The following is a 52,370-nucleotide window of genomic DNA, read 5'->3' on the forward strand; positions in this document are numbered from 1 at the left end:
ATCGAAAAGCGCCTCAAGGACTTTGGTGTCGATGTGCATGTGGTCGCCGCCATGCCCGGCCCCGTGATCACGCGCTACGAAATCGAGCCGGCCACGGGCGTCAAGGGCTCGCAGATCGTGAACCTGGCCAAGGATCTGGCGCGCTCGCTGTCCCTGGTGTCCATCCGCGTGATCGAGACGATTCCCGGCAAGAATTTCATGGCGCTGGAGCTGCCCAATGCCAAGCGCCAGTCCATCCGCCTGTCCGAGGTGCTGGGCTCGCAGGTCTACCACGACGCCAAGAGCATGCTGACCATGGGCCTGGGCAAGGACATCGTGGGCAATCCGGTCGTGGCCGATCTGGCCAAGATGCCGCACGTGCTGGTTGCCGGCACCACGGGTTCAGGCAAGTCGGTGGGGATCAACGCCATGATCCTGTCGCTGCTGTACAAGGCCGAGGCCCGCGATGTGCGCCTGCTGATGATCGACCCCAAGATGCTGGAAATGTCGGTCTACGAAGGCATTCCTCACCTGCTGTGCCCCGTGGTCACCGACATGAAGCAGGCCGCCAATGGCCTGAACTGGTGCGTGGCCGAGATGGAGCGCCGCTACAAGCTCATGAGCAAGCTGGGCGTGCGCAATCTGGCGGGCTACAACACCAAGATCGACGAGGCCAAGGCGCGCGAGGAGTCCATTCCCAACCCCTTCAGCCTCACGCCCGAGGAGCCTGAGCCGCTGCAGCGCCTGCCGCACATCGTCATCGTCATCGACGAGCTGGCCGACCTGATGATGGTGGTCGGCAAGAAGATCGAGGAGCTGATCGCGCGCCTGGCCCAGAAGGCCCGCGCGGCCGGCATCCACCTGATCCTGGCCACCCAGCGCCCCAGCGTGGACGTGATCACCGGCCTGATCAAGGCCAACATCCCCACACGCATCGCCTTCCAGGTCAGCAGCAAGATCGACAGCCGCACCGTGCTTGACCAGATGGGCGCCGAATCCCTGCTGGGCATGGGCGACATGCTCTACATGGCCAGCGGCACGGGCCTGCCCGTGCGCGTGCACGGCGCCTTCGTGTCGGACGAGGAAGTGCACCGCGTGGTGGGCTACCTCAAGGAGCAGGGCGAGGCCGACTACATCGAAGGCGTGCTCGAAGGCGGCACGGCCGAGGGCGACAGCGAGTTCGGCTCGGAGTCCGGCGACGGCGGCAACGGCGAGAAGGACCCCATGTACGACCAGGCCGTGGAAGTGGTCCTCAAGGACCGCAAGGCCAGCATCTCGTATGTGCAGCGCAAGCTCAGGATTGGTTACAACCGCTCGGCGCGCCTGCTGGAAGATATGGAAAAGGCGGGCCTGGTCAGCGGTCTCACGGCCAGCGGGCAGCGCGAAGTGCTGGTACCCGCGCGCGCCGGGGAATGAGCCCGCTTCCCCCGCAATCATGGAGAAAGAATGAAACGTCTGTTGACTGCAGTTGTGATCGCGGCAAGCGCGACGGCATCGTGGGCCGATGGCCTCAAGAGCCTGGAAGCCTTCATGAAGAATTCCCAGGCCGGCCGCGCCGAATTCACCCAGGCCGTCACGGCCCCATCCAAGGATGGCCAGCCGCCGCGCACCAAGAACTCCAGCGGCCAATTCGAGTTCCAGCGTCCCGGCAAGTTCAGGTTCGTCTACACCAAGCCGTTCGAGCAGACCATCGTCGCCGACGGCAAGACGCTGTGGCTCTATGACGCCGACCTCAACCAGGTCACGCAGCGCCCCCAGGCCCAGGCCCTGGGCAGCACGCCGGCCGCCATCCTGGCGTCGGCCAACGATCTCAAGGCGTTGAGTGCCGACTTCGATCTGCAATCCGCGCCCGAGCAGGATGGCCTGCAATGGGTCCAGGCCAGTCCCAAGGACAAGAACGGCCAGCTCAAGAGCGTGCGCGTGGGCTTTGCGGCCGATGGCCAGCTTTCGGCGCTGGACATCCTGGACAGCTTTGGCCAACGTTCGCTGATCCGCTTCAGCCAGCTGCAGACCCAGGCGTCCTTGCCAGCCTCCACTTTCGAGTTCAAGGTGCCAGCGGGCGCCGACGTGCTCAAGCAGTAAGCCGCGTTGCCGCGCGGGGCAACCTTTCAGGCCGGTCACAGCTGCAGTGCGCAGTTTGTGAGGTTTTGTAATGGTTTTGCCTAATATCGTCGAGACAATGGCGGCCTGCGGCCAGCGATTGTTTCGACGTCCCTTCGAGGACATGCTGGCCGGCTCTCGCATGCCTTTATGAACCTCAGTCGCAAGTTGCCGCTCGCCATTGCCATGGCGCTGCTATTCACCCTCGCTGCCGGATTCTTCGGACTCTGGTCGGCCCATCGATCCCTAGGCGTCTTTCACGGCGATGTCCAGCGCCACATGGCGGCGGAACGCCTTGCCGCCGAGGTGGAAGGCCACTTCAAAACCCAGGTCCAGGAATGGAAGAACGTGCTGCTGCGCGGCTCGGACAACGCGCTGCGCGAGCAGCACTGGAAGGGCTTTCTGGCCGGTGAGCGCGCCGTGCAGGACAAGACTGCGGCCTTGCTGGCCCTGGTGGACGATGCCTCCCTGCGCGAGATCGCCCAGGGCTTTGTGGCGCAGCACCGCAAGATGGCCGAAGGCTACCGCGTGGGGCTGGACAAATTCGAGGCCACGGGCTTCGACCCCTCAGTAGGCGACATGGCCGTGCGCGGCGTGGACCGCGAGCCGGCCGAGCTGCTTTCCCAGCTCAAGGCCGGCATAGCGGCGCAGAGCAAGGCGGTGGCCGACGATGCCTACAGCAGCGGCAAGCACGCCACGGAGCTGAGCCTGGTGCTGATGCTGGTGGCGGCCGTGGCCGGCGTGGCCATTGGCTGGCTCATTACCCGTGCCGTGGTGGCACCGCTGCGCAGCGCGGTCCAGCTGGCTGAGAAGGTGGCCCAGGGCCATCTGACCAATGCTATAGCGAGTGGTGGGCCAGACGAACTGGGTCAGCTGCTGCGGGCGCTGGGCGCCATGCAGGAGCAACTGCGCAGCATCGTCGTGGAAGTGCGCGGCAATGCGGAGCAGGTGGCATCCGCCAGCTCGCAGATCGCGGCCGGCAACAGCGACCTGGCCCAGCGCACCGAGCAGCAGGCATCGGCCCTGCAGATGACGGCTTCGTCCATGGACCAGCTCGACTCCACCGTGCGCGGCAATGCCGATCACGCAGAAAAGGCCAACCTGCTGGCTTCGTCCGCCAGCGACATCGCCACGCGCGGTGGCGATGCCATCTCGGCCGTCGTGGGCACCATGCGCAGCATCCAGGATGCGTCCGAGCGCGTGGTCAGCATCATCGAGGTGATCGACGGCATTGCGTTCCAGACCAATATTCTTGCGCTCAATGCGGCCGTGGAGGCCGCACGGGCCGGCGAACAGGGCCGGGGCTTTGCCGTGGTCGCCGCCGAGGTCCGCACGCTGGCCCAGCGCAGCTCGGGCGCGGCGCGGGAAATCCGTGACCTGATCCAGGCCAACGCCCAGCGCGTGGCCCTGGGGGCCGAGGAGGTGGACAGCGCGGGTGCGACCATGGCCTCGGTGCAGGAGGTGATTGCCAAGGTCTCGCGCATGATCGGCGCCATCAGCCACTCCAGCGGCGAACAGAGCGCTGGCGTGAGCCACGTCAACAGCGCCATCGTCCGCATCGAGGAGGGGACCCAGCAGAACGCCGCGCTGGTGGAGCAGACCAGTTCGGCCGCCGAGAGCCTGCGCAAGCAGGCCCATCAGCTGGTGGAACTCATGGCGCGTTTCAGGACGGCCTGAACGCGGCGGCCGGAGCCGGGCGCAGCCGGTCGTGGAGCGCTGCCAGCACCAGGGTGGCTGCCACGGGCAGGGCCCAGCCCATGCCATTGCCCGGCAGGCTGTTCAGGAAGGCCGGCAGCCAGTCCTGCCAGCCGGCCGCCTTGGCGGCATCGACAAGACCGAACACCAGCGCCACGGCCAGCACCGGCGCGAACACGCGCTGCGCATTGCGCCACAGGCCTGACAGCAGGCTCAACACCACCAGGGCGATGGCCAGCGGATAAATGCCCACCAGCACGGGGCCGGACAGGGCGATCAGCTGGGCCAGACCCTGGTTGGACACCAGGATGCACGCCAGGCCAATGGCCACCACCACCGCGCGGTAGGGCAGGCGCAGCATCTCGCTGAAGTAGGCGCCACAGGCGCTGACCAGGCCCACGGCCGTGGTCAGGCAGGCCAGGGAAATCACCACGGCCAGCAGCAGGCTGCCGATGGGGCCGAAGGTGTGATTCACGTAGCGCGTGAGGATGAGCACGCCGGTCTGCGCCTGCGGGGCGATGGACTGGCTGGTGGCGCCCAGATGGATCAGCGACAGATACACCAGGCCCAGGCCCACGGCCGCTATCACGCCCGCGATGATGGCGTAGCGCGTCTGCAGCCCGGTGTGGGAGATGCCCCGGTCCCGGATGGCGTTGACGATGACGATGCCGAAGGCCAGGGCGCCCAGCGCGTCCATGGTCTGGTAGCCCTCCAGAAATCCTTCGGTCAGGGGCGCGACCAGGTAGTCGCCGCTGGCGCTGGTGGCGGCACCGGCCGGCAGCAGCACGGCGGCGGCACCCAGCACCACCAGGGCCAGGATCAGCACGGGCGTGATCAGCTTGCCGATGGTGTCGATCAGCTTGCCGGGGAACAGGGACAGGCCCATGACCAGCACAAAGTACACCGCCGAGTAGATGAACAGCGCAGTGCTGCTGTGGCCCACGAAGGGCGCAAAGCCCATCTCGAACGACACGGTGGCCGTGCGCGGCGTGGCAAACAGCGGGCCGAGGATGAGATAGATCAGCAGGCCCAGCACCATGCCGGCCTTGCGGCCCACGGGCGAGGTCAGCGCATCGAGCCCGCCGCCCACGCGCGCCAGCGCCACCACGGTGAGCAACGGCAGGCCCACGCCCGTGAGCAGAAAGCCCGTGGCCGCAGCGGCCGCGTGCTCGCCGGCGCCCTGGCCGACCATGGGCGGAAAGATGATGTTGCCCGCGCCGAGGAACAGCGCAAAGGTCATGAAGCCTAGGGCGATAAGGTCCCGGGTCTTGAGTGTTTGCATGGATGCAGAAATGAAAAGGTCCCGCCTTGCCGCATGGCAGGCAGTTCCGGAAACGGTGGGAGGCGCGGAGCGATGGGGCAGCAATGGCGCAGGCCCGATGGCCGCGCATGCCGCGCGGCCGGCTCCGCAAAGGGCAGCATTTTAGGGCGGTGGCCCGAAGCGGGTGAAAAATGTCAGTGATTGCTCTTGATGAGATGCATGCAAACCATTCATGTCATGTGAGTGACATGCCTGCAGGCGATGGCCAGGATCCCAGCTGGCGATCCATGGCTTCATCCCCCGCGGCCAGGTACAGGCATCAGGGGCTGGCGCACCCGCTGCCGCTATGGCGTGGACAATGGCGTCATGGTTTTGCAACTGCATCTGTTCCCCTCGGCAGCGAATCCGGCACATGGGCTGCCGAACGCCTTCTGCGCGGCGCTGCCTGCGACGGAGCTGGCCCATGGCTGATCTGTTCACCCAGGAGCCCTCCGCACCACTGGCCGAAGCCCTGCGGCCCAAGACCCTGGACGAGGTCGTGGGCCAGTCCCATCTGCTGGGCGAGGGCAAGCCGCTGCGCCTGGCCTTCCAGTCAGGCAAGCCGCATTCCATGATCTTCTGGGGGCCGCCCGGCGTGGGCAAGACCACGCTGGCCCGGCTCACGGCCACGGCCTTCAAGTGCGAGTTCATTGCGCTGTCTGCGGTGTTCTCCGGGGTCAAGGACATCCGCGCGGCCATGGAGCAGGCGCAGCAGAACCTGGCCATGGGCCGGCACACCATCCTCTTCGTGGACGAGATCCACCGCTTCAACAAGTCCCAGCAGGATGCGCTGCTGCCCTATGCGGAAAGCGGCCTGGTCACCTTCATCGGCGCCACCACGGAGAACCCTTCCTTCGAGGTGAACTCGGCCCTGCTGTCGCGCGCGCAGGTCTATGTGCTGCAGTCCCTGACCGACGATGAACTCCGGCAACTGCTGCTGCGGGCGCAGGAAAAGGCCCTGGGCGGCCTGGAGTTCGACGACCTGGCGCGGGACACCATCGTCGGCTATGCCGATGGCGATGCCCGGCGGTTCCTGAACCTGCTGGAGCAATGCCAGACGGCGGCCGGCGCTGCGGGCGTCACGCGGATCGATGCCGAGTTCGTGCAGAACGCGCTGACCTTGAATGCCAGGCGCTTCGACAAGGGCGGCGACAACTTCTACGACCAGATCTCGGCCCTGCACAAGTCCGTGCGCGGCTCCCATCCCGATGCGGCGCTGTACTGGCTCACGCGCATGCTCGATGGCGGCGCCGATGCGCGCTACCTGTCGCGGCGCATCGTGCGCATGGCCTGGGAGGATATCGGCTTGGCCGATCCGCGCGCCATGCAGATCGCCAACGACGCGGCCCTGACCTATGAGCGCCTGGGCAGCCCCGAGGGCGAGCTGGCGCTGGGCCAGGCCGTCATCTACCTGGCCATGGCCGCCAAGAGCAACGCCGGCTACAACGCCTACAACAAGGCCCGGGCCTTCGTGAAGCAGGACAGGAGCCGCGAGGTGCCCGCGCACCTGCGCAACGCGCCCACCAAGCTCATGAAGGAGCTGGGCTACGGCCATGAATACCGGTACGCGCACGATGAGCCCAACGCCTACGCGGCCGGCGAGACCTATCTGCCCGAAGGCATTGCGGAGCCGGGCTGGTACCAGCCCGTGCCCCGGGGCCTGGAGATCAAGATCGGCGAGAAGCTGGCCGTGCTGCGCAAGTGGGACGAAGAGGCTGGCGGCGCATAGCCGAAGCCGGTGAGAGCAGGCCGGTACCGGGGCTAGGCGCCCGGGCCGGGCTCCACCGCCACGTCGCGCGCGTGCAGGGGGGCGTGGCACTCCGAGCAGACGACCAGGGGGTCGAACGTGTGGCCGCACACCGTATGCCGGTGCAGCAAGGGCCGGCCTTCCTCGCCGGACATGTGTACATCACCCCAGTGCACGATGGCCATGACCACAGGATGCAGGTCCAGCCCCTTGGGCGTGAGGCGGTACTCGTGCCGTACCGGCGCCTCCTGGTAGGCCACTTTCTTGAGCACGCCTGCCTCGACCAGCCTGGCCAGCCTGTCCGACAGCATGGGGCGTGAAATGCCCAGGCGCCCCAGGAATTCATCAAAACGGCGTACGCCCAGAAAGCAGTCGCGCAGCACCAGCAGTGTCCAGCGGTCGCCGATGACCGAGACCGTGCGTGCGATGGAGCAGCGCTCCTCTTCCAGTTCGTTCCATTTCATTGGGCAGTTCCCCGCTTGACGGGTTCTGATTTTAAACCTACCGTGCATTGGGTTCAAAAAATGAACTGACCAATCATCCACGGAGATCCCATGACCGACAAGAAAGCCATTCTCGTGATCGGCGCTGGCGACGCCACGGGCGGTGCCATCGCCCGGCGTTTTGCGCGCGAAGGCTATATCGCCTGCGTCACGCGCCGCGACGCGGACAAGCTCCAGCCCCTGGTCGAACAGATCCGCGCCGCCGGCGGGCAGGCACATGGTTTTGGCAGCGACGCGCGCAAGGAAGAGGAAATGGTGGCCCTGGTGCAGAAGATCGAGGCCGAGATCGCACCCATCGAGGTCGCCATCTTCAACATCGGCGCCAACGTGCGCTTTGGCATCACCGAAACCACGGCGCGCGTCTACTTCAAGGTCTGGGAGATGGCGTGCTTCGCCGGCTTCCTGATGGGGCGGGAGGCGGCCAGGGTGATGCTGCCGCGCGGCCGGGGCACCATCATCTTCACGGGCGCCACCGCCAGCCTGCGCGGGCGCGAGGGCTTTGCTGCGTTTGCCGGCGCCAAGCACGGCCTGCGTGCGCTGGCCCAGAGCATGGCGCGCGAGCTCTGGCCCAAGGGCATCCATGTGGCCCACCCCGTGATCGACGGCGCCATCGACACGGAGTTCATCCGGACCAACTTTCCCGAGCGCTATGCCCTCAAGCAGCAGGACGGCATCCTCAATCCCGACCACATCGCCGACCTCTACTGGCAACTGCACCAGCAGCCGCGCGATGCCTGGACGCATGAAACCGAAATCCGCCCCTGGATGGAGTCCTGGTAGGCCCTTCAGCCATTTGCGTCCCTTCAGCCGCTTCAGCCCCTTCGCTTCGATGTTCCATCCCATTTGATGCAGGCCGTGCCAGGAAACCCAACGTGCAATTCCTCTTCGACTTCGGCAGCCCCAACGCCTATCTCTGCCACCAGGTCATCCCCCAGATCGAGGCGCGCAGCGGCATCCGCTTCGACTATGTGCCGGTTCTGCTGGGCGGCCTGTTCAAGCTGGCCAACAACCGCTCACCGGCCGAGGCGAATGCCGACATTCCCAACAAGCGCGCCTATGAGGCGCTGGAACTGCAGCGTTTCGTGCAAAGGCATGGGCTCACGCGCTTCCGGATGAATCCGCACTTTCCCGTCAACACCCTGCAAATCATGCGCGGGGCCGTGGCGGCGCAGGGCCTGGGCTGCTTCGAGCGTTATGTGGATGCGGTGTTCTCCAGCATGTGGGAGAAGGGCTGCAAGATGGACGATGCCCAGGTGATCGGCACCGAGCTGTCCGGGGCGGGCCTGGACGCCCCAGCCCTGATCGCCGCAAGCCAGACGCCCGAAGTCAAGGCCCGGCTGCTGGCAAATACCGAGCAAGCCTTCCACCGTGGCGCTTTCGGATCGCCCACCTTTTTTGTTGGCGACGAGATCTACTTCGGCAAGGACCGCCTGCGCGATGTGGAGGAAGAAGCGCTGCGGGCCTGAAGCCAGCCTCAGGCCGATCGCCCGTCGTAGCGCGTGATGCGCAGCGCCTCGGGGTCCACGCCTTCCAGGCAGCGCACGTTGACGGCCGCCATGTGCCGGCCCTGGGGATCGATGGCCTCGCCGAACGGATGGATGCCGCAGGTCGGGCAGAAGCGGTGCTGGATCAGGTGCCGGTGGAAGGTGTAGGTCCGCATCTGTTCATCGGGCGTCTGCAGCTGCAGCTGTTCCCTGGGAACGAGCCACATGAGGGCGCCCTTGCGCGCGCAGATGGAGCAGTTGCAGGCCATGGCCTGGGTGAGTTCGCCTTCCACATCGAAAGCGATGCCGCCGCAGTGGCAGCTGCCGTGGTATTTCATCGGGGTTCTCCGTGGCCACCGCGAGCTGGCGGCACTGCCGTTGATGGTAGGAGTTCGTGCTGGCTACGGCAAATTGCTGCAGTGCTACATAAGAGCACGTGGCTTGTAAAGCCTCGGGAAACCCCCCTGCAACAAGGCGTTGCAGGCCACCGGGGGGTGCCTAGAATCGCCAATCCCCTGCGGTTTCCGGGCCACAAGCCAGGATGCGGCGGGAGAGCTTCCACCACCATGGCATTGCTGGCTCCGTTCGTTTGGATGCGAGGCACGCTGAATGTCTCCATCCTGGACTAAAGGGGAGAGCGCATATGGACATACTGCTTCAGCAGGTCATCAACGGATTGGTCCTGGGCAGCATGTATGCCCTGATCGCCCTGGGCTACACCATGGTGTACGGCATCATCCAGCTCATCAACTTCGCCCATGGCGAGGTGCTCATGGTCGGCGCGCTGACCAGCTGGAGCTGCATAGGCCTGATGCAGGAGGCCATGCCCGGTGCGCCGGGCTGGCTGATCCTGCTGCTGGCGACCGTGATCGCCTGCGTGGTGGCCGCGGCACTGAATTTCGTGATCGAGAAAGTGGCCTACCGCCGCCTGCGCAGCAGCCCGCGCCTGGCGCCGCTGATCACGGCCATCGGCGTCTCGCTGCTGCTGCAGACGCTGGCCATGATCATCTGGAAGCCCAACTACAAGGCCTATCCCACGCTGCTGCCGAGCACGCCCTTCGAGATCGGCACGGCGGTGATCACGCCCACCCAGATCCTGGTGCTGGTGGTCACGGCGATCGCGCTGGCATCGCTGACCTATCTGGTCAACTACACCAAGCTCGGGCGCGCCATGCGGGCCACGGCCGAGAATCCGCGCGTGGCGGCCTTGATGGGCGTCAAGCCCGACGTGGTGATCTCGGCCACCTTCATCATCGGCGCCGTGCTGGCGGCCATCGCGGGCATCATGTACGCCTCCAACTACGGCACGGCCCACCACACCATGGGCTTTCTGCCGGGGCTCAAGGCCTTCACGGCGGCCGTGTTCGGCGGCATCGGCAACCTGGCCGGCGCCGTGGTCGGCGCCATGCTGCTGGGGCTGATCGAGTCCATAGGATCGGGCTACATCGGCGACCTCACGGGCGGCGTATTGGGCAGCCACTACACCGACATCTTCGCCTTCATCGTGCTCATCATCATCCTGACGCTGCGCCCCTCGGGCCTGCTGGGTGAGCGTGTGGCCGACCGCGCCTGAGGAGACCCGCATGAACAGCAAGAAGACCGTGCAATGGATTCTGGGCGGCCTGGCGCTGATGGTGCTGCCGCTGGTGCTGCAGTACTTCGGCAATGCCTGGGTGCGCATCGCCGACCTGGCCCTGCTCTATGTGCTGCTGGCACTGGGCCTGAACGTGGTGGTGGGCTATGCAGGCCTGCTGGACCTGGGCTACGTGGCCTTCTACGCCGTGGGCGCCTACATGTTCGCGCTGATGGCCTCGCCGCATCTGGCGGAGACCTTCGAGGGCTTTGCCGCCATGTTCCCTGACGGGCTGCATACCTCCATCTGGCTGGTGATACCGCTGGCGGCGCTGCTGGCGGGCATCACGGGAATACTGCTGGGCATCCCGGTGCTCAAGCTGCGCGGGGACTACCTGGCCATCGTCACGCTGGGCTTCGGCGAGATCATCCGCATCTTCATGAACAACCTGGACCAGCCGGTCAACATCACCAACGGCCCCAAGGGCATAGGCCAGATCGACTCGGTGAAGATTCTGGGCCTGGACCTGGCCAAGCGCCAGGAGATCTTCGGCTACGACATCAGCTCGGTCACGCTGTACTACTACCTGTTCCTCTTCCTGGTGCTCGTCAGCATCGTGATCTGCTGGCGCCTGCAGGACTCGCGCATTGGCCGCGCCTGGATGGCCATCCGCGAGGACGAGATCGCCGCCAAGGCCATGGGCATCAACACGCGCAACATGAAGCTGCTGGCCTTCGGCATGGGCGCTTCCTTCGGTGGTGTCTCGGGCGCCATGTTCGCTGCCTTCCAGGGCTTCGTCTCGCCCGAGTCGTTCAGCCTCATGGAGTCCATCATGATCGTGGCCATGGTGGTGCTCGGCGGCCTGGGCCATTTGCCGGGCGTGATCCTGGGGGCGGTGCTGCTGTCGGCCCTGCCCGAGGTGCTGCGCTATGTGGCCGGTCCCTTGCAGCAGATGACCGACGGGCGGCTTGACGCCTCCATCCTGCGCCAGTTGCTGATCGCGCTGGCCATGATCGTCATCATGCTGATGCGTCCGCGGGGCCTGTGGCCGTCGCCCGAGCATGGCAAGAACCTGCCGCACCAGTCCTGAGCATGGAGACAACGCAGATGGCGAACACGGCAGACAACGGCTCCACCTCCCCGGTGCTCAGGGTTTCGGGCATTTCCAAGCGCTTTGGCGGACTGCAGGCCCTGTGCGATGTGGGCATGACCATTGGCCGTGGCCAGGTCTACGGCCTGATCGGTCCCAACGGCGCGGGCAAGACCACTTTCTTCAACGTGATCACGGGCCTGTACACGCCCGACAGCGGCAGCTTCGAGCTGGCCGGCAAGACCTACGAGCCCTCGGCCGTGCACAAGGTGGCCAAGGCCGGCATTGCGCGCACCTTCCAGAACATCCGGCTGTTTGCCGAGATGACGGCGCTGGAGAACGTGATGGTCGGGCGCCATGTGCGCACGCATTCGGGCCTGATCGGCGCGGTGTTCCGCACGCCAGGCTTCAAGGCCGAGGAAGCCGCGATCCGCGCGCGGGCCCGCGAACTGCTGGACTACGTGGGGATTTCCAAATACGCCGACTTCAAGGCCCGCACGCTGAGCTACGGCGACCAGCGCCGCCTGGAGATCGCGCGGGCGCTGGCCACCGACCCGCAACTGATCGCGCTGGACGAGCCTGCCGCCGGCATGAACGCCACCGAGAAAGTGCAGCTGCGCGAGCTGATCGACCGCATCCGCCGGGACCAGCGCACCATCTTGCTGATCGAGCACGACGTGAAGCTGGTCATGGGCCTGTGCGATCGCGTCACCGTGCTGGACTATGGCAAGCCCATCGCCGAAGGCACGCCGGCCGAGGTGCAGAAGAACGACAAGGTGATCGAAGCCTATCTGGGCACCGGAGGACACTGAACCATGGGTGAGCAAGTGCAAGACAAGGGCGTGTCCGCGCCGGTGCTGTTGAAGGTCCAGGGACTGAAGGTGGCCTATGGCGGCATTCAGGCCGTCAAGGGCGTGGACTTCGAGGTCCGCCAGGGCGAGCTGGTCTCGCTGATCGGCTCCAACGGTGCGGGCAAGACCACGACCATGAAGGCCGTCACGCGCAGCCTGCAGATGGCGGATGGCGACGTGCACTACCTGGGTCGCAGCATCCGCAGCGTGGGCGCCTGGGATCTGGTGGCCCAGGGCCTGGTCATGGTGCCGGAGGGGCGCGGCGTGTTCGCGCGCATGACCATCACCGAGAACCTGCTCATGGGCGCCTACACGCGCAACGACAAGGCCGGCATTGCCGCCGACATCGAGCGCATGTTCGGCATCTTCCCGCGCCTGAAGGAGCGCCGCGACCAGCTGGCCGGCACCATGTCGGGTGGCGAGCAGCAGATGCTGGCCATGGCGCGCGCGCTGATGAGCCAGCCCAAGGTGCTGCTGCTGGACGAGCCCTCCATGGGCCTGTCGCCCATCATGGTGGACAAGATCTTCGAGGTGGTGCGCGATGTGCATGCGCTGGGCGTGACGCTGGTGCTGGTCGAGCAGAACGCCAGCCGTGCACTGGCGCTGGCCGATCGCGGTTATGTGATGGAGTCCGGCCTGATCACCATGACCGGGCCCGGCCAGACCCTGCTCAGCGATCCGCGCGTGCGGGCCGCCTACCTGGGCGAGTGATCACCGGAGTCGCCGCCTGCGCACAGGTTGCTGGAATGTCCCGTGCCATCGACGGGATATGGCAAAAATATGACGATTTGATGAAGATTCATCGAATGCCTATTGATGCGGGATGTTGCGTATCTGTGCGATGAAGCAGGTTTTTCAAGAAAATTCGCGCAAAAAAGCAATTTTTGGAAAGCAATCGAAAACCCGGCTTCTGGCACTGCGGGCGCGATAATTCAGGCCTTCCAGCACCCGGGCGCACCTCAGATGAACTGGCTCCAACACATCCCCGTCGGGCTGCAGACCGTGGTCCTGCTGGCCATGAGCAATGTCTTCATGACGTTTGCCTGGTATGGGCACCTGAAGAACCACGCCTCGTCGCCCTGGTACGTGGCAGCCCTTGTCAGCTGGGGCATTGCGCTTTTCGAGTACCTGCTGCAGGTGCCCGCCAACCGCATAGGCCACACGCAGTTCAGCGTGGCGCAGCTCAAGATCATCCAGGAGGTGATCACGCTGTCGGTGTTCGCGCCTTTTGCCGTGCTCTACCTGAACCAGCCCCTCAAATGGGACTTCCTCTGGGCCGGCCTGTGCATGGTGGGCGCGGTGTATTTTATTTTTCGCAGCGGCTGACAAGGCGGCGCGCCGGCGCGCAAAAACGCGCTTGGGACTCAAGAGTACACTTCGCCCCGTTCAAGCCGGGAAGCCATGCCAAGCATCCGCAATGTGACGCAGTGAGTCGCCTGGTTCCCACTTTTCCCGGTAAGGAGCATTCATGCTTTTTGGCAAACTATTGCCACGCGAAGGCAATTTCTTCGAGATGTTCAACCAGCATGCCGACCGCATCGTCGATGCCGCGCATGCCTTCTCGCAGCTTGTCGCCAACTACAACGATCCTCATCTTCGCGAGAAGTACAACGAGGACGTGAACAACGCCGAGCGTGCCGCCGACCGCGTGACGCATGACGTCACCAAGGCGCTGCACAAGACCTTCATCACGCCGCTGGACCGCGAGCAGATCCACTCGCTGATCAACACCATGGACGACGTGGCCGACCTGATCCAGGACTCGGCCGAGACCATGGCGCTGTACGACGTGCGCCACATGACGGATGAGATCACGCGCCTGACCGACCTGTGCGTACGCTGCTGCGAGCGGCTGCGCGACGCGGTCAAGCTGCTGTCGCGCATCTCCGATCCATCGGTGGTGGACGCGGCGATGAAGACCTGCGAGGAAATCGACCGCCTCGAATCGGACGCCGACCGCGTGATGCGCTCGGCCATGAGCAAGCTGTTCCGCGAAGAGCCCGATGTGCGCGAAGTCATCAAGCTCAAGGCCATCTACGAGCTGCTGGAGACGGTGACCGACCGCTGCGAGGACGTGGCCAACCTGATCGAGGGCATCGTCCTCGAGAATTCCTGAGCCCTCGCGGAGTCGTTTCGTTATGGAATCCGTACAAGCGGCCCTGTGGGTCGTGATCCTGCTGGTGGTGCTGGCCTTGCTGTTCGACTTCATGAACGGCTTCCACGATGCTGCCAACTCGATCGCCACCGTGGTCTCCACGGGCGTGCTCAAGCCCACGCAGGCCGTGGCCTTCGCGGCCTTCTTCAACGTGGTGGCGGTCTTTGTCTTCCACCTCAGCGTGGCGGCCACCGTGGGCAAGGGGATCGTCCAGCCCGGCATCGTGGACACGCACGTGGTCTTCGGCGCCCTGGTCGGTGCCATTGCCTGGAACGTGATCACCTGGCACTACGGCATCCCCAGCAGCTCCTCGCATGCGCTGATCGGCGGCATCGTGGGCGCCGTGATCGCCAAGGCCGGCGCGGGCGCACTGATCGCCAGCGGCATCTGGAAGACCGTGGCCTTCATCTTCGTCTCGCCGCTGCTGGGCTACCTGCTGGGCTCGCTGATGATGGTGCTGGTGGCCTGGATCTGCCGCCGCGCCGCTCCCAACCGGGTGGACCGCTGGTTCCGCCGACTGCAGCTGGTCTCCGCCGGCGCCTACAGCCTGGGCCACGGCGGCAATGATGCGCAAAAGACCATCGGCATCATCTGGCTGCTGCTGATTGCCACCGGCTATGCCAATGCCGGCGACGCGGAGCCGCCGCTGTGGACCATCGTCAGCTGCTACCTGGCCATCGGCCTGGGCACCATGTTCGGCGGATGGCGCATCGTCAAGACCATGGGCCAGAAGATCACCAAGCTCAAGCCTGTGGGCGGCTTCTGCGCAGAAAGCGGCGGCGCGCTGACGCTGTTCTTCGCGACCTTCCTGGGCGTGCCGGTCTCGACCACGCACACCATCACGGGCGCCATCGTCGGCGTGGGCTCCACCCAGCGTGCCAGCGCCGTGCGCTGGGGCGTTGCAGGCAACATCGTCTGGGCCTGGGTGCTGACGATTCCTGCCAGCGCCTTCGTGGCCTCCATTGCCTACTGGATCAGTCTCCAGCTGTACTGAGCCAAGGCAAGTGCCTCCAAAAAGAAAGACCGCCATTGGCGGTCTTTCTTTTTGGGTGGAGGCACGCGCTGGCGCACCACAGCGAAAACTTCACTGCGAAATCTTGCGCGCTTCCTCCACCTGGTGCTCGAAGTAGTGCTGGAAGCTGTAGGCAATGCTGGCCATGAGCACGGCGGCACCCAGCATCAGGGACAGCGCAATGGCAAAGATGGTTGACCAGCCCGTGCGCCCGGCCTGCGCCTGCACGTCAATGCCGGGGTTGTGGCGCCGGTTCCAGGCTTCGGTGTCGGTCAGCCCGTAGAGGATGGCGCGCAGCGCGCAGCCGGCGATGGTGAAGCCCAGCAGCGGAATCAGCAGCCAGCTGAGCTGGTCGTCCTGCCCCAGTTGCTGGACGCGCTCGATGCCGTACACGCCCAGCGCCGTGGGCACGGGCAGCAGCCAGCCCAGCCAGTCGCCGAAGCCATGCAGATAGAAGCGGTGCAGCCCCAGCGGCCCGCCGACAAAGGCCAGCCAGGTCGTCAGGGTCTTGCTTTTGGAGCGCGCAGCCCCCTGCTGTGCTTGAGCGGGCTGAGGCAAAGGCGTGCTGGGTCGGTTCATGCGCCCATTATTCGGGCGAACTGCGGTTGCCGTCTCCCAGGGTCTTCTCCATGAGAACGATGTCCAGCCAGCGGCCGAACTTCCATCCCATGGAGCTCAGCGTGCCCGCCGGGGTGAAGCCCGCGGCGCGATGCACGCCGATGGAGCCGGCATTGGCCGAGTCGCCGATCACCGCCAGCAGCTTGCGCACGCCGGCCGCCTCGCATTCGCGCGATAGCGCATCGAGCAGCAGTCGGCCCACGCCCTGGCCGCGCGCCGCGTCATGCACGTAGATGGAATCCTCGGCGGAGAAGCGATAGGCCGGGCGCGGCTTGAACCAGTTGGCATAGGCAAAGCCCAGCACCTGGCCCTGTTCGTCCACGGCGACCAGATAGGGCAGGCCCTTGGCCAGCACGTCCGCGCGGCGCGTGGCCATGTCCGATTCGGCAGGGGGATCGGTCTCGAACGTGCCCGTGCCGTGCAGCACGTGGTGGCGGTAAATGGAGGTGATGGCGGCGAGATCGCCGTCCAGGCTTGAGCGAATGGTAGGCATGGAAAGGGAAGTTGGATATAATCGCTGGTTTTACGGCGTGTCGCTGGCCGGGTGGCCATGTCGCGTGTCTCAAACGCCGCAAAACATGTGCAGCCATTCATTGTCTAGTTAATTGTGTGGTGGCTGCGCCCACCCGAAGGAAAATCATGGTCGTCATTCGACTCTCTCGCGGCGGTTCCAAGGCCCGTCCGTTCTACAACATCGTTGCCGCCGACAAGCGCGTGCGTCGCGATGGTTCGTTCATCGAACGCCTGGGCTTCTACAACCCCAACGCCCGTGGCGGCGAAGAGGGTCTGCGCGTTGCTCTGGACCGCGTGAACTACTGGAAGGGCGTTGGCGCGCAGGCTTCCGAGACCGCAGAGCGCCTGATCAAGCAGGCCACCCAGAAGACTGCTGCCTAATTCAGCATCCCTTCTGAAATCGGGTTCCGTTGGCTTGTCTGACGGAGCCCGTTTTTGTTTTCCCCTCTGTATCGCCTTGCACGGATCTGCAACGATCTGCATTGACTGTCCATCTACTGCCTACCGACTGCCATGAGCCACATGCCTGAACTCGAAGCCAGCGTCCTGCCCGCCGATGCCGTGGAGGTCGGGCGCATCGCCGATGCCTGGGGCATCAAGGGCTGGTTCAAGGTGGCCGCCTTCAGTGCCGACCCCGAGGCCCTGTTCACCGCAAAGCAGTGGTATCTGCAGCCCCCCGAGAAGGGTGCGCGGCAGTTCACCGGTACGGTGCTGCTGCCGGTCAAGCAGGCGCGCGTCCACTCCGATTCCGTCGTCGCCACATCGCCTGTCGTGAACGACCGCAATACCGCCGAGGCCCTGCGTGGCGCGCGCATCTTCGTGGCGCGCAGCGATTTCCCGCAGCCCGAAGATGGCGAGTATTACTGGGTCGATCTGCTGGGCCTGTCCGTGGTCAACCGCGAGGGCGTGGCCCTGGGCATCGTCCGCGACCTGCTGTCCACCGGCCCGCAGACCGTGCTGGTGCTGGCCTATGAAGAGGATGGCAAGGAGCGCGAGCGCATGATTCCCTTTGTCGATGCCTATGTGGACAAGGTGGATCTGCCGGGCAAGACCATCGTTGCCGACTGGCAGCCCGACTATTGATCGCCGACCTCCATGCGCTTCGACATCATCACGCTGTTCCCTGAGCTGTTCACGCCGTTTCTTGAAAGCGGCGTTACGCGCCGTGCCTATGCCTCGGGCCAGGTCGGCGTGCACCTGTGGAATCCGCGCGACCATGCCCAGGGCAACTACCGGCGCGTGGACGATCGCCCCTTTGGCGGCGGTCCGGGCATGGTGATGATGGCCGAGCCGCTGCAGCGCTGCCTGGAGGCGGCCCGGCAGGCACGCCGTGATGCAGGCGAGCCCGAGCCGGCTCCCGTGGTGCTGTTCTCGCCGATCGGCACCACGCTGCGCCATGCCGTGGTGGCCGACTGGGCGCAGGGACAGGGCGCAATCTTGCTGTGCGGCCGTTACGAGGGCCTGGACCAGCGCTTCATCGATACCCATGTCACGCACCAGTTGAGCCTGGGCGACTTCGTGCTTTCTGGCGGCGAGATCGCTGCCATGGCCCTGCTGGATGCCGTCGCGCGGCTGCAGCCCGGCGTGCTCAATGACGAAGGCAGTTTCCAGCAGGACAGCTTCAATCCGGCGCTCGACGGCCTGCTCGATTGCCCGCACTACACCCGCCCCGAAGTCTGGGAAGGGCGGGAAGTGCCGGCGCCACTGTTGTCCGGCCACCACGCGCAGATCGAGCGCTGGCGCCGCGACCAGCGCCTGTCCATCACGGCCAGGCACCGGCCCGAGCTGATAGAGCAGGCGCGCGCCCAGGGTCTGCTCAACGCCAAGGACGAGGGGTTTTTGGCAAAAAACGTCTCCGGGCTATAATCCGCGATTCTTCGATCCTCTATCCGGCCGCTGCTACGAACAAAGCAGCCATGGCGCCAATCCCGGCGCTTGCCAATCCTGGCGCGGACAAGATCGATTGGATGTTGACCATGAATCTGATCCAGATCCTCGAGCAAGAGGAAATCGCCCGTCTGAACAAGACCATCCCCCAGTTCGCCCCCGGTGACACCGTCATCGTGAGCGTGAACGTGGTCGAAGGCAGCCGCAAGCGCGTGCAGGCTTACGAAGGCGTGGTGATCGCCAAGCGCAACCGTGGCCTGAACAGCGGCTTCACCGTGCGCAAGATCTCCAGCGGTGAAGGCGTGGAGCGTACGTTCCAGACCTACTCGCCCTTGATCGCCGGCATCGAAGTCAAGCGTCGCGGTGATGTGCGTCGTGCCAAGCTGTACTACCTGCGTGAGCGCAGCGGCAAGTCGGCCCGCATCAAGGAAAAGCTGCCGTCGCGTGTCAAGGTTTCTGCCGAAGCCTAAGCACCTGCGTCACAGCTGGAAAGCCGCTACAGTCGCCTGTAGCGGCTTTTTTGTTGTCCGGCCGTTGCCCATCACAAGCCTTCATTCGTGTCCTCTCTGCCCGATACCGCCATTCCCGTGCCGACCGGCGGGCCAGTGCCCGCAGCCGTGCCGTCGATCGCCGACCCGCGCATGGCGCAACTGATTGGCAAGGACAGCCACCTGCCTGCTGTGCCCCCCGAGGCCCGCACGCCCGAGGCCCTGCGCCAGCGCTTTGCGCTGCCGCCCCAGTGGGCTCCCGAGGTGGTGCGCGAGAAGCGCTTCAGCGATCGCCAGCCCACCGATGCCGCCGTGCTCGTGCCCATCGTGCTTCGCCCCGAGCCCACGGTGCTGCTGACCGAGCGCACGGCCCACCTGTCCACGCATTCGGGGCAGGTGGCATTTCCGGGCGGCAAGCGCGATCCGGAGGATGCTTCTGCCCAGGCCACGGCCCTGCGCGAGGCGCATGAGGAAGTCGGACTGGCCGCCAGCGATGTGCAGGTGCTGGGCACGCTGCCCATCTACATCACGGGCACGGCCTTCCTGATCACGCCGGTGGTGGCCTTGGTCGATCCCCGGGCGCACCTCAATCCCAATCCCTACGAAGTGGCGGATGTGTTCGAGGTGCCGCTGGCCTTCCTGCTCGATCCTGCCAACCATGAGCGCCACTCCATGGTCTGGAACGGCGTGCCGCGTGAATGGTTTGCAATGCCCTACCAGGATGGTGATCGCCAGCGCTACATCTGGGGCGCCACGGCCGGCATGCTGCGAAATCTTTACCGATTCCTGTCGGCCTGATGCCCGGATCGCGGGCCGTGCCACCCCGGGGTCACTGACCTGTCTGCATGCGCCAGTATGATGGCCGGATGAGTTTCTTTGCCATTCTGATCGCCTTGCTGATCGAGCAGGCGCGCCCGTTGACGCCGGCCAATCTCGTGCACACAGGCTACAGAGCCTGGACGGTTTCGGTGCGCCGCAACTTCGATGCCGGCCAGGCGCACCATGGCTGGCTGGCCTGGACCGTGGCGGTGGCATTGCCCTGCGTGCTGGTGACTGGCATCTACCTGCTGCTGCTGTGGGGCGTGGGCTGGCCGCTGGCCATGGTCTGGAATGTGGCCGTGCTCTATGTGACGCTGGGCTTTCGCCAGTTCAGCCACCACTTCACACGCATTCGCGATGCGCTGGATGCAGGCGATGAGTATGCCGCGCGCGAGGCGCTGGCTCACTGGCAGCAGGTCGATGCCAGCGAGGTGCCGCGCAGCGAGGTTGTGCGCCATGTGATCGAGTACTCGGTGCTGGCCGCGCATCGCCATGTGTTTGGCGTTCTGTTCTGGTTCTCTGCGCTGGCAGCGCTGGGGCTGGGCCCGCTCGGCGCCGTGTTCTACCGCATGACCGAGCACTTGTCGCGCTCCTGGTCGCGCAAGGGCCTGGTGGGCGGCACCCAGGTCAGCCCCCAGTTGCAGCACACCTCCCGGCTGGCCTGGACCGTGATCGACTGGTTGCCTGCACGGTTGACGGCGCTGTCCTTTGCCGTGGTCGGCAGCTTCGAGGAAGCCATCGAAGGCTGGCGCTTCCATGCCCAGCGCTTTCCCAACGACAACGATGGCGTGATCCTGGCCGCCACCTCGGGTGCCATCAACGTGCGCCTGGGCGGCGAGGCACTCAAGCGCCGCGAAGGCATCTCGGTGACCCGCGACGACGGCGAGGAGATCGATCTCGATGTGGACAGCGAAGCCACGCCGGGCCGCGAGCCCGAGATCGGCCATCTGCGCAGCGTGGTCGGCCTGGTCTGGCGTTCGGTCGTGGTCTGGCTGCTGCTGCTGGCCCTGCTGTCGCTGGCGCGTTTGCTGGGCTGATCGCTGCGCCGCAGAAGGCGAGCCCTGCCTGTCTTGCCAGGCAGCAGCCCGCCCTTCCTGATGCAGCCAGGTCGTTGTTTTGAGGAGGTCAGTACTTCTGCGCCTGGCTCAATTCATCGAACAGCTCGGCGTAGATGTAGTAGCGGTTGGCGCTGATGTCGTGGTCGGCATCCATTCCGGTTTCCTCGTCTTCCACGCGCGGCATGACGGCGCATCCCGGCTCGTGCAGGTGGGTGCAGTTGTAGAACTTGCATTCCTGCGCATGGGCGCCGATGTCGGGCATGCAGCGGGGCAGGTCCGTGGGCTCTATGTGGCGCAGGCCGAATTCCTGGAAGCCCGGTGAGTCGATCAGCGCCGTGGTGCGCTCTTCGTCCATCCAGTACCAGCTGGTCGTGGTGGTCGTGTGCTTGCCGGAGTTCAGCGCCTGCGAGATCTCGTTGGTGGCCGCGCGTGCGCCGGGCACCAGCAGGTTGATCAAGGTGCTTTTGCCCGAGCCGGAGGGGCCCAGGACCAAGGTGGCCTTGCCCTTGAGGTGTTGCATCAGCAACTGCCGGTCGGCCTCGCCTTCGTTGGCCAGCGACAGCGACAGCACCTCGTAGTGCGGCGTTTCCTGGCCCAGGTACATCTCGCGATAGGGCTTCAGGCGCTCCCAGGCATCGGCGAAGGGCTCGGCCAGGTCACGCTTGTTCAGGGCGATCAGGGGCTTGATGTGGGTGGCTTCGGCGGTGATGAGGGCACGGGCCAGCTGGCTTTCGGAGAACACCGGCTCGGCCGCGATCAGGATCAGCACCTGGTCGATGTTGGCCGCAAAGGACTTGGTGCGTATCTCGTCCTGGCGGTAGAACAGGTTGCGCCGTTCCAGCACCTTCTCTATGGTGCCTTCCTCGCCCTGGCCGGCGGGTGGCAATTGCCAGCGCACGCGGTCGCCGACCACGGTCTGGCTCTTCTTGCCGCGCGGATGGCAGATGTGGCGTGCGCCTTCTTCGGTCTCGACCACGCAGTGGCGGCCATGGCTGGAGACGACCAGACCTTCTCGCAATGCGGAGCGCTCAGCCATGGGATGCCGGGGTGGGATTCATGGACGCTCCAGCAGCGCATCGATGCGGCGGGCGCACTCGATGTCGGTGGACGAGATGCCGTTCACGTCATGCGTGTTCAGGCGCACACCGCAACGGCCGTAGCTCACGGTCAGGTCGGGGTGGTGGTCCTGCTGGTGGGCGATCAGGGCCAGCGCGTTCACGAAGGCCATGGTCTCGTAGTAATTGGCAAAGGCGTAGCTCTTGGCGATGGCATCGCCATCGAGCTGCCAGCCCGGCAGGTCCGCCAGTGCGGTGCGCAATTCGTCCGGCGTCAGCGCGCGGCGCTGCTGGGTGGACCAGTCCTGTTGTTGCAAGCGTTGTGTGCTCATGGTGGATGTGAAAGGGTCAGGTCGGAGAAGGCATGCGCGCCAGCCGGGCGAGGGCGGGCGGATGCGAGTAGTAAAAGCCCACGTACCAGGGATCGGGCGTGAGCGTTGAAGCATTGTCCTCGTACAGCTTGAGCAGTGCCGAGGCCAGATGGGCGCCGCTGGCCTGTTGCATGGCATAGGCATCGGCTTCAAACTCGTCGCGGCGCGACAGGGCCGAGAACAGCGGGGTGACAAAGAAGCTGAATACCGGCACGGCCAGCAGGAACAGTAGCAGTGCCACGGCCTCGTTGCCGGCGCCTATCCCGCCATGGCCCAGCGCAAGGTCAAGACCGGGGCGAACGCCCAGGCCCAGGTAGAACCACAGCTGCTGCGACAGCCAGCCCAGCAGTGCGAAGCCGGCCAGGCTGGCGGCGAACATCAGCAGCATGCGCTTGAGGATGTGGCGGTGCTTGAAGTGGCCCAGCTCGTGCGCGAGCACGGCCTCCACCTCGTCGGCGTCGAGCTGCTTGAGCAAGGTGTCGAAGAACACCACGCGCTTGGAATGGCCGAAGCCCGTGAAATAGGCATTGGCATGGGCCGAGCGGCGGCTGCCATCCATCACGAACAGGCCTTTGGCCGTGAAGCCGCAGCGCTGCATCAGCGCGCTCACGCGCTCCTTGAGCGTGCCTTCGGCCAGCGGTTCGAACTTGTTGAACAGCGGTGCGATGAAGGTCGGAAAGATCCACATCAGCAGCAGGTTGAACGCCGTCCACACGGCCCAGGCCCACAGCCACCACAGGTCGCCGGCCGAGCCCATGAGCCACAGGATCAGGGCCGCCAGGGGAAGGCCGATGGCCGCGCCCATGGCGGTGGACTTGATGGCATCGGTCAGCCACAGCCGCAGCGTCATCTGGTTGAATCCAAAGCGCTGCTCCAGCACAAAGGTCTGGTAGAGCGACAGCGGCAGCTCCACCAGCCCGGAGATCAGGGCAAAGCCGGCCAGCAGTGCCAGTTGCTGCCACAGGCCGGTGCCCATCAGTTCCAGCAGCCACTGGTTGAGCGCGTCGAGCCCGCCCAGCAGCGTCCATGCGAGCAGCACCACGGCGCCCAGCGTCATCTCGATCAGTGCGATGCGGGCCTTGGCCAGCGTGTAGTCGGCGGCCTTTTGATGGGCCGCGAGGCTGATGCGTTGCGCAAAGGCCTCAGGCACCTCGGCCCGATGGCGGGCCACATGGCGTACCTGGCGCGAGGCCAGCCAGGCGCGCAGCAGCCACTGGGCCAGCACGGCTGCGGCAAACAGCAGGGACAGCGTCGAGGAAAAATCGGGGTTGAAGGCCATGTGGCCGCAGTGTAGGCGACAATTTGGGCCATGTCCGAAGCCTCCGAAGCCGCCAGCGCTTGCATTCCCGTCCCCGCCGAACCCGGCATGTCCATCACCCTGGCCAAATCCGATCTCAACCTCGTCTGGCTCGACTGCGAGATGACCGGGCTGCAGCCCGATACCGATCGCATCATCGAGATCGCCGTGGTCGTCACCAGTCCGGACCTGGCCATTCGCATCGAAGGGCCGGTATTTGCCATCCATCAGGCAGATGCGCTGCTCGATGGCATGGATGCCTGGAACAAGGGCACGCATGGCAGGAGCGGCCTGATCGATCGGGTCAAGGCATCGACCATCAGCGAGGCCGATGCGGAGGCTGCGCTGATCAAGTTCCTCTCGCAGTACGTTCCCAAGGCCAAGGCCCCGCTGTGCGGCAACAGCATCGGGCAGGACAGGCGCTTCATGGAGCGCTACATGCCCAAGCTCAACAACTTCTTCCACTACCGCAATGTCGATGTCAGCACCCTCAAGGAACTGGCCAGGCGCTGGAAGCCCGACGCCTATGCCTCCTTCAAGAAGGCCCAGCGCCACACGGCACTGGCCGATGTGCACGAGTCCATCGATGAGCTGGCGCACTATCGCTCGCGCCTGCTGAACGTCTGAATCTGGCGGCCCCGGCCATTTTTTGTGCCAGGGGCTTGCGGGAAAACCCGGGGAGTGCGACAATCTCCAGCTTGCCCCCATCAACAAGGGGCAATTTGCACATCTCCATCACACAAGGGCCCCTGCGCTGTGTGTCTGTGGTCGGTGTCCATAGACCACCATGAAGACTTTCATGGATGGCGGGACCACCGGTTTCGGACCAGCCGAAAATGCCCATCCGCCCTTTTGCGAAGGGCCGGTTAAGTCTGACGGTGGATGTTGACCCAACCGTCGAGAAAAGCGTGCCAGATCGCTGACTGCGCGTGCTTTTCGTTAGAGCCATTCATGAACGATATCTCTCAAGAGCAGGGCATCATTGCCGCTGCCGATTCCTCTTTTGCTTCCGCCGCTGAAGCATCTTCCGTGCTGAACGCCGCCGTTGCCAGCGCCGAGCAGGCCGCCGAATCCCTGGCCGCCGCCGAAGTCGTGGAAATCGCCGAAGGCGCCGAGGCTGTTGAAGCAGCCCCCGAATTGCCCAATGCCTTCATCGAGCTGGGCCTGGCTGAAGAACTGGTCCGTGCCGTTGCCGATCTGGGCTACACCCAGCCCACGGCCGTGCAGGCGCAAGCCATTCCCCTGGCCATGGGCAGTGATGACCAGGCCTTCATCGACCTGATGGTGTCCAGCCAGACCGGCTCGGGCAAGACCGCTGCTTTCCTGCTGCCCGTGCTGCACACGCTGATCCAGCAAAAGGCTGACGAAGAAGCCGCCATCCGCGCCGAATATGACCGCCAGTGCGCCGAAGCAACGGCCAGCGGCCAGCCCACGCCCAAGCGCAACAAGCGCAAGGACCCCACGAATCCCCGCAACTTCAAGGCAGCCGTTCCCGGCGCCCTGATCCTGTGCCCCACGCGCGAGCTGGCACAGCAGGTGGCGCATGACGCCATCGAGCTGGTCAAGCACTGCCGCGGCATCCGCATCGCCAACGTGGTGGGCGGCATGCCCTACCAGCTGCAGATCGCCAAGCTGCAGAACGCCAATCTCGTGGTGGCCACTCCCGGCCGTCTGCTGGACCTGCAGCGCTCGATGCAGATCAAGCTCGACCAGGTGCAGTTCCTGGTGGTGGACGAAGCCGACCGCATGCTGGACCTGGGCTTCTCGGATGACCTGGCCGAAGTCAACGACCTGACGGCACAGCGCAAGCAGACCATGATGTTCAGCGCCACCTTCGCGCCCCGCATCCAGCAACTGGCCATGCGCGTGATGCATGACGGCGGCTCCGGCGTGAAGAAGGTCACCATCGACACGCCTCAGGAAAAGCACGCCAGCATCAAGCAAGTGCTGTTCTGGGCCGACAACTCCCAGCACAAGCGCAAGCTGCTGGACCACTGGCTGCGCGACACTACGATCAACCAGGCCATCGTTTTCGCATCGACCCAGGTCGAGTGCGACGGTCTGGCCAATGACCTGCAGCAAGACGGCTTCTCCGCCGTGGCACTGCACGGCGCCCTGAGCCAGGGCCTGCGCAACCGCCGCCTGATGGCGCTGCGCAGCGGTCAGGTGCAGGTGCTGGTGGCTACCGATGTGGCCGCACGCGGCATCGACGTGCCCACCATCACCCACGTCTTCAACTACGGCCTGCCCATGAAGGCAGAGGACTACACCCACCGTATCGGCCGCACGGGCCGTGCCGGTCGCGAAGGTGTGGCCGTCACGTTCGCAGAATTCCGTGACCGTCGTCGCATTTTCGATATCGAGGCCTACAGCCGCCAGCAATTCAAGGCCGAAGTGATTCCTGGCCTGGAGCCTGCACAGCGCGCACCCAGCAGCAACGAAGGCCGTGGCGGCCGTCGTGGCGGCGGTGGTTTTGAAAGCCGTGGCGGCGATCGCCGCGGTGCCGGCGGCGGTGGCCGTGGCGGTTTCGGTGGTGATCGTGGCTTTGGCGGCGATCGCGAGCGCAGCTTCGGTGATCGCGGTGGCGATCGTGGCTTCGGCGCACGCCGTGATTCCGAAGGCTATGGCCGCAAGGCTGGCTTCGGTGGCTTCGGCGGTGGCCAGCGCGAAGGCGGCTTCGGCCAGGGCCAAGGTCAGCGCGAAGGCGGCTACAGCCAGGCTCCGCGTGAAGGCGGCTACAGCCAGGCCCCGCGCGAAGGCGGCTTTGGCCGTGGCGGTGAAGGCCGTGGCTTCAGCGGCGACCGCGGTGCTCCGCGTGGCGGCGATCGCCGTGACGGCGCTCCCCGCGAAGGCGGCTTCCGTGGTGCATCCGGCGAGTCGCGCGGATTTGGCGGTGGCGAATCCCGTGGCGGCTTCGGCGGCGGCGAGCGCCGTCCTGCCTTCGGCAAGAGCGCTCCCAAGCCTTACTCGCCCCAGGGCGGTGATCGCAAGCGCGTCGTGCGCTGATCGATCTCGGCATTGCATGCAGACCGGCCCTTCGGGGCCGGTTTTTTTTCGGCCATCTGCGTCCTCGCGTGGTGCGGCCTGTCCTTGATGGTGCAGAACCTGCTGTCTGGCGGGCTCTGTGACTGCCATAATCGCGGCGCGGAGGTGCCCTGTGGAGTCTTTGATCGCGTCCAGTGTGGATTTTGAACACATGTTCGAACTGGCCCCCGTCTCGCTATGGCTGGAGGACTACAGCGCGCTCAAGCGGTTGCTCGACCAGTGGCGTGCACAGGGCGTGACCGATCTGCAGGCGCATTTCCTGGCCTACCCCCAGGCGCTGCAGCAGTGCAGCGCGGCGCTCAAGGTGGTGCGCGTCAACCAGCGCACGCTGGACCTGTTCGGCGCCAGTGATCAGCAGACCTTTCTTGCCAGCCTGGGCCAGGTGTTCCGCGATGACATGCACGCGGGCCTGGCCTGCGAGCTGGAGGATCTGTGGCAGGGCTCTCTGAGCTTTGCCAACCGCACCGCCAACTACACGCTGGACGGGCGGCGGCTCGATGTGCAGATCCGTGGCCGCATCCTGCCCGGTCATGAAGCGCTTTGGGACTGCGTGCTGGTGTCGCTGGAAGACGTGACGGCCGAGATGCGCAGCGCGCGCCAGCTGCACCGCAGCGAACAGTACTCGCGCGACCTGTTCGAGTACTCGCCCGTGTCGCTGTGGGTCGAGGATTTCAGCGCCATCAAGCGCCTGCTTGACGATGTGCGCGCCCAGGGCATCAGCGACTTCGCCACCTTCCTCAAGGTGCACCCGGAATTCGTCTCGCGCTGCATGCAGGAGATTCGCGTCGTGGACGTGAACCGCCAGACGCTGCGCATGTTCGGCGCCACCGACAAGCTGCAACTGCTGAGCCGGCTGGGCCGCATCTTCCGTGACGAGATGATCGACTCCTTTGCCGATCAGTTGCAGGACCTTTGGAGCGGCAAGCTCGTGCAGCACCGCGAAGTGGTGAACTACGCCCTGTCAGGCGATGCTCTGCACATCCACATGCAGCTGGCCGTGCTCGATGGCCATGCCGATGACTGGGGGCTGGTGCTGCTGTCGCTGGTGGACATCACGGCGCGCAAGAAGGCCGAGGCCTACCTCGAATACCTGGGCAAGCACGATGTGCTGACCCAGTTGCGCAATCGCGCCTTCTATATCGAGGAACTCAATCGCCTGGCACGCAAGGGGCCCTGGCCGCTGGCGGTGATTGCCATCGACATGAATGGCCTCAAGGAGGCCAATGACGAGCATGGCCATGCCGCAGGCGACGACATGCTGCGCCGCGTGGGCGAAGTGCTGACCAAGGCCGTGGATGCGCCTGCCTGCGCGGCGCGCATAGGCGGCGACGAATTCATGGTGCTTTTGCCGGCTTCGGACGAGCGCGGCGCCGAGGCGGTCAAGGAGCGCATCCTCTCGCTGCTGGAGCTCAACAACCAGTTCTATCCGGGCCAGGCGGTCAGCCTGTCCATGGGCGTGGCCTGCTGCGATTCGGGCAGCCAGGTCGAGGCCACCGTCTCGCGCGCCGACCAGGCCATGTATGCCGAAAAGGCGCGCTACTACAAGGAAAGAATGCTGGACCGCCGCGCGGGCCGCGCTTAGCGGTCTTGCACCGCAGTGCCTGTCACGCCTCCGAGGCGTGCCGCCCGATTTCGGGCCAGCGGTGGTGCAGGTAGATCCAGGACGCCAGCCCGATCAGCATCATGCTGATCGAGCCCAGGGCCAGCAGTACGGTCGAATGCATCACCAGCGGTGCAATCATGCCGGCCACGATGCCGTTGGCCGTGGAGCCGACCACCGCCTGCAGCGATGAGGCCAGGCCGCGCCGCTCGGGGTGGATGTCCAGCACCAGCAAGGTCACGACGGGCACCATCATGGCCCAGCCGAAGGCGAACACCCCCACGGGAATCAGCGCCCAGCTCACGTGGGCGGGCCAGATCAGGTTGGCCACCAGGTTGATGATGGACACGACGAACATGATCAGAAAGCCATGGCGGATCTGGTGCTTGGGCGGAATGCGCCCGGCCAGCCGGCCGCTCACCCATGCGCCGCCCATGATTCCCGAGATCGAGATCACGAAGAACCAGAAGAACTGCTGCGGCTGCAGGTGCAGCAGGTCGCCCAGGAAGGCGGGCGCCGACAGCACATACAGAAACATGCCGTTGAACGGCACGCCGCTGGCAAAGGCCAGCAGCACAAAGCGCGGATCGCTACACAGCTCCTTGTAGCCGTGCATCAGAGGCTTGAAGCGGAAGGGCTGGCGCTGCGCCTGTGGCAGGGATTCCGGCAGGAATCGCCAGTTGATGCCCCACAGCAGCACGCCCACCAGGGTCAGGAACCAGAACACTGCCGCCCAGCCCAGGTGTATGAACAGCCAGCCGCCCATCACAGGGGCCAGGGCTGGCGCGATGCCAAAGAAGATGGTGATCTGCGCCATCACGCGCTGGGCCTGGGCGGGTGGAAACAGGTCGCGCACCACGGCGCGCGACACCACGATGCCGGCACCCGTGGACAGGCCCTGCAACGCGCGAAACAGCACCAGCTGCGTGATGTTCTGCGACAGCGCACAGCCCGCCGACGCCAGCGTGAATACGGCCAGCCCCCACAGCACCACGGGCCGGCGGCCAAAGCTGTCGGCCATGGCGCCGTGGAAAAGGTTCATGAAGGCAAAGCCGAACAGATAGGCCGACAGCGTCTGCTGCATCTGCAGCGGCGTGGCGTTCAGGGCCTGGGCGATACCGGAGAAGGCGGGGATGTAGGTATCGATCGAGAACGGCCCCAGCATGCCCAGGATGGCAAGCAGGACGGCCAGGGCCCAGCGCGGGCCCTGCCAGAGCGGGGAAACATTTTGTGGCATGCAGGCGAGGCGGTTGTGCGCTGCGGGAGACCGCAGGCGCAGAAAAAGGCCGCGCGCCCTTGCGCCTGCGGCAGGGTGACACTGTAGCGGCTTGGCTGGAATCCGGTGTGACGGATGGCTTGGCGAATGACCTGGGTGATGGAATGGGTCGATAGTTTGTATATAAATAATGTAAATATCGATAGAATTTATCTTTTTCGCCAGCATGCACAGGTCCACCGTGGGGTGGATGGCATGGTTCTCGGTGCTTTCGCCAAGGATCTTTCATGACTGTTTCTCGCCGCACGTTGATATCGGCTCTGGCTCCGGCTGCGTTGCAACTGACTGCCGGCGCTGCCTGGTCCAAGGGCCGCCGACTGCAGCTGTCGGCGGCCTATGGCGATGGCATCTTTCACACGCAGAACCTGCGCAACTTCGCGGCGCGCGTGGGTGCCGATACCCAGCAGGCGCTGGAGATCGATGTGGTGTCCAACTCTGCGCTCAAGCCCATGGCGCAGGTGCTTCCTGCGCTCAAGCGCAATGAAATCCAGTTCGGCGAAGTTCTCATGTCGTCCTATGTGGATATCCATCCGCTGCTGGCCATGGACTCGCTGCCTTTCATCGTGCGTGGCTTTGACGAGGCTGCGCACCTGTGGCAACTGACCCGCCCCGTGCTGCAGGAGTTTTTGCTGGCTCAGCAGGGTGTGCGCCTGCTGTTTGCCGTGCCTTGGCCGGCGCAGGGCCTGTTCTGCCGGCGCCCGGTCAACAGCATCGTGGATCTCAGGGGGCTCAGGCTGCGGGTGCAAAGCGATGCGACCAAGCGGCTGGCGGAACTCTGGGGAGCGCAGCCGGTGGTGCTCGCGGCCGGTGATCTTGGCATGGTGCTGGAGCAGGGAGGTATTGACGCCATGGTTTCATCCAGTGCCACCGGTGTCGACAGCCAGGCTTGGAAGACCATGAAGGTGTTTCTGGACATCAAGGCCTGGATTCCCAAGAACATGTTGTGCGTCAGCGAACTTGCCTGGAAGGGCTTTGCCGAGCCGGAACGCCAGGCCATCAGCCGCGCCGCCGCGCTGGCCGAGAAAGAAGGCTGGGCGCTGGCCCAGCAGGCCGATGAGCTGGGCAAGAAGGTTCTTGTCGACAACAAGATGTCCGTGGCCGCGCCATCGGCGGACCTGCGCCGCATGCTGGATTTGATGGGGGAGCGCTTTGGCCGGGAGTGGGTGGCCAAGGCTGGCAGCAGCAATATGTCTGTGCTGATGGAATACAACAAGAAAAGGCACTGAGCGCTGTCGCGCCGAGTGCCTTGTTCTGGGTGTTGGTGGTGGGCCCTGAGTGATTCGAACACTCGACCAACGGATTAAGAGTCCGCTGCTCTACCAGCTGAGCTAAGAGCCCACGTATTTCTGCGTGGATGCCTGATGAGATTCAGGCAAAAAAATTCTTGGTGGGCCCTGAGTGATTCGAACACTCGACCAACGGATTAAGAGTCCGCTGCTCTACCAGCTGAGCTAAGAGCCCCCTCGGGTATTCCGAAGGAATCAGCCTGGATGAATCCAGGCTGAAAAGGAATTTTTGGTGGGCCCTGAGTGATTCGAACACTCGACCAACGGATTAAGAGTCCGCTGCTCTACCAGCTGAGCTAAGAGCCCCAAAAACAAGTCTGCGCTGCAAACGAGACCGCAATTATGCGGCATTTTTTGTGCGCTTGCAGGAAGACGCGCCAAATTTTTAGTTCATGGCCTGGTGGCACTGAGCCGGGCCCGCGTGCCACGCGGTGCGCAGCCGCAAAAAAGGCGGCCGAGGCCGCCTTTGGGGTGCTGGCGCGCAGCGCGCTTACATCAGCAGATGTTCGCCTGCGTTGTCACCGCCCAGGATCACGTAGTTGACCTTGCGGATGTCCATCAGCTTCTTGCCGCCGGAGTAGCTGATCGAGCTTTGCACGTCCTGCTCCATCTCGATCAGGGTGTTGGCCAGAAGGCCCTTGACGGGTTCGAGGATGCGCTTGCCCTCCACGTGCTTGTACTCGCCCTTGTTGAAGTCCGAGGCCGAGCCGTAGTACTCCTTGAAGCGTTGGCCGTTTTCCTCGACGGTCTGGCCCGGCGATTCCTCGTGGCCCGCGAACAGCGAGCCGATCATCACCATGGTGGCGCCAAAGCGCACGCTCTTGGCGATGTCGCCGTGGCTGCGGATGCCGCCATCGGCAATGATGGGCTTGGTCGCCACGCGCGCGCACCACTTGAGCGCCGACAGCTGCCAGCCGCCCGTGCCAAAGCCCGTCTTGAGCTTGGTGATGCAGACCTTGCCGGGGCCGATGCCGACCTTGGTGGCGTCAGCGCCCCAGTTCTCCAGGTCGATCACGGCTTCGGGCGTGCCCACGTTGCCGGCGATCACGAAGGACTTGGGCAGCTTTTCCTTGAGGTAGCCGATCATGTTCTTCACGCTGTCGGCATGGCCGTGGGCGATGTCGATGGTGATGTATTCGGGGCACAGGCCTTCGGCGACGAAGCGGTCCACGGTGTCGTAGTCGGGCTTCTTGACGCCCAGCGAAATGGAGGCGAAGCAGCCCTTGCCCTGCATCTCGCGCACGAACTGCACGTTGTCCAGGTCAAAGCGGTGCATCACATAGAAGTAGCCGTTCTGGGCCAGCCAGGTGCAGATGCTCTCATCCACCACCGTCTTCATGTTGGCCGGCACGGCCGGGATGCGGAAGGACCGACCGCCCAGCTCCACGCTGGCATCACACTCCGAGCGGCTTTCCACGCGGCACTTGCGCGGCAGCAGCAGGATGTTGTCGTAGTCGAAGATTTCCATTTGATTCCAAGCTCCATGAAAGGTCGCGGCAGGAACATCCCTCCGCGATGGGGCGCTTGGCTTGGAGGCCGGTCTTGCGGGCGGCGCGGGCGGGCCGCGTCGCCAGGGCGGCTGTGGCCCGGGCACAAAAAACCGGACCGCAAGAAACTTGGGCCCGGTGATTGATTCTATACGTTGCCGGCGACGGGCCTGGGCACCCTGTCGATATAGCGGTTATAGGGATGGCGTTATGAACCTGCAAGGGCGCGCTGCGCGGGCCTATTGCGGCCAGATCGCGGGCAGATTTCGGGCCGATTGCGGGAAATGCGGCATCGGTTTCCCTGGGGAGCGAGGTGCTTTCTACAATGCCAGGATGTTCCCGATCGATCTGCTCGACGGCGCCTCCGGTGCCGCGCCCGCCCCCAACTCCCCTTTGCTGACCCACCTCAACGAGGAGCAGCTCGCTGCCGTCACGCTTCCGGCCGGCCACGCGCTGATCCTGGCCGGTGCGGGCTCGGGCAAGACGCGGGTGCTGACCACGCGCATCGCCTGGCTGCTGCAGACGGGCCAGGCCACGCCGGGCTCCATCCTGGCCGTGACCTTCACCAACAAGGCGGCCAAGGAAATGCTGGCCCGCCTGTCGGCCATGCTGCCCTACAACGTGCGCGGCATGTGGATCGGCACCTTCCACGGCCTGTGCAACCGGCTGCTGCGCGCCCACCACCAGGCGGCAAAGCTGTCGTCCACCTTCCAGATCCTGGACACGCAAGACCAGCTGTCGGCCGTCAAGCGCCTGTGCAAACAGTTCAACGTGGACGACGAGCGCTTCCCGCCCAAGCAGCTGCAGTACTTCATTGCCGGCTGCAAGGAAGAGGGCATGCGCCCCGGCGACGTGGTGGCCAATGACCCGGACACGCGCAAGAAGGTCGAGATCTACCAGCTCTACGAGGAGCAGTGCCAGCGCGAGGGCGTGGTCGATTTCGGCGAGCTGATGCTGCGCTCCTACGAGCTGCTGCGCGACGATGCCGCGCTGCGCGCCCACTACCAGCGGCGCTTTCGCCACATCATGGTCGACGAGTTCCAGGACACCAACAAGCTGCAGTACCAGTGGCTCAAGCAGCTGGCGGGCGACATGGTGGATGGCCGCCTGCAGGCCACGGGCAGCGTGATCGCCGTGGGCGACGACGACCAGAGCATCTACGCCTTTCGCGGTGCGCGCGTGGGCAACATGCAGGACTTCGTGCGCGAGTTCGACGTGCGCCAGCAGATCAAGCTGGAGCAGAACTACCGCTCCTACAGCAATATCCTGGACTGCGCCAACGCGCTCATCAGCCACAACAGCCAGCGCCTGGGCAAGAACCTGCGCACCACCCAGGGCCCGGGCGAGCCCGTGCGCATCTACGAGGCGCCCACGGACATGGCCGAGGCGCAGTGGATGGTCGAGGAAATCCAGCAGCTCGTGAAAAAGGACGGTTGGCAGCGCCAGGAAATCGCCGTGCTCTACCGCAGCAATGCGCAAAGCCGGGTGATCGAATCGCAGCTGTTCAATGCCGCCATTCCCTACCGCGTGTACGGCGGCCTGCGCTTTTTCGAGCGCGCCGAAATCAAGCATGCGCTGGCCTACCTGCGCCTGCTGGAGAACCCGCACGACGACACCAGCTTTCTGCGCGTGGTGAACTTCCCGCCGCGCGGCATCGGCGCGCGCAGCGTGGAGACGCTGCAGGACGCGGCGCGCAGCGCGGGCTGCTCACTGCACGATGCCGTCTCGGCGGTGCCGGGCGCGCCGGGCACCAAGCTCGCAGGCTTTGTCGCCAAGATCGACGTGCTGCGCGAGCAGACCCAGGGCCGCACGCTGCGCGAGATCATCGAGGCCATCGAGGAAGAAAGCGGCCTGCTCGAGCACTACCGCAACGAAAAGGAAGGCGCCGACCGCATCGAGAACCTGCAGGAACTCGTGAACGCGGCCGAGAGCTTTGTCACCCAGGAAGGCTTTGGCCGCGATGCCGTGGCCCTGCCGCTGGACGAGCACGACGGCGCCAGGGCGCTGACGCAAAGCCCCGCCAGCCAGGGCCTGGACCCTGCGCTGCCGCTGCTGGACACGCCGCTCACGCCGCCGGCCGGCACCGTGGCCGGCATGGTCGATGCCGATACCGGCGAGACACTGTCGCCGCTGGCCGCCTTCCTGACGCACGCGGCGCTGGAGGCTGGCGACAACCAGGCCCAGGCCGGCCAGGACGCCGTGCAGCTGATGACCGTGCATGCCTCCAAGGGGCTGGAGTTCGACGCCGTCTTCATCGGCGGCGTGGAAGAGGGCCTGTTCCCGCATGAGAACGCCATGATGGACCGCGGCGGCCTGGAGGAAGAACGCCGCCTGGCCTATGTGGCCATCACCCGCGCGCGCAAGCGCCTGTACCTCAGCCATTCGCAGACGCGCATGCTGCACGGGCAGACGCGCTACAACGTCAAGAGCCGCTTCTTCGATGAGCTGCCCGATGAGGCGCTCAAGTGGATCACCCCCAAGCAGGGCGGCTTTGGCAGCTATGCGCCCCGGCCCGGTGGCGGCGGTGGTGGCGGCTATGGTTCACGCGATCGCGGCGGCTTCGGCAACAAGGCCGAAGGCTGGCGCAGCGAGGTCTTCGCCAGCCCGCCCGTGCCGCCGCAAAAGGCCGCTCCGGGCCACGGCCTGCGCGTGGGCCTGAACGTGTTCCACAACAAGTTCGGCGAAGGCAAGGTGCTGGCCCTGGAGGGCACGGGCGACGATGCGCGCGCCCAGGTCAGCTTTGGGCGCCACGGCACGAAGTGGCTGGCGCTTTCCATTGCCAAGCTCACGGTCGTGGAGTGAGGCGCGGGCTGCCGCGCCCGGCGCTCAGGGCTTGACTTCGAAGCTCAGCGTCGTGGTGTGGCGCACGTCGGTGTATTTCTTGCCGTCCAGCGTGACCGAGCCGTTGTCCACGCGCGCCGTCACCTCCAGCACGTACAGGCCCGGGAAGTAGGGCTTGAAGCTCACCGTGCCGTCCTGCGATGGCGTGAGCGTGCGGTACCAGCCCTCGCTGGTCTGCACGTTGACCTGGCTGGCCGCGACCTTGCGGCCCTTGAACACCAGCTGGAACGTATCGCCGCCCGCCGTGGTGGGCACCAGCTCCAGGTCGTTCACGGCCTTGGTGTCGTTGCGGCCGAAACGGGCCTGGTAGTACGTCAGCACGCCATTGGCGCCGGGGCGCGTGGCGGCGATGCGCACATCGCCCTGGCCTGCGTCCGCGGTGAAATGATTGGCATCGGCCTTCAGGGGAAGGCTCTTGCCGTCGGGCAGGACCTGCTTGGCGTCTTCCAGGGCCGGCAGCTGCTCCAGCGGCTTGCGCAGCTCTCCGGCATAGGCCCGGGCCTGTCCTGCGTCCTGCTGCAGCCAGAGATAGTCGGCATGCGCGGCCGGCACCGCCAGTGCGGCGGCGGCGGCCAGCCATGCGGCGGTGCTGCGAAGGATGCGGGAAGGTTCGGTCATGGAGTCTCTCCTGTGGTGTGGCTCTGCGTGCGCCTGCCGGGCCTTGAGGGGCGTGATCCGGCGGGGCTGAAGATGGTGCGATGGCGGACGAGCGACGCCGCAATGCATCAGAAATTATAGCGATCAGGTGAGAATGACTCTTGTTTTGCACGCTAAGAGTCGGGTTCATGACATCCATGCAATTGCGGCGCAGACATGCAAAAAGGCCATGGAAATCCATGGCCTTTGTGTGGCGGCGCCACTCGCCGCAGGGCGGCGGGGCGACGGGGCGCTATGGCGGCGGTCAGGCCGACAGCTTGGGCTGGGCGGCGGTGCCGGTCAGGTAGCCGACGGCGGCGCCGAACTTGCCGCGATAGTTGGCGCTGATCAGCGGGTCCAGCGTGGGCTTGACCACGTTGTGGATGGCGCCCCAGTCACCGGCGTGCTGGAAGTTGCTCATGATGTAGGTCCAGCCGTTGATCTCGTCCACGGCATGCAGGCCGGTGGATTCGCCGCCTGCGGGAATCGACATCAGGCGCGACAGCTGCTTGGTGTCGATGTTGTAGGCCCACAGGAAGTTGTTCACGTGCTGGCCGCTGTCCTCGCCGATGAACAGGGTGCGCATCTTCTCCGAGAACTTGAGGTTGTCGGGGTTGCAGATCTTGTTCGGGTTGCCGGTGTTGCCCAGCGCGTCGGCGCTGATGTCCTCGCCGGCCAGCAGGGCCTTGGTGTCCACGGGCATCCACTCGCTGTTGATGGCGGCGCCTGCCGCGTCCTTCTGGCCGCCGCGCAGGTTCAGTGCCATCACGGCGCCGGCCTTGAGCTGCTTGGGGATGGACACGCCGTTGCCGGCCACGTTCAGCGCATCACCGGCCACCATGGATTTTTCGCAGTTCTGCAGGGCCGAGTAGGCCACCTTGTCCTTGGCGTTGACGGTCGTGCCTTCCATCTTGGTGAAGCCCATGCTTGCGCCCTTGAAGGCGGCGTAGCGGTGAGTTTCCAGGAAGGCGGCGGCCTTGTCCATGCCGGGGTTGATCTTGATCCACTCGACCTTGCCGTTGGCCGTGATCTTGGTGTAGCTGGCGTCGCCCGGATCGGTCTTGGCCACGGTCATGATGTCCGTGGGCTTGAGTGTGTTGGCCAGTTGCTCGATCTCGGCGCTGGTGGCCGAGCCCAGCTTGATCCAGGTCAGCGCGGCGGCGCTGCCCGATGCGGGGTCGATGGAGAAGCCCGCGCCCACCTTGGCCACGTACAGCGAACCCGAGGACAGGTCCTTTTCCTTGTCGGCCACGAAGACGAAGTAGCCGCTGTTGGTGGCGTCGTCGCCCATCAGCGCCGTGCGCTGGTCGGGCATGACCTGGACCAGCTCGTGCGAGATGCGGCCCATGCAGAAATGCTTCTTGATGCTGGCCGTGCCGTCCGCGTTGACCGTCACTTCGGGCATGTGGCCGTAGTGGTAGGGGTTGGCCTTGTTCTGGTCGCCATACAGGTTCTGGCTGAAGGCCAGCAGCTGGGCATTGCCGGTGGTGAAGGCGTCGGGCTCGTACTCTTCGCTGGACAGGTGGGTGCCCCAGGGCGACAGGCTGGCGCCGCAGGTGATCCACAGGCCGTGCACCTTGGAGGTGTCCACGTTGTGGTACTTGACCAGGCTGAGCTTGCCGGTGGTCTGGTCCTGGTCCAGCGTCAGCACGGCGATGGGCGAGGGCAGCTTGCCGTACATGTCGGTCTTGCCGTCCTGCGCCCAGGTGGTGTATTCGAACTGCACCACGGCGAACACGGGCTTGCCCTTGACGCCGTCCACCTTGGCATTGGGCACGGTCAGCAGCGAGGTGCCGTCGGGCGAATCGGAGAAGAAGTGGCGCTCGCTGCCGGCCACGGTGCGGTCGATGATCTTGTTGTTGTTGATGTCGTAGTAGCCGCCGGCCAGGATCTTGCCGCCCTTGCCGTCGGACACTTCATCGCCGGTGACGAAGAAGGGCTGGTAGCCCAGGTCGAAGCTCTGCTCGCTGTTGTCGCTGAACTGCACCTTGAGCTGCGAGGCCACGGTCATCCTGGCCATGGCCTGGGGGTTGGCCAGCGTGGGCGCTGCCATGGAGGTGAAGCTGGCCGCCACATAGTTCTTCGCGGGGCCGTCGTCACCGCCGCCGCAGGCGGTCAGCAGGCCGGTGGCGGACACGGCGGAGCCGAGCGGCAGCAGGGGGGCGCCGGTCAGGAATTGCAGCGCCTTGCGGCGGGAGAGCATCGTGGATTGGGACATGGGGCTTCCGTTATGGGTTTGTCAGCGTCAACCCATCGGGGGCGGGATGGGCCGGGATGCCGCCGCGCACTCGCTGGCTTGACATCCGCACGGCATGCTAGGCAGCCGGTGTGACACAGCGATGGCATCCGCATGACGAAACCGTGACAGCGTCATATGACAGCAGCCAGGCGAGGGGTGCCAGGCGATACGGCCAGTCAAAAAACCAAAGAAGAGGCGCGAAGAAGGGCTGAAGAAAGGTCCAAAGAAAAAGCCCCTTGAAAGGGGCTTTGTGGGGTGCAGTGGCGAAGCGCTCAGCCGGACAGTCCGGGCGGCGCAGGCGGCTCGGTGCCGATGGCGTCGCTGCCATCGCTTTCATCGGGCGCTGCAAAGCAGTCGCGGAAGGTGAAGACGATGGAGGTGAAGAACATGGCGGCCAGCAGCATGGCCGTGCCGATCATCAGGCCGTTGGCAATGCTGCCCAGCACCTGGGCCAGCACGGCCGAGATCAGGGCCATCACGATGCCGGCCACGATGAACACGCCCATCCAGCTCAGGCCGAAGACCACCAGCGCGCCGATGTTGCGCACACAGGCCACCAGGCTGAAGAACACGGCCTTGACCGGGGGCACGTTGTGCCAGTGCACCAGCCCCGGCGCGTGCCAGAACAGCAGTGACAGCGGCAGGTACAGGCCCATGCTCAGCCACATGGCGGCCTGGAAGTCGGGCGACTCGGCGATCTCGCGCGTCAGCGGCTCGCCGCCCAGGTAGACGTTGGCAAACTGGCCGTCGTCCACCAGCATGGACAGGCCCATGATCAGCAGGAAGCCTGCCGCATACATGGCGCCCAGCGTGAGCATGGAGTTCAGGCGCTGGCGCCCGGTGCGAAAGGCCACCAGCAGCAGGGCCGGCGTGGGCGCACGCCCGTGCGATGCCTCGGCCGCCGCCACCATCATGGCCAGCGAGGTGGCCGGCAGCAGGCCCAGCGCGATCACGGGGCCGATCAGCGGCAGCACCGTGACCAGCGACATGGCCGCCATCGACAGAAAGAACAGCGCCGCCAGTGCCAGCGGCTGCTGGCGGAAGGTGCGGATGCCCTGCTGCACCCATTGCAGGCCGGTACGGGCGGGAACGATGAGAAGTTTCATGGGGTGAGGAAGTCGGGGCGCCTGGATGGGGCATGGCCTCTGGCATGGGCCTCGCCGCTGGCGCCCGAACGGGGACTGTACCCGAGGACGCGCGGCCCGTGGACCGCAAAGCCCTCTGTCGGCCGCGCTGTGGCGGTCTTCGGACGTCAGTCCAGCGCCACCGGGTGGGCCAGGCGCTGGCGCAGCACGCGCTCGAAATGGGTGGGGTCGTGGGGCACGAGCATGGAGGCCTCGCGCGGCAGGTGGAAATCCCACAGGCGGGAAATCCAAAAGCGCAGCGCGCCCGCGCGCAGCATGGGGTTGAACAGCTCGCGCTCGGCGGCGGTCAGGGGGCGTACCGATTGATAGGCATCAATCATGGCCTTGGCCTTGGTGGCGTCATGGGCGCCCGTGGCGTGTTCGATGCACCAGTCGTTGAGGCACACGGCCAGGTCGAACAGCCAGCTGTCCACGCCTGCGAAGTAGAAGTCGAAGAAGCCGGTCAGGCGCTCGCCATCGAACATCACGTTGTCGCGGAACAGGTCGGCATGCACGGGGCCACGCGGCAGCGCCGCATAGGCGGGCGAGGCGGCCACATGGTTCTGGAAGGCCAGCTCGGAGCGCAGCAGGTCGGCCGTGGGTGCGTCTATGTGCGGGATGACCGTGGGCACGGTCTCGTTCCACCAGGGCAGGCTGCGCAGATTGGGCTGCTGGCGATCGTAGTCGCGTCCGGCCAGGTGCATGCGCGCCAGCATCTCGCCCACGGCGGCGCAGTGCGCGGGCTGGGGCGCCAGCTCGCTCTTGCCGGGCAGGCGGTTGACGATGGAGGCCGGCTTGCCGCACACGCTCAGCAGGATGTCGCCGCTGCGCGTCTCGGCCTGCGGGTCGGGCACGGGAATGCCGGCCTGCGCCAGGTGCTTCATCAGGTACAGGTAGAAGGGCAGTTGCTCGGCCGTCAGGCGCTCGAACAGCGTCAGCACCCACTCGCCCTGTTCGGTGGTGAGAAAGTAGTTGGTGTTCTCTATGCCGCCCTGGATGCCGCGCAGCTCCTTGAAGGAACCCAGGGACATGCGGCGCAGCAGCTCGCGCGCGTCTTTGTCGGAGACTTCGGTGAAAACGGCCATGTTGCATTGCCGGCCTTCAGGGCGCGGCGGAAATCGTTGTCGTCAGATATGGAAAGAGGGCAGCGCCGTCAGGTGCTGCCCCCTGGGATGCCGCCGGGCCGGGGCCCGGACAGTCCGGTGAGGATCAGAACTTCTTGAGGTTCCAGACGCGCGTGCCGTTGGTGCCGTCGCCATCGCCGCGGTTGCGCGAGGAACGGGCGCCGTCGTTGGACTGCACTTCATACGAAGGCATGTCGCCGACCTTGGGCTGCACGGTGATGCTGCGGGTCTGGCCGCCCACGCGCAGTTCGTCAACGCGGCTGCCGCCATCTTCCACATGGATGTGTTCCACGCGCTGGTTGGTTCGGTCGCGGCCCTCGGGCTTGGCCGTGTCCGGCGCGGTCTGCTCGGTCGCCGCCGCAGGAGCGGTGGAGGCAGCCGGGGCAGGCGTGGGGTTCTGGGCCAGCACGGAGCTGGCGGCCAGGGTCAGGAAGATGAAAAGTGGAGCGGCGCGCATAGGCTCCATTGTAGAACTTGCAGCGGGCGCTGTCCCGCCCTGTCACCCTGCCGGCGCGTGCACAATCGGCGCATGAGCAATTCCAAGACCCTGGTGCTGATCGACGGCTCCAGCTACCTCTACCGCGCCTACCACGCCATGCCGGACCTGCGCGCCGAGCCCGGCAACCCGGAAAGCCCTGCCACGGGCGCCATCCGCGGCATGATCAACATGCTCCAGGCGATCAGGAAGGAAGTGGCGGCCGACTACGCCGTCTGCGTGTTCGATACCAGCGGACCCACCTTCCGCGACACGCTCTACCCCGAATACAAGGCGCACCGCTCGCCCATGCCCGACGATCTGCGCTCGCAGATCGAGCCCATCCATGAAGTGGTCCGCCTGCTGGGCTGGCCGGTGCTGGCCATCCAGGGCGTGGAGGCCGACGACGTGATCGGCACCCTGGCCAAGACGGCCGCCGCCCAGGGCGTGAACGTGGTGATCTCCAGCGGCGACAAGGACCTGTCCCAGCTGGTGGACTCTCACATCATGGTGATGGACACCATGAGCGGCAAGCGCCGCGACGTGGCCGGCGTGACGGCCGAGTTCGGCGTGCCGCCCACGCAGATGATCGACTACCAGGCCCTGGTCGGCGATGCCGTGGACAACGTGCCCGGCGTGTCCAAGGTGGGCCCCAAGACGGCCGTCAAGTGGCTGGCCGAGCACGGCTCGCTCGACGGCCTGATTGCTGCGGCCGACGGCATCAAGGGCGTGGCCGGCCAGAACCTGCGCGATGCCATCGCCTCGGGCCAGCTGGCGCTGAGCCGCCAGTTGGTCACCATGAAGACCGACTGCGACCTGAGCGCCGAAGTGCCCACCCTGCCGGTGCTCGACGCGCTGGCGCCGCGCGAGCCCGATACCGCGCCGCTGCGCGACTTCTATGAGCGTTACGGCTTCAAGGGCCTGGCGCGCATGCTCGGCGGTGCCGCGCCCGAGCCCGATGCGCTGCAAGCCGTCAAGGCCGGCCGCAAGCCAGCGGCCAAGCCGCGTGCCGACCAGTCCACGGGCGACATGTTTGCCCAGGAGCAGGCCGAATCCGACGACGCCACCACCGAGGCCGAGGCCGTCCAGCAGCGCCCGCTGGACTATGACGTGGTGCTGACCTGGGAAGCGTTCGACCAGTGGCTGGCCAAGATCAACGCCGCCGAACTCACGGCCCTGGATACCGAAACCACCTCGCTGGACGAGATGCGTGCCGAGATCGTGGGCATCTCGCTGAGCGTGGAGCCCGGCGCCGCTGCCTACATCCCGCTGCGCCATGCCGGCCCCGACGCGCCCGAGCAACTGCCGGCCGACGAAGTGCTGCAGCGCCTCAAGCCCTGGCTGGAGGATGCGGCCCGGCCCAAGCTGGGCCAGCACGTCAAGTACGACCGCCATGTCTTCGCCAATGCCGGCATCGAGGTGCAGGGCTATGTGCACGACACCATGCTGCAAAGCTATGTGCTGGAAGTGCACCGCCCGCACGGCCTGGCCAGCCTGGCGCTGCGCCACACCAACCGCACGGGCATCAGCTATGAAGACCTGTGCGGCAAGGGCGCCCACCAGATCCCGTTCGCCCAGGTGCCCGTGGACAAGGCTGCCGCCTATGCCTGCGAGGATGCCGACCAGACCCTGGACGTGCACCGCGTGCTGTGGCCGCAGCTGCAGGCCAACGACGGCCTGCGCGGCGTCTACGAGCTGGAGATCGCCACCAGCGAGGCCCTGTTCCGCATAGAGCGCAACGGCGTGCTCATCGATGCCGCCACGCTGGCCAAGCAGAGCAACGACCTGGGCCAGCGCATCGTGCAGCTGGAGCAGGAGGCCTACGACATCGCGGGCCAGCCCTTCAACCTGGCCAGCCCCAAGCAGCTGGGCGAAATCTTCTTCGACAAGCTGGGCATGCCCGTGGTCAAGAAGACGGCCACCGGCGCACGCAGCACCGACGAAGAGGTGCTGGAGAAGCTGGCCGAGGACTATCCGCTGCCCGCCAAGCTGCTGGAGCACCGCAGCCTGTCCAAGCTCAAGGGCACCTATACCGACAAGCTGGCCCAGCTGGCGCTGCCGCGCACGGGTCGCGTGCACACGCACTACGCCCAGGCCGTGGCCGTGACGGGGCGCCTGTCCAGCAACGACCCCAACCTGCAGAACATCCCCATCCGCACGCCCGAAGGCCGGCGCGTGCGCGAGGCCTTCATTGCCGCGCCCGGCCATGTGATCGCCAGCGCCGACTACTCGCAGATCGAGCTGCGCATCATGGCCCACCTGTCGGGCGACGAGTCCCTGCTGCGCGCCTTCCACGAAGGCCGCGACGTGCACCGTGCCACGGCATCGGAAGTCTTCAACGTGGAGCTGGAGCAGGTCAGCAGCGAGCAGCGCCGCTACGCCAAGGTCATCAACTTCGGGCTGATCTACGGCATGAGCAGCTTTGGCCTGGCCAAGAACCTGGGCATAGAGACCAAGGCCGCGGCCGCCTACATCGACCGCTATTTCCAGCGCTATCCGGGCGTCAAGCGCTACATGGACGAGACGGTGGAATTCGCGCGCGACCATGGCTACGTGGAAACCGTCTTCGGCCGCCGCCTGTACCTGGTGGACATCAACGGCGGCAGCGGCCCGCGCAAGAAGGCGGCCGAACGCCAGGCCATCAACGCGCCCATGCAGGGCACGGCGGCCGACCTGATCAAGAAGGCCATGGTGGCGGTGCAGGCCGAGCTCGATGCCAGGCAGTCCGAGGTCCGCGTCATCATGCAGGTGCACGACGAACTGGTGTTCGAGCTGCCCGAAGGCGAGTCGGACTGGGTACGCACCGAGATCCCGCGCCTGATGGCCGGCGTGGCCGACCTGAAGGTGCCGCTGCTCGCCGAGGTGGGCCTGGGACCCAACTGGGACAAGGCACATTGAGCTTCACGCAGGCATCGTAGACTTGGCCGGTTCTCAACCACCACCAAGGAGAGATGCATGCGTGATGATCAGCAGCAAGACCTGAAGGCCCTGGTTCCGGGGCGCAGCAGCGAAGAGGGGCCCACGCGGCGCCTGGCATTGCAGACGGCCCTGGGCCTGGGCTATGCCGCAGCGGCCACGCCGCTCATGGCGCAGACCGCCATCTCCACGCCGGCCGACGGCCTGACGGCCGGCGAGGTGCATTTCACCGTGAACGGCTTCAAGGTGCCCGCCTACCGCGCCGCGCCCGCGGGCAAGAAGAATGTGCCCGTGGTGCTGGTGATCTCCGAGATCTTCGGCGTGCACGAATACATTGCCGACACCTGCCGCCGCCTGGCGCGTGCCGGCTACCTGGCCATTGCCCCCGATCTGTATGCGCGCCAGGGCGATCCCAAGACCTATACCGACATCGCCAAGCTCATGAGCGAGCTGGTCTCCAAGGTGCCCGACGAGCAGGTCATGGCCGACCTGGACGGCGCCGTGCAATGGGCCGGCACCCAGGGCGGCGATACGGCGCGCGTGGCCATCACGGGCTTTTGCTGGGGCGGGCGCATCACCTGGCTGTATGCGGCCCATGGCCCGGTCAAGGCCGGCGTGGCGTGGTACGGCAGGCTGGAAGGCGCCAAGACCGCGCTGCAGCCACGCCATCCGCTGGAGCTGGTCTCCAGCCTCAAGGCGCCGGTGCTGGGCCTGTATGGCGGGCAGGACACGGGCATTCCGCTGGAATCCGTGGAGCGCATGCGCGAGGCGCTCAAGCAGGGCTCGGCAGCGGCCAAGGCCTCGGAGTTCGTGATCTACCCGGAGGCGCCACACGCTTTCCATGCCGACTACCGGCCCAGCTACCGCGAGCAGGCTGCGCGCGACGGCTGGCAGAAAATGCTGGCCTGGTTCAATAAGCATGGGGTGACCCCCTGAGCGGCTGCGCCGCTTCCCCCTCTCTCGCTTCGCGGGAGGGGGACGACACCCTCGGTGCGGGGCGGCCCTTCCTCGGTGTCCCTGGTGTGAGGACGCGCCAGTTTTTAAGGTATTGCTGACTAGCTTTCAACTTTATTCGCGCAGGGGGGGCTTGACAGCTTCTGTAGGCTGAAACCGAGGGCGCCCGACACCGTGGCCTGCTTCCTTCATGGGATCGCAGGCCACGGCTGCGATGGGGCCTGTCTTTCTGCGAGAATTCGCGGGTTTCGCCTGCAAGGGCATACGGTTGAAGCACAAATCGCTATGACATTGGTAGCAATCATTCTGGCCACCCTGGCCGCCGGTATTGGCAGCGTCTGGGTGGCCGCGTTGTTGATGGGGCTGGGAGGCAATCGCTCGCCGGGCATGATGCCGCAGCGGCTGTTGAGCCTGGCAGCGGGCGCGCTGCTGGCCACGGCCTTCATGCACCTCTTGCCCGAAGCCTTCGAGAGCGAGGCCGGGGCGCATGACCTGTTCGTGACGCTGCTGGTGGGCCTGGTGTTCTTTTTCCTGCTGTCCAAGGCCGAGCTGTGGCACCACGGGCACGAGCACGGCGCGCCGCCGGCCCATGAGCACGATCACCACGAACATCACGATCACCAGGGCCACGCCCATGACCATTCCCATGACCACCATCACGGCCACCGCCACGGCGGCTGGGCGGTGCTGACCGGCGACAGCGTGCACTGCTTCGGCGATGGCGTGCTGATCGCCTCCGCCTTCATGGCCGACATGCGCCTGGGGCTGATTGCGGCGGTGTCGGTGCTGGCCCACGAGGTGCCGCACCACATGGGCGACATCGTGGTGCTGCGCCAGTCCAGCTCCAACCGGCGTGTGGCGCTGATCAAGGTGTCCATGGCCGGGGCCGTGACCACGCTGGGGGGCATTGGCGGCTATTTCCTGGTGGGACAGCTGCAGGAACTGCTGCCGTACTTCCTGGCCGTGGCCTCCAGCAGCTTCATCTACGTGGCGCTGGCCGACCTGATTCCCCAGCTGCAAAAGCGCCTGAGCGCCCGCGAGACCGTGGCCCAGGTGGGCTGGCTGATGCTGGGCATCGTGCTGGTCACCGTGGTCAGCCGCGCGGCGCACGCGCACTGAGGCTGATGTTGAGGCTGAGGCGCGGGTCCTAGCCTGCGCGGGCCTCCTGGGGTGCCGGCCCCAGCAGGTCGGCGTAATCCACCGCGTACTTGATGAAGGCCGCATGGCCGTCGATGCGCAGCTTGCGGCGCAGGTGCAGGCGGTGGGTTTCCACGGTACGCACCGAGGTGCCCATCAGCGCGGCGATTTCCTTGTTGGAGCGGCCCTCCGAGATCCACTGCAGCACGCTGGCCTCGCGCGGCGTGAGGGCGCGCCGGGGCCCGGACGCGCTGCCGTCTTCCTCGGCCACGGGCTGCAGGCCGGGGCTGAAATACAGGCCGCCGGCGTAGACCCGGTCTATGGCCTCGATGAGCTGCTGCGCAGGTGCGTCCTTGAGCACATAGCCGCGCGCGCCCAGCGCCACGGCGCGCCGCACGTATTCGGGATCCTCATGCATGGACAGCACCAGCACGCGCACCAGCGGGAACTGATCGCGGAACAGCGCGGCCAGGTCGATGCCGCTGGCGCCCGGCATGCGGATGTCGGTGACCACCAGGTCGGGCGACAGCTCGCGGGCCAGCGGCAGGGCCTGGTCCACGCTGGCGGCCTCGCCCACCACACGGATATGGTCCGTGGCCTGCAGGCGCATGGACACGCCGTCGCGCACGAGAGGGTGGTCGTCCACCAGGAGGATGCGGATCATGGGGTTCATGCAGCGGCCCGTGGGAGTTCGAATTCCGGTGAGTGAGACAGCGGCATGCCGCCATCCCGGTAGAGCACGGCGACCAGCCGGGTGCCCCGGCGCCCCGAACTGATGGACAGGTGGCCGCCCAGGCCTTCGATGCGCTCGCGCATGTTGCGCAGGCCGATGCCGCCCTGGCGGTCGCGCTGCACGCGGCGCATGTCGAAGCCCTGGCCGTCGTCGCTGACCTGCAGCACCACGCGGCGGCGCTGAAAGTGCAGGCTGACATCGATGCGCGTGGCCTGGGCATGGTTTTGCGCATTCGTCACGGCCTCCTGGGCCACGCGGAACAGGGCCGTGGCGTGGCTGGGCGGCAGAAAGCGCGTCTCGCCGCGGCAGCCGAACTGCATGCGCAGGCCGTCCTCGGCCTGCATTTGCTGGCTCATCAGCGCCAGGGCCGGGGCCAGGCCCAGGTCGTCCAGCAGGGCGGGGCGCAGGCCGTGGGAGACGCGCCGTATCTCCACCAGCGCGTGGTTGAGCTGCTCCAGGCCCTGGTCCACCATGCGCTGGGCCGTGGCCGGGTCCTGCGCGGCCAGCCGCCTGAGCTGGGCCTGGGCCGTCTCCAGCAGGAACTTGGAGGAGACCAGCACCTGCACCACGCCGTCATGCAGGTCGCGCGCCACGCGCGTGCGTTCTTCCTCCTGCGAATGCACCACGCGCTGGGCCAGCCGCTGCAGCTTGTTGCTGGACACGCGGTGATCGCTGAGATTGAAGACCAACCCGGCCACGCCGATGAGCACGATGCACAGCGCCGCAATGCCGAAGATGCGCCAGCGCGTGGCCGCGATGTTGGCCTGGGCGCTTTCGTCGATCTGGCGCAGCGCCTGCTCCACATCGTCCAGGTACAGGCCCGTGCCCAGCGACCAGCCCCATTCGGGCACCGTGGCCACATAGGCAAGCTTGGCCTCGGTACGCAGCGATGACGGTTTTTGCCACTGGTAGCGCACCAGGCCGCCGCCGCTGCGCGCGGCGTCCAGGATGATCCGGGCGGGTCCTGCGCCGCCCGGGCTGTTGGGATCGCACAGGTCCACGCCCGACAGGCCCATCTGGCGCGCATCCAGCAGCACGTTGCCGTGTTCGTCGTAGACAAAGAAGTAGCCGTCCTCGCCGAACTGCATGCGCGACAGCATCTCCAGCGCCTGGCGCCGCTGCACGGATTGCTCCTCGCCGCTGGACTTGATGCGCGTCAGCGCCGTGGTCGCCAGCTGGACGTAGTGGCGCAGCTCCGTCTCCTTGCTGTGCAGGTAGGCGGTCTCGACCAGTTCCCGTTCCTGGTGGGCCAGCTCCAGGGTCTGGTGCTGCACGGTCGCCGCGACCAGGCCCAGGGCGAGCGCGATGGCGGCAATCGACAGAAGTGCAAGTTTCAGCGGAAGTTGCATGGGAGCCTGTGTGGGGTGCACCGACGATCTTTTCCGCCCAGTGGCCGGGCCTTGTCAACAGGGCTTGCGCGCATGCCGCCAGCGCCAGGGCGGCGGCCTTTGAATGGCAGGCGCTGTATTTTCCAATGGCCTGCGCGCCCCGTATATCCACACGGATTCACGCGCGCGTGAAAGGGCGTTTGAATATCCCAAGGGAAACGCCATGGAAAATAGTTTTTGGGTGCGAAACAATATCCCATGGATACTGGAAATCCGAGATGCATTTTCTTGGTGCGTACTCCCCTTTTTGGGGTTTTGGATAATCGTTTTGCCGTATTGTGGTGCGCCGTCCCTCTGATGCCTGATGTGCTGCTTGTTGTTGAGCAGATTCCGTGCCAAACCATTGTTTTCAAAGAATGTTGAAGGGCTGCGTAGCACTGCGTGGGTCCGTGTGCGTAGTGGTGCGTAGGGGAAAATTCATTATCGAATGCTCCAGATCCCTGCCTAGAATTTCTCCGTGAAATCACGAATTCGAATCATTTTGTATCGATGATTCAGGTCACCTCTGAGGACAGGGTTAATGGTGACAAAGTGTTTCCATAACGCCAATGCAGTAATGCGTGGCACGGCAGTGGCAGCTTGTATTTTTGTTTGAGAAGGGCAATACCATGGATATTCGAAAGAACCTGGGGCGCATGGCGCTGGCATGCGGGGTGGCGGTGACGGCGGCGGCGCTGGTGGGTTGCGCTGCGCCCAACAAGCGCGAGGTGCTGTCCACCACGCAGATCTACCCGGCCATCGGCCCGTACTCGCAGATGGTGGCGCATGGCAACACCATCTACTTCTCGGGCGTGCTGCCGCTGAACGCACAGGGCACGGCCATCCAGGGCGCCACCATCGAAGAGCAGACGCGCGCCGTGCTCGACCACATCGGCGCCAAGCTCAAGTCCCAGGGACTGGGCTACGAGGATGTGCTGTCCACCTCGGTCTTCATGAAGGACCTCAACGAGTTCGCCGCCATGAACAAGGTCTATGGCGAGTACTTCAAGACCGGCGCCCCCGCTCGGGCCACGGTGGAAGTGGCGCGCCTGCCACGCGATGTGAAGATCGAAATCTCGGCCATCGTCGGCCGCCGCTGACCGCTTGCGCAACGACAGGAGGACCGCATGAACGCACGACACCCCCAGATCGCGGCCGAGCAGGCCACATCCCTGACCGCCACTGCGGCCGCCGGCGAATCCGGCTATCCCGCGCGCTGGACTTCCAAGCGCCGCGACTTCCTGCGCATGCTGGGCTACGGCACCGGCGCCGCCACGCTGGGCCCGCTGCTGGCCGCCTGCGGCAGCGGCAACGCCCAGACCTCGGCCGCCGCGCTGCGCGAGCAGCTCATGCGCGACGAGGCCTTCTGGACCGACGTGCAGAGCATGTTCATCCTCAAGCCCGAGAAGACCTACATGAACATCGGCACGGCGGGCTCCATGCCCAAGCTGGTGCTCGACGTGTTCGATACCGAAAACCGCAAGAAGGCCGCCGACTCGGGCAACGGCTACAGCAACCTGCTGGACCTGCGCAAGCAGGTGGCGCCGGGCTTTGGCGTGGATGCCGACGAACTGGCCTTCTCGGCCAACACCTCCTCGGGCATGTGCCATGCCATCCTGGGCATCGACTGGCAACGCGGCGACGTGGTGGTCACCACCAACCACGAGCACGGCGGCGGCGACACGCCGCTGAAGATCGCGCAGGACCGCTACGGCATCGAGGTCTCGCGCATTGCGCTGCCCGTGGGCAACAACCAGACGGCGGCCACCTACGTGAACCTGTTCGACGAGCGCATCCGCGCGCTCAAGGCCCAGGGCAAGCGCGTGCGCGCCATGATGTGGTCCTCGCCCACCTACAAGACCGGCACCATGCTGCCCATTGCCGACCTGATGGGCGTGGTCAAGGCGCATGGCCTGATCAGCATCGTGGACGGCGCCCACCTGCCGGGCATGATGGCCTACAACTATGCGGAGCTGGGCATGGACTTCATGTCCGGCGCGGGCCACAAGTGGCAGTGCGGCCCGGGCTCGACGGGCATCCTCATCATCCGCAACAAGATGCGCGCCTCCAACCCGCTGCCCCTGCCCAAGTGGTACCCGGTGCACACCAGCGCCTACCCGGCGCTGGAGCGCACGACCACGGCCAAGGAGACCTACGACATCGCCGCCTCGGTCACCTCCTGCGGCAGCGTGCACACACCCATGTTCATGGCGCTGGCCCAGGCCTGCGCGCAGTGGGACAGCATCGGCCGCAAGAAGATCGAGACCTATGACCTGACGCTGTCGTCCTACCTCAAGGAAAAGATCGTCGAGCGCTGGGGCGTGGACTCGCTGTACTCGCCCAAGGACGATCCCAAGCTGCTGTCGGCGCTGACCTGCTTCAACCCGTTCCAGAACAAGGACGACGTGATGAACGGGACCAAGTCATCGACCTTCGTGGCGCGCATGCTCAGCGACTATCCGCAGGGCTTCGTGATCCGCAACTCCAACTTCCCCGTGATCGGCGCGGCGGCAGACCACTACGGCGTGCGCGTGTCCACTCACCTGTGGCATGACGCGCGGGACGTCGATCTGCTGGTGGATGCGATGTGGGATCTGTCTAGAAAGATGTAGCCCCCTGAGGCGCTGCGCGCCTTCCCCCCGAGGGGGACGACACCCTCGGTGCGGGGCGGCGCGGCCGGCATAGGCCCTTCCTCGGTGTCTTTGAGGTGGGCCATGCTTGTGTTGGGGGCGCGCTTTCTGGCGCGGAGCGCTGTCCTCAGCCTTTCATCGTCAGCCGGGCTGTCCTTCGTCGCGGATGGCGGCGCGGACCTGGGGGAGCTGGCGGCGGGAGACCATGAGCAGTTCGGGGATGCCGTGCAGGCGCAGGGCCCAGCCTTCGCCTTCGGTGGGGTCGTCGTGGCGTTCCAGGGCGCGCAGGGCGCTGCGGGCCACCAGCGCGTTGCGGTGCACGCGCAGCAGGTGGTCGGCGTGGCGGGTCTCCAGGTCGGCCAGGGCGCCGTCGAGGATGTAGCTGCGGCCCACGGTGCGCACGGTCACGTATTTCTGTTCGGCCTTGAGGTAGAGCACTTCGGACAGGGGCAGGCGCACGGTGGTGCCCCGGTCCTGTATCAGCAGCACGGGGCCGCTGTCGCGCTCGGCCGTCTGGTGCACCGCGGTGCGTGCGGCCTTGGCCAGGGCCTGCTGCAGGCGCTCGCGGCGCACGGGCTTGGTCAGGTAGTCGGCGGCGTCCAGGTCGAAGGCCTCGACCGCATGGCCGGCATGGGCGGTGACGAAGACCACGGCAGGCGGCAGCGGCAGGCGGCGCAGTGCGTGCGCCAGCGCCAGGCCGTCCTGGCCCGGCATGTGGATGTCCAGCAGCGCCAGTTCCACGGCGCGCGGGCCCGGCGCCTGCAGCACGGCCATGGCCTGGCGCGCGTCTGCCGCTTCACTGACCTGGTGCGGGCCGGTGCCCGTGCAGGCTTCCACATCGGCCAGCAGGGTGCGCAGTCGCGCGCGGGCCAGGGCTTCGTCGTCAACGATCAGGATGTGCATGGTCCTTCTTCTTCGATACGGCCTTCGTGGGGTGGCTGGCAGGCGCAGCCAGCGGCAGGCTGATGCGTACCACGAAATGGCCCTTGAGCGTGCGCGCCGTGAGGTGGGCCTGCAGGTCGTGCAGCAGCGACAGCCGGGCGCGCACATTGGCCAGCGCAATGCCGTTGCCGCGCGTGCCAGCTGCGCTGGCGGAATCGATCTCGGTGGGCAGGGTGTTGGTGATGCGCACCTCCACCAGATCGCCACGGCGCTCGGTGCGCACCTGCAGCTTGCCGCCGCGTGCGCTGGGCTCCACGCCATGGCGTATGGCGTTTTCCACCAGCGGCTGCAGCAGCAGCGGCGGCAGCAGGGCGCCGTGGGCGGCAGGGTCCAGTTGCCAGCGCACCTGCAGCCGTTCGCCGAAGCGCACCTGCTCGATGGCCAGGTAGCGCTGGGCCAGCTCGATCTCCTCGGCCAGCGTGGTCGTGCTGTGCGGTTCGGCCAGCGCGTAGCGGAACAGGTCGCTGAGGTCTTCCAGCAGGGCCTCGGCCTTGGCGGGCTCGGCACGCACCAGGGCGATGGCGCTGTTGAGCGTGTTGAACAGGAAATGCGGTCGTATGCGCGACTGCAGCTCGGCCAGCCGCGCCTGCGTGTCGGCGGGGGTGTGGCCGCGTGCGCGCAGCACCAGGGCGGCCACCAGCAGGGCCGCCAGCAGTCCGCCGGACATGGCGCTGGCCAGCCAGGGGGCGCTGGTGCCGCCGGCCAGTTGCAGCATGGCGCAGGCATACAGACCGGCCGCCATGCCCAGCAGCACGCCGGCTGCGTACTGCCCGGTGGACGGCAGGCGCTGCAGCGGATGCTTGAGCAGGCAGGCCGCCACCAGCCAGACCAGGGTGCCGGGCAGGCTGGCACCGGTCAGCAGGGCCATGTTCTCCAGCCACTGCAGCAGCGAGTCGGCGCCGAACATCGCAGCCGTGGCCGCCACGGCCTGCACGAAGAGCACGGCGCGCAGCACCACGCCGA

48 protein-coding genes and 3 tRNA genes (1 of these 51 running past the window's edge) are annotated in these 52,370 nt (G+C 65.8%); 29 read left to right on the top strand and 22 right to left on the bottom strand.

Annotated elements, in window-relative coordinates:
• From INR38_RS02800 to INR38_RS02810, 3 genes are all read left to right on the top strand, one after another.
• Positions 1 to 1,395, top strand: the 3' portion of a protein-coding gene (locus tag INR38_RS02800) for a DNA translocase FtsK (RefSeq protein ID WP_100566215.1). It extends 969 nt beyond the left edge of the window; only the last 1,395 of its 2,364 coding nucleotides appear in the window; its start codon lies beyond the left edge, outside the window; its stop codon occupies positions 1,393 to 1,395.
• Positions 1,396 to 1,425: 30 nt separating this feature from the next.
• A complete protein-coding gene (gene lolA, locus INR38_RS02805; RefSeq protein ID WP_013800917.1) occupies positions 1,426 to 2,061 on the top strand; it encodes an outer membrane lipoprotein chaperone LolA in 636 nt (211 codons plus the stop codon).
• 168 nt (positions 2,062 to 2,229) lie between these two features.
• A complete protein-coding gene (locus INR38_RS02810) occupies positions 2,230 to 3,756 on the top strand; it encodes a methyl-accepting chemotaxis protein (protein WP_199960305.1) in 1,527 nt (508 codons plus the stop codon).
• Here the strand turns inward: INR38_RS02810 and brnQ are convergent.
• Positions 3,743 to 5,056 (bottom strand): branched-chain amino acid transport system II carrier protein, encoded by a 1,314-nt coding sequence (brnQ, locus tag INR38_RS02815; protein WP_207442080.1) that lies wholly within the window; start codon positions 5,054 to 5,056, stop codon positions 3,743 to 3,745. The genes INR38_RS02810 and brnQ overlap by 14 nt on opposite strands.
• Before the next feature lie 442 nt (positions 5,057 to 5,498).
• On the opposite strand from brnQ, the gene INR38_RS02820 reads away from it, so the two are divergent.
• Entirely contained in the window at positions 5,499 to 6,803 is a 1,305-nt protein-coding gene (locus tag INR38_RS02820; protein WP_207442078.1) for a replication-associated recombination protein A, read from the top strand.
• 32 nt (positions 6,804 to 6,835) lie between these two features.
• On the opposite strand, the gene INR38_RS02825 is transcribed toward INR38_RS02820, so the two are convergent.
• Positions 6,836 to 7,285 carry a helix-turn-helix domain-containing protein gene (locus INR38_RS02825; protein ID WP_043825062.1) on the bottom strand — a complete coding sequence of 150 codons (450 nt, stop codon included), beginning with the start codon at positions 7,283 to 7,285 and terminating at the stop codon, positions 6,836 to 6,838.
• Positions 7,286 to 7,375: 90 nt separating this feature from the next.
• On the opposite strand from INR38_RS02825, the gene INR38_RS02830 reads away from it, so the two are divergent.
• Entirely contained in the window at positions 7,376 to 8,104 is a 729-nt protein-coding gene (locus INR38_RS02830; RefSeq protein WP_207442076.1) for an SDR family oxidoreductase, read from the top strand.
• Between the two features lie 92 nt (positions 8,105 to 8,196).
• A complete protein-coding gene (locus INR38_RS02835) occupies positions 8,197 to 8,790 on the top strand; it encodes a 2-hydroxychromene-2-carboxylate isomerase (protein WP_347566747.1) in 594 nt (197 codons plus the stop codon).
• Between the two features lie 8 nt (positions 8,791 to 8,798).
• Here INR38_RS02835 and INR38_RS02840 read toward each other — a convergent pair whose 3' ends face one another.
• The gene (locus INR38_RS02840) at positions 8,799 to 9,146 is read right to left on the bottom strand and encodes a GFA family protein (RefSeq protein WP_207442074.1); all 348 of its coding nucleotides are present in this window, start codon (positions 9,144 to 9,146) and stop codon (positions 8,799 to 8,801) included.
• A 305-nt stretch (positions 9,147 to 9,451) separates the two neighbouring features.
• Between INR38_RS02840 and INR38_RS02845 the strand changes: the two genes are divergently transcribed.
• The 7 genes from INR38_RS02845 (at position 9,452) to INR38_RS02875 (ending at position 15,471) form a co-directional block, all read left to right on the top strand.
• Complete coding sequence (locus tag INR38_RS02845) at positions 9,452 to 10,381, top strand: branched-chain amino acid ABC transporter permease (RefSeq protein ID WP_012207152.1); 930 nt, start codon at positions 9,452 to 9,454, stop codon at positions 10,379 to 10,381.
• A gap of 10 nt (positions 10,382 to 10,391) precedes the next feature.
• Entirely contained in the window at positions 10,392 to 11,471 is a 1,080-nt protein-coding gene (locus INR38_RS02850) for an ABC transporter ATP-binding protein (RefSeq protein WP_013800924.1), read from the top strand.
• 17 nt (positions 11,472 to 11,488) lie between these two features.
• Positions 11,489 to 12,283 (top strand): ABC transporter ATP-binding protein, encoded by a 795-nt coding sequence (locus INR38_RS02855; protein WP_207442073.1) that lies wholly within the window; start codon positions 11,489 to 11,491, stop codon positions 12,281 to 12,283.
• 3 nt (positions 12,284 to 12,286) lie between these two features.
• Positions 12,287 to 13,033: an ABC transporter ATP-binding protein gene (locus INR38_RS02860; RefSeq protein WP_155294317.1), complete on the top strand. Its 747-nt coding sequence runs from the start codon at positions 12,287 to 12,289 to the stop codon at positions 13,031 to 13,033.
• Positions 13,034 to 13,285: 252 nt separating this feature from the next.
• The gene (locus tag INR38_RS02865) at positions 13,286 to 13,648 is read left to right on the top strand and encodes a DMT family protein (RefSeq protein WP_012207148.1); all 363 of its coding nucleotides are present in this window, start codon (positions 13,286 to 13,288) and stop codon (positions 13,646 to 13,648) included.
• A 142-nt stretch (positions 13,649 to 13,790) separates the two neighbouring features.
• The gene (locus tag INR38_RS02870) at positions 13,791 to 14,438 is read left to right on the top strand and encodes a DUF47 domain-containing protein (protein WP_013800926.1); all 648 of its coding nucleotides are present in this window, start codon (positions 13,791 to 13,793) and stop codon (positions 14,436 to 14,438) included.
• 22 nt (positions 14,439 to 14,460) lie between these two features.
• Positions 14,461 to 15,471: an inorganic phosphate transporter gene (locus INR38_RS02875; RefSeq protein WP_012207146.1), complete on the top strand. Its 1,011-nt coding sequence runs from the start codon at positions 14,461 to 14,463 to the stop codon at positions 15,469 to 15,471.
• A gap of 90 nt (positions 15,472 to 15,561) precedes the next feature.
• Here the strand turns inward: INR38_RS02875 and INR38_RS02880 are convergent, their stop codons facing one another.
• Together INR38_RS02880 and INR38_RS02885 are read right to left on the bottom strand one after the other, a co-directional pair.
• Positions 15,562 to 16,068, bottom strand: a complete 507-nt coding sequence (locus INR38_RS02880; protein ID WP_012207145.1) for an NINE protein — start codon at positions 16,066 to 16,068, stop codon at positions 15,562 to 15,564.
• 7 nt (positions 16,069 to 16,075) lie between these two features.
• Positions 16,076 to 16,600, bottom strand: coding sequence for a GNAT family N-acetyltransferase (locus tag INR38_RS02885; protein WP_013800927.1), 525 nt, complete (start codon positions 16,598 to 16,600; stop codon positions 16,076 to 16,078).
• Between the two features lie 146 nt (positions 16,601 to 16,746).
• Between INR38_RS02885 and rpsP the strand changes: the two genes are divergently transcribed.
• The 6 genes from rpsP to INR38_RS02915 all read left to right on the top strand — a co-directional run bounded on the left by rpsP (position 16,747) and on the right by INR38_RS02915 (position 20,851).
• Positions 16,747 to 17,001 carry a 30S ribosomal protein S16 gene (gene rpsP, locus INR38_RS02890; protein ID WP_012207143.1) on the top strand — a complete coding sequence of 85 codons (255 nt, stop codon included), beginning with the start codon at positions 16,747 to 16,749 and terminating at the stop codon, positions 16,999 to 17,001.
• A gap of 132 nt (positions 17,002 to 17,133) precedes the next feature.
• Positions 17,134 to 17,703 (top strand): ribosome maturation factor RimM, encoded by a 570-nt coding sequence (rimM, locus tag INR38_RS02895; protein WP_207442072.1) that lies wholly within the window; start codon positions 17,134 to 17,136, stop codon positions 17,701 to 17,703.
• A gap of 12 nt (positions 17,704 to 17,715) precedes the next feature.
• Complete coding sequence (trmD, locus tag INR38_RS02900) at positions 17,716 to 18,486, top strand: tRNA (guanosine(37)-N1)-methyltransferase TrmD (protein ID WP_071956676.1); 771 nt, start codon at positions 17,716 to 17,718, stop codon at positions 18,484 to 18,486.
• 110 nt (positions 18,487 to 18,596) lie between these two features.
• A complete protein-coding gene (rplS, locus tag INR38_RS02905; RefSeq protein ID WP_013800930.1) occupies positions 18,597 to 18,977 on the top strand; it encodes a 50S ribosomal protein L19 in 381 nt (126 codons plus the stop codon).
• 87 nt (positions 18,978 to 19,064) lie between these two features.
• On the top strand, positions 19,065 to 19,793 hold the full coding sequence (locus tag INR38_RS02910) for a CoA pyrophosphatase (protein ID WP_043825071.1): 729 nt from the start codon (positions 19,065 to 19,067) through the stop codon (positions 19,791 to 19,793).
• Positions 19,794 to 19,861: 68 nt separating this feature from the next.
• Positions 19,862 to 20,851 (top strand): CobD/CbiB family protein, encoded by a 990-nt coding sequence (locus INR38_RS02915; protein ID WP_034398910.1) that lies wholly within the window; start codon positions 19,862 to 19,864, stop codon positions 20,849 to 20,851.
• Between the two features lie 88 nt (positions 20,852 to 20,939).
• Here the strand turns inward: INR38_RS02915 and rsgA are convergent, their stop codons facing one another.
• Genes rsgA through INR38_RS02930 form a run of 3 tightly spaced genes read right to left on the bottom strand, consistent with a single transcriptional unit; the run spans position 20,940 to position 23,577 of the window.
• Entirely contained in the window at positions 20,940 to 21,908 is a 969-nt protein-coding gene (gene rsgA, locus INR38_RS02920) for a ribosome small subunit-dependent GTPase A (protein WP_013800931.1), read from the bottom strand.
• An 18-nt stretch (positions 21,909 to 21,926) separates the two neighbouring features.
• Positions 21,927 to 22,259 (bottom strand): 4a-hydroxytetrahydrobiopterin dehydratase, encoded by a 333-nt coding sequence (locus INR38_RS02925; RefSeq protein WP_013800932.1) that lies wholly within the window; start codon positions 22,257 to 22,259, stop codon positions 21,927 to 21,929.
• 16 nt (positions 22,260 to 22,275) lie between these two features.
• Complete coding sequence (locus INR38_RS02930) at positions 22,276 to 23,577, bottom strand: M48 family metallopeptidase (protein WP_065345608.1); 1,302 nt, start codon at positions 23,575 to 23,577, stop codon at positions 22,276 to 22,278.
• Positions 23,578 to 23,664: 87 nt separating this feature from the next.
• On the opposite strand from INR38_RS02930, the gene orn reads away from it, so the two are divergent.
• The 3 genes from orn (at position 23,665) to INR38_RS02945 (ending at position 28,222) form a co-directional block, all read left to right on the top strand.
• Positions 23,665 to 24,222, top strand: a complete 558-nt coding sequence (orn, locus tag INR38_RS02935) for an oligoribonuclease (protein WP_207442149.1) — start codon at positions 23,665 to 23,667, stop codon at positions 24,220 to 24,222.
• A 324-nt stretch (positions 24,223 to 24,546) separates the two neighbouring features.
• Complete coding sequence (locus INR38_RS02940; protein ID WP_065345610.1) at positions 24,547 to 26,601, top strand: DEAD/DEAH box helicase; 2,055 nt, start codon at positions 24,547 to 24,549, stop codon at positions 26,599 to 26,601.
• A 151-nt stretch (positions 26,602 to 26,752) separates the two neighbouring features.
• Positions 26,753 to 28,222 carry a sensor domain-containing diguanylate cyclase gene (locus INR38_RS02945; RefSeq protein ID WP_347566748.1) on the top strand — a complete coding sequence of 490 codons (1,470 nt, stop codon included), beginning with the start codon at positions 26,753 to 26,755 and terminating at the stop codon, positions 28,220 to 28,222.
• Between the two features lie 22 nt (positions 28,223 to 28,244).
• Here INR38_RS02945 and INR38_RS02950 read toward each other — a convergent pair whose 3' ends face one another.
• On the bottom strand, positions 28,245 to 29,477 hold the full coding sequence (locus INR38_RS02950) for a multidrug effflux MFS transporter (RefSeq protein ID WP_012207132.1): 1,233 nt from the start codon (positions 29,475 to 29,477) through the stop codon (positions 28,245 to 28,247).
• Positions 29,478 to 29,743: 266 nt separating this feature from the next.
• Between INR38_RS02950 and INR38_RS02955 the strand changes: the two genes are divergently transcribed.
• On the top strand, positions 29,744 to 30,742 hold the full coding sequence (locus tag INR38_RS02955; RefSeq protein ID WP_013800938.1) for a TRAP transporter substrate-binding protein: 999 nt from the start codon (positions 29,744 to 29,746) through the stop codon (positions 30,740 to 30,742).
• 36 nt (positions 30,743 to 30,778) lie between these two features.
• Here INR38_RS02955 and INR38_RS02960 read toward each other — a convergent pair.
• From INR38_RS02960 to INR38_RS02975, 4 genes are all read right to left on the bottom strand, one after another.
• Positions 30,779 to 30,854 (bottom strand) — tRNA-Lys (locus INR38_RS02960).
• 47 nt (positions 30,855 to 30,901) lie between these two features.
• Positions 30,902 to 30,977, bottom strand: a tRNA-Lys gene (locus INR38_RS02965).
• A 55-nt stretch (positions 30,978 to 31,032) separates the two neighbouring features.
• Positions 31,033 to 31,108: transfer RNA gene (locus INR38_RS02970), tRNA-Lys, on the bottom strand.
• Positions 31,109 to 31,292: 184 nt separating this feature from the next.
• Positions 31,293 to 32,270, bottom strand: coding sequence for a GMP reductase (locus INR38_RS02975; protein WP_013800939.1), 978 nt, complete (start codon positions 32,268 to 32,270; stop codon positions 31,293 to 31,295).
• Between the two features lie 352 nt (positions 32,271 to 32,622).
• Here INR38_RS02975 and INR38_RS02980 point away from each other — a divergent pair, with 352 nt between their 5' ends.
• On the top strand, positions 32,623 to 35,091 hold the full coding sequence (locus INR38_RS02980; RefSeq protein WP_071956674.1) for a UvrD-helicase domain-containing protein: 2,469 nt from the start codon (positions 32,623 to 32,625) through the stop codon (positions 35,089 to 35,091).
• A gap of 24 nt (positions 35,092 to 35,115) precedes the next feature.
• Here INR38_RS02980 and INR38_RS02985 read toward each other — a convergent pair whose 3' ends face one another.
• The 5 genes from INR38_RS02985 to INR38_RS03005 form a co-directional block, all read right to left on the bottom strand.
• The gene (locus INR38_RS02985; RefSeq protein ID WP_013800941.1) at positions 35,116 to 35,748 is read right to left on the bottom strand and encodes a hypothetical protein; all 633 of its coding nucleotides are present in this window, start codon (positions 35,746 to 35,748) and stop codon (positions 35,116 to 35,118) included.
• Between the two features lie 283 nt (positions 35,749 to 36,031).
• Positions 36,032 to 37,984: an alkaline phosphatase PhoX gene (locus tag INR38_RS02990; protein ID WP_207442070.1), complete on the bottom strand. Its 1,953-nt coding sequence runs from the start codon at positions 37,982 to 37,984 to the stop codon at positions 36,032 to 36,034.
• A gap of 293 nt (positions 37,985 to 38,277) precedes the next feature.
• Positions 38,278 to 39,111: a BPSS1780 family membrane protein gene (locus tag INR38_RS02995; RefSeq protein WP_012207126.1), complete on the bottom strand. Its 834-nt coding sequence runs from the start codon at positions 39,109 to 39,111 to the stop codon at positions 38,278 to 38,280.
• Positions 39,112 to 39,257: 146 nt separating this feature from the next.
• Positions 39,258 to 40,214, bottom strand: coding sequence for a homoserine kinase (locus INR38_RS03000; protein WP_097201524.1), 957 nt, complete (start codon positions 40,212 to 40,214; stop codon positions 39,258 to 39,260).
• Between the two features lie 124 nt (positions 40,215 to 40,338).
• Positions 40,339 to 40,710, bottom strand: a complete 372-nt coding sequence (locus INR38_RS03005; RefSeq protein WP_013800945.1) for a hypothetical protein — start codon at positions 40,708 to 40,710, stop codon at positions 40,339 to 40,341.
• A gap of 72 nt (positions 40,711 to 40,782) precedes the next feature.
• Here INR38_RS03005 and polA point away from each other — a divergent pair, with 72 nt between their 5' ends.
• The 3 genes from polA (at position 40,783) to INR38_RS03020 (ending at position 45,717) form a co-directional block, all read left to right on the top strand.
• Entirely contained in the window at positions 40,783 to 43,626 is a 2,844-nt protein-coding gene (polA, locus tag INR38_RS03010; RefSeq protein ID WP_207442065.1) for a DNA polymerase I, read from the top strand.
• 57 nt (positions 43,627 to 43,683) lie between these two features.
• Positions 43,684 to 44,580, top strand: a complete 897-nt coding sequence (locus tag INR38_RS03015) for a dienelactone hydrolase family protein (RefSeq protein WP_043825097.1) — start codon at positions 43,684 to 43,686, stop codon at positions 44,578 to 44,580.
• A 303-nt stretch (positions 44,581 to 44,883) separates the two neighbouring features.
• Positions 44,884 to 45,717: a ZIP family metal transporter gene (locus tag INR38_RS03020; protein ID WP_034396735.1), complete on the top strand. Its 834-nt coding sequence runs from the start codon at positions 44,884 to 44,886 to the stop codon at positions 45,715 to 45,717.
• A 28-nt stretch (positions 45,718 to 45,745) separates the two neighbouring features.
• Here the strand turns inward: INR38_RS03020 and INR38_RS03025 are convergent, their stop codons facing one another.
• Both INR38_RS03025 and INR38_RS03030 read right to left on the bottom strand, forming a co-directional pair.
• Positions 45,746 to 46,408, bottom strand: coding sequence for a response regulator transcription factor (locus INR38_RS03025; protein WP_013800948.1), 663 nt, complete (start codon positions 46,406 to 46,408; stop codon positions 45,746 to 45,748).
• Entirely contained in the window at positions 46,405 to 47,817 is a 1,413-nt protein-coding gene (locus INR38_RS03030) for a cache domain-containing protein (RefSeq protein WP_207442058.1), read from the bottom strand. The genes INR38_RS03025 and INR38_RS03030 overlap by 4 nt, the downstream gene beginning before the upstream one ends.
• Before the next feature lie 647 nt (positions 47,818 to 48,464).
• On the opposite strand from INR38_RS03030, the gene INR38_RS03035 reads away from it, so the two are divergent.
• Both INR38_RS03035 and INR38_RS03040 read left to right on the top strand, forming a co-directional pair.
• Entirely contained in the window at positions 48,465 to 48,935 is a 471-nt protein-coding gene (locus INR38_RS03035; RefSeq protein ID WP_207442056.1) for a Rid family detoxifying hydrolase, read from the top strand.
• Between the two features lie 27 nt (positions 48,936 to 48,962).
• Positions 48,963 to 50,447, top strand: a complete 1,485-nt coding sequence (locus INR38_RS03040; RefSeq protein WP_088163943.1) for an aminotransferase class V-fold PLP-dependent enzyme — start codon at positions 48,963 to 48,965, stop codon at positions 50,445 to 50,447.
• Between the two features lie 159 nt (positions 50,448 to 50,606).
• Here INR38_RS03040 and INR38_RS03045 read toward each other — a convergent pair whose 3' ends face one another.
• A complete protein-coding gene (locus INR38_RS03045; protein WP_012207116.1) occupies positions 50,607 to 51,368 on the bottom strand; it encodes a LytTR family DNA-binding domain-containing protein in 762 nt (253 codons plus the stop codon).
• A partial coding sequence (locus INR38_RS03050; RefSeq protein ID WP_207475774.1) for a histidine kinase occupies positions 51,349 to 52,370 on the bottom strand: 1,022 nt, incomplete at its 5' end. The genes INR38_RS03045 and INR38_RS03050, both read right to left, overlap by 20 nt.

It is taken from the genome of Delftia sp. SD018 (genome assembly GCF_017355445.1).
Lineage (GTDB): Bacteria > Pseudomonadota > Gammaproteobacteria > Burkholderiales > Burkholderiaceae_C > Comamonas > Comamonas acidovorans.

Bases quoted from the DNA above. Each gene is read 5' to 3' on its own strand.
- INR38_RS02860 (WP_155294317.1), top strand. From the start codon at position 12,287: ATGGGTGAGCAAGTGCAAGACAAGGGCGTGTCCGCGCCGGTGCTGTTG.
- INR38_RS02980 (WP_071956674.1), top strand. From the start codon at position 32,623: ATGTTCCCGATCGATCTGCTCGACGGCGCCTCCGGTGCCGCGCCCGCC.
- INR38_RS02855 (WP_207442073.1), top strand. From the start codon at position 11,489: ATGGCGAACACGGCAGACAACGGCTCCACCTCCCCGGTGCTCAGGGTT.
- INR38_RS03030 (WP_207442058.1), bottom strand. From the start codon at position 47,817: ATGCAACTTCCGCTGAAACTTGCACTTCTGTCGATTGCCGCCATCGCG.
- INR38_RS03035 (WP_207442056.1), top strand. From the start codon at position 48,465: ATGGATATTCGAAAGAACCTGGGGCGCATGGCGCTGGCATGCGGGGTG.
- INR38_RS03005 (WP_013800945.1), bottom strand. From the start codon at position 40,710: ATGCGCGCCGCTCCACTTTTCATCTTCCTGACCCTGGCCGCCAGCTCC.
- rimM (WP_207442072.1), top strand. From the start codon at position 17,134: ATGAGCCACATGCCTGAACTCGAAGCCAGCGTCCTGCCCGCCGATGCC.
- polA (WP_207442065.1), top strand. From the start codon at position 40,783: ATGAGCAATTCCAAGACCCTGGTGCTGATCGACGGCTCCAGCTACCTC.
- INR38_RS03040 (WP_088163943.1), top strand. From the start codon at position 48,963: ATGAACGCACGACACCCCCAGATCGCGGCCGAGCAGGCCACATCCCTG.
- INR38_RS02930 (WP_065345608.1), bottom strand. From the start codon at position 23,577: ATGGCCTTCAACCCCGATTTTTCCTCGACGCTGTCCCTGCTGTTTGCC.
- rsgA (WP_013800931.1), bottom strand. From the start codon at position 21,908: ATGGCTGAGCGCTCCGCATTGCGAGAAGGTCTGGTCGTCTCCAGCCAT.
- INR38_RS02820 (WP_207442078.1), top strand. From the start codon at position 5,499: ATGGCTGATCTGTTCACCCAGGAGCCCTCCGCACCACTGGCCGAAGCC.
- INR38_RS03020 (WP_034396735.1), top strand. From the start codon at position 44,884: ATGACATTGGTAGCAATCATTCTGGCCACCCTGGCCGCCGGTATTGGC.
- INR38_RS02830 (WP_207442076.1), top strand. From the start codon at position 7,376: ATGACCGACAAGAAAGCCATTCTCGTGATCGGCGCTGGCGACGCCACG.
- INR38_RS03025 (WP_013800948.1), bottom strand. From the start codon at position 46,408: ATGAACCCCATGATCCGCATCCTCCTGGTGGACGACCACCCTCTCGTG.
- INR38_RS02975 (WP_013800939.1), bottom strand. From the start codon at position 32,270: ATGGAAATCTTCGACTACGACAACATCCTGCTGCTGCCGCGCAAGTGC.
- INR38_RS02990 (WP_207442070.1), bottom strand. From the start codon at position 37,984: ATGTCCCAATCCACGATGCTCTCCCGCCGCAAGGCGCTGCAATTCCTG.
- INR38_RS02940 (WP_065345610.1), top strand. From the start codon at position 24,547: ATGAACGATATCTCTCAAGAGCAGGGCATCATTGCCGCTGCCGATTCC.
- INR38_RS03015 (WP_043825097.1), top strand. From the start codon at position 43,684: ATGCGTGATGATCAGCAGCAAGACCTGAAGGCCCTGGTTCCGGGGCGC.
- trmD (WP_071956676.1), top strand. From the start codon at position 17,716: ATGCGCTTCGACATCATCACGCTGTTCCCTGAGCTGTTCACGCCGTTT.
- INR38_RS02880 (WP_012207145.1), bottom strand. From the start codon at position 16,068: ATGAACCGACCCAGCACGCCTTTGCCTCAGCCCGCTCAAGCACAGCAG.
- INR38_RS03045 (WP_012207116.1), bottom strand. From the start codon at position 51,368: ATGCACATCCTGATCGTTGACGACGAAGCCCTGGCCCGCGCGCGACTG.
- INR38_RS02850 (WP_013800924.1), top strand. From the start codon at position 10,392: ATGAACAGCAAGAAGACCGTGCAATGGATTCTGGGCGGCCTGGCGCTG.
- brnQ (WP_207442080.1), bottom strand. From the start codon at position 5,056: ATGCAAACACTCAAGACCCGGGACCTTATCGCCCTAGGCTTCATGACC.
- rpsP (WP_012207143.1), top strand. From the start codon at position 16,747: ATGGTCGTCATTCGACTCTCTCGCGGCGGTTCCAAGGCCCGTCCGTTC.
- INR38_RS02955 (WP_013800938.1), top strand. From the start codon at position 29,744: ATGACTGTTTCTCGCCGCACGTTGATATCGGCTCTGGCTCCGGCTGCG.
- INR38_RS02875 (WP_012207146.1), top strand. From the start codon at position 14,461: ATGGAATCCGTACAAGCGGCCCTGTGGGTCGTGATCCTGCTGGTGGTG.
- INR38_RS03000 (WP_097201524.1), bottom strand. From the start codon at position 40,214: ATGGCCGTTTTCACCGAAGTCTCCGACAAAGACGCGCGCGAGCTGCTG.
- orn (WP_207442149.1), top strand. From the start codon at position 23,665: ATGTCCATCACCCTGGCCAAATCCGATCTCAACCTCGTCTGGCTCGAC.
- INR38_RS02985 (WP_013800941.1), bottom strand. From the start codon at position 35,748: ATGACCGAACCTTCCCGCATCCTTCGCAGCACCGCCGCATGGCTGGCC.
- INR38_RS02950 (WP_012207132.1), bottom strand. From the start codon at position 29,477: ATGCCACAAAATGTTTCCCCGCTCTGGCAGGGCCCGCGCTGGGCCCTG.
- INR38_RS02870 (WP_013800926.1), top strand. From the start codon at position 13,791: ATGCTTTTTGGCAAACTATTGCCACGCGAAGGCAATTTCTTCGAGATG.
- lolA (WP_013800917.1), top strand. From the start codon at position 1,426: ATGAAACGTCTGTTGACTGCAGTTGTGATCGCGGCAAGCGCGACGGCA.
- INR38_RS02840 (WP_207442074.1), bottom strand. From the start codon at position 9,146: ATGAAATACCACGGCAGCTGCCACTGCGGCGGCATCGCTTTCGATGTG.
- INR38_RS02845 (WP_012207152.1), top strand. From the start codon at position 9,452: ATGGACATACTGCTTCAGCAGGTCATCAACGGATTGGTCCTGGGCAGC.
- INR38_RS02825 (WP_043825062.1), bottom strand. From the start codon at position 7,285: ATGAAATGGAACGAACTGGAAGAGGAGCGCTGCTCCATCGCACGCACG.
- INR38_RS02995 (WP_012207126.1), bottom strand. From the start codon at position 39,111: ATGAAACTTCTCATCGTTCCCGCCCGTACCGGCCTGCAATGGGTGCAG.
- rplS (WP_013800930.1), top strand. From the start codon at position 18,597: ATGAATCTGATCCAGATCCTCGAGCAAGAGGAAATCGCCCGTCTGAAC.
- INR38_RS02915 (WP_034398910.1), top strand. From the start codon at position 19,862: ATGAGTTTCTTTGCCATTCTGATCGCCTTGCTGATCGAGCAGGCGCGC.
- INR38_RS02865 (WP_012207148.1), top strand. From the start codon at position 13,286: ATGAACTGGCTCCAACACATCCCCGTCGGGCTGCAGACCGTGGTCCTG.
- INR38_RS02885 (WP_013800927.1), bottom strand. From the start codon at position 16,600: ATGCCTACCATTCGCTCAAGCCTGGACGGCGATCTCGCCGCCATCACC.
- INR38_RS02810 (WP_199960305.1), top strand. From the start codon at position 2,230: ATGAACCTCAGTCGCAAGTTGCCGCTCGCCATTGCCATGGCGCTGCTA.
- INR38_RS02925 (WP_013800932.1), bottom strand. From the start codon at position 22,259: ATGAGCACACAACGCTTGCAACAACAGGACTGGTCCACCCAGCAGCGC.